This window comes from Bacillus sp. AR13-1, from assembly GCF_008042285.1.
GTDB lineage: Bacteria > Bacillota > Bacilli > Bacillales > Bacillaceae_G > Bacillus_A > Bacillus_A mycoides.
Window position 1 is genome coordinate 1 of sequence record NZ_QNUA01000004.1, and the last position, 57,671, is coordinate 57,671.

Here is a 57,671-nt window from a genome sequence, read left to right on the forward strand (position 1 = left end):
CTTCCTATACGAACAACATTACATATTAATAATTTAGAGGGTTTTAAAAATAAAGAGGTGGTTTTTAAATGTATAATGATTCAATATATTTTCCTTATATAAATTATGATCAATGCTTCGATCGTCAATTCTCTGGTCCTCAGATTCCAGGTATACCTGGAATGCCAGGTTTTCCAGGTGTACCAAGTTTTCCAGGACAGCAAAGTTCACAAGCTCCAACATCTCCTCCCCCATCATTTATTCCTCAACAATCAACTGCTTCACCATTTGCTGTTGATCCAGGAGCAATTTCATTATGTTTATTTCGAAATACTTATATATGGCTTAGTAATGGTGAACATTTTTGGTATTTCCCAATTTTTGTAGGACCAAGGTCTGTTGCTGGTTTTAGATGGAACGGTAGGTTTTGGGTTATTTTTGGAATTGATACGAGAAGGATTATTTCATTTACATGTTTTTAAAAATTATAGAGTAACGATAGGGGTTTAATTATATAAACAAAAGAGGTATTTGAATGAAAAAATTTCAATCATTTGATGGTACAATAACTATGATTAACGATTTTGTAACAGGGTCAAACGAAGATAAAGGATGTAATAAATTAATGTCCGTTGATAATGGTTATGGGAATCTAATAAATTTTGTAGTGAAACCGAATACGTATTTTATCGACTATGCAACGGTAGTAGTAGGAGATAAAGTAACTGGGTTTTACGATGCTAACGCTCCTGTTCCTCTCATTTTCCCACCACAATTTCAAGCGATTGTTATGGCAAAATATACACCGCATCAAAATGTAAAAGTAGACTATTTTAATGAACAGTTGGAGAGTAGTGATGGAAAATTAAAATTAAATATTTCTCCTTCTACTCAAATTTTATTAACAAATGGTCAATTCTTTACAGGTAATCTTGTAAATCGAAATTTAATAGCTATTTATAGTTTTACAACAATGAGTATACCAGCTCAAACTACACCATATAAAATCATTGTTTTGTGTCAAAAGTGATTTCTATTCTAAAGGGTCTCTCGGTTTATCAAACTACAATCCTAAGTTGATCAAACTGTTTCCGTTCTTAAGTTGATGGGCATGTATGGTGATCCCACATCCATCAACTTAAGAAAAGCAAATACCTCAAAACAAAAAACACACTCGTTCTGATTAGGAACGAGTGTGTTTAGGTTATCTGAAAGGTACAAACTTCCATGTACTAGGTTTTTGTGTTTTTTCACCTAGTACAATCCAACTTTTCTCTGCATTTATATTCTCATAATTTAATGGATAACCATCTGTAAAAATATTATATTCTGTCGGGTTATCCGGGTTAATTTGAATTTTAAAGTCTGCTAAACTATCAGATTTCTTAGCAAGGTGAACCCAACTAGAATATTTGGACCAATTTAAATATTGATATTGATCATAATTAGAATGATTCATGCGAAGGTATACGCTTTCACCGTGGTGTAGCTTTGCATCATTATCTTTGTAAAATACAAATTCTATAGGTGTACCAGATAAAGCATTGTTCTTATTATTTGCAAGTAAAACATAATCGTAACGATTTGCTACATACCATTCAAACGTTAGACCTTGAAAAGGAGATTCACTTGGTACGATATAATAGTTTTTCCCTGCTTCTATAATATTTCCTGCTATATCATAGATTTGTGCAGTTTCTAAACTTGGAGCTTGTACATTTTTAGTAAACGTTTTAAACCAAAGATTTAGGAAACCTGCTGTATTACGCTCAGATTCTCCTAAGCTTCGCTGCACAGCTGGGGTAACCATTTCTTGCCACAATTGCGCCTTACCGCTATTGTAATACTCAAATGTTTTATCATTAGCGATATTTTGAATTTCAGGTTTAGCTACTCGGGCTGCATAATCAATCCATTCTTCAGGTGTAGATAGAGAGTCGTTATAATTCCCTCCAGTAGTGACTGCAAATTGATCTTGAATGGTTGTAACATAATTTTCAAAATAGCTATGATATTTTATAGCTCTCGTATCAATTGCGGTAAAATTTGCTGCATGCATAGGTTGGGTAGCATCTGTAAAGTAGTGCGTGGCTACTCCTAAGTAATAGAAAGCTTTTTCATAGTCTTTATTTCGTAAATGTTCTCCAGATTCATAAAAGTATTTCTTGCCTTGTGTAAGAGCGGTTGGATCTGTTTCTCCTCTATAATTTTCTTTAGTATCAGGATCATAAAAATGGGATTTCCATCCACCTTTAAAAACACCGCCTATTCCTGTTCCGCCATCGTTAAACTCTGCATTATAATCTGCATCATATAATCCTTTAGAAAATAGATCTTTATATTGCGGATAATTTAAAAAGTCCACAGCCTGCTTATTTGCTTCAACACTAGATTCTGTTTTCATAATTTCAATAGCTTGTTTTGCAATCCATAAATGTGTACTTTTATCAGAATGATACGGAGCTTCTGCAGACCATCGAGCGGTAATAGGGTCATTGTCAGGTAAATCAATTTGATCGAGATGAGCATAACTACTTTGAGGAGCTACTCCTAAAATAGTTAAAGTCATTCCAGCTATACATAGTGTTGATGTGATTTTTTTCATTTTTTATTCCTTTCTAAATATGAAGATATAAGTATTATAAATACATCAATATCATGAAGATAGAGGAACCTAATATGTAATATTGCATATTAATAAATTAATATGAGTATATATAACATAAAAATCACTATAACGAACATGCAGGTTTCCTTTTTTATTTGTTATTTTTATCAGTAAAGTAGACTACATATCAACTTCAGATACTTGTTTTATGATACAAGTAATCAAACAAAAGGAGGGCCATACAACATAATTACACCATTATTAACAGGGCACTCTTTTAAGTACAGGAGATTATTAGCAGGTGGAGAAAATGTTGAAGATGTACAGACAGATAAACATATTCCATATGAAAAAAAATGAATTGCAGCAAACTCTAGAAAAGTACGATTCGAAGGAGTTTGAGTTATAAAAAGAAAATAGATAAATTGACAAGAGAAAAGTACTTTGTGTATATCACAGGTGTTTTTTATTTTCATTTTGATATAGGGCTTGAATTAAATTCCCATGTTTTTTTGCGGCCATCCAATACTACATATGTACATATTCATTATTGAAATTAGTAATAATAAAATGTATTATTGAAAAGCACTATTTATAATTCAAGTAATCAAGGCTATGTATCCATAATAATTTGAACATTCAGAGATTATAATATTGTCATAAAAATGAGGTGAGGTTAATAGAAACAGTACATATTAAATGGTATGGATTGTATAGTTTAAATGATTTTTATAATAGAGAAGAAGCTTTTAAGAAGGGAATATTTGCAATCTCTAGAGTATATGCTAAGAATGAAACATTGATCTATATAGGAAAAACCAAAAGAAGCTTTATACAAAAGATAAGGGAACTTAATAAAGATTGGATTTTTGATGAAAGCGAATTAAAGATTACATTAGGAATAATAGAATCTCCTAGTGGTGAAAGTTACTCTGAAAAAAAGGTAAAAGAGATAAAATCCCTTTTGATTTTACGACATACCCCAGTAGAAAACAACATATCTTTATTGTACCATAGAGGGCAGTTTAATTTGAAAATTATAAATAAGGGAAGAAGGGGCTTAATTGTTAAAAAGATTTCTACAGGAGATCTAATGTGGACGTAATTGGAATCACCTTTGAATAAAATTGAAGGTTTCTTACGAACAGATGCTTATCAATTTTTAATGTATTAAAATATTTTTGAATAACATATGTCAGATGCTTGAAACAACACAAATTTTATTATGATATGAAATCTTGTATGGGAATTGTAATTCATTCCCATTGTTTAATGAAAATATTAAGAATTATAAGGATAATGCATAAAGATTAGAAGAGAAAATAAACTCGGAGGTTTAAAAAATGGGACAAGGAAGCAGGTTTCAAGAAAAACAACAAAATCGTCGTAAAAAGGTGATTTTTAATATTGCATTTACTTTGGTATTAGTGACAGTTGGTATAGTGACATACCAGTTGTTTTCCCCTTCTGATACATCAAAGAAAGCAATTGCTCAAGAAAAGAAAGCAACAAAGATAGAAGAGAAGAAACGTGAAGTGAAAGAAGCAGCGCAGTTAGAAGAGAAGAAACGTGAAGTGAAAGAAGCAGCGCAGTTAGAAGAGAAGGAACGTGAGGAGAGAGAAGCAGCACTGTTAGAAGAGAAGAAACGTGAAGAGAGAGAAGCAGCACTGTTAGAAGAGAAACAAAGAGCAGAAAAATCGGTAAAAACCAGCGAAAATGAAAATAAAGAGGGAGAAAAAACGGCATCTCAAGAAAAGGGTTCTCAAACTAATCCTTCTTGGAAGCCAATTGGTACAGAGCAAGGAGCAAAACCTGCAATGAAATTTAAAGAAGGAACAGTAGATTGGAATGAGATGAAAAAAGCAATTTCTTATGCTGTTGATGCTCCAGAGGGTCAATTGATTTTTGATTTTATTGGAAATAATGGTGAAAATAAAGCCTACGGTAATGTACGAGATAAGCAAAGTAATAAAAAATATAAGGTTGATATTGATTGGGTAGAGAATCAGGGCTGGAAACCAGTATCTGTTCAAGTAGTAAAATAAACTTGGTTCTATATGATGTTTGAATTATTTGACACTCCCACCCCTAAAGGGGCAAGCTGACTAACATCAGTGGTGTTCTTGCTACCAAAGGAGAAGTCCATTTCTGGTATCGCTGACGTGCAAGGTTGCGGTGTGTCATCACCACTCTCACGACAGACCGTATAGGTTCGGGAGCTACGGTACTATCACCATACCGTACAGGTTCTTGTTCAGATGTTTAGCGTCTTGTTCTTGACGACACGTATCATTTTACCGGTAGCATGAATTCGGCGTCATCTCAAACAAATGAATAACTCATGGAGAGTGGACGAAACATACATAAAAATAAAAGGACAATGGATGTATTTATATCGTGCTGTTGATTCTGAAGGAAACACGATTGACTTTTATTTGAGTAAATCTAGAAATCATAAGGCTGCAAAGCGCTTTTTCAAGAAAGCTTTGCAGTCTTTTCATGTTTCAAAGCCTCGTGTTATAACAGTCGATAAGAATCCTGCTTATCCAATTGCTATCGAACAGTTGAAAAAAGAAAAAAGCATACCTGATGGTATGCAACTTAGACAACAAAAGTACTTGAATAACATAGTAGAACAAGATCATCGTTTTATTAAAAAACGTCTACGCTCTATGTTGGGATTTAAATCATACAAAACATCAGCCGCTATATTGAGTGGTGTTGAAGCCATGCATATGCTCAAAAAAGAACAAATTGATTTGCAGGACCAGTCTGTCCAAAATCGGAATATTTTTATGAACCGGCTGTTTGGATTAACTGCTTAACAGGTGATTCCGTTAGGAATCCTTGATTCTTTTTTACTTATCATTTTTCACACCAGAACCATACATTCTATCAATAAGAGAAATATGTAATTATGCATATCTTTTTTTATTATTTCGGTAGTATCAAAGCTTAATATATAATTAAAAGGTTTTTTAATGAATTGATAAGGAGATGCGAGTATGAAGAAAATCATAGGACTTATAGTATCATTATTTTTATTATTTTCTACTTATGCACCAACGTTTACAGAAGCAGCCGAAGCTTAAAATAAAGTAGGCTGGGTGAGGAAAATAGAGAGCCTGCTCGTAATGAGTAGACCTTTTTTATAACGTTTCTTTATAGGAAATCTTATATATATTCATTATAGATCATATTCACAATGTCAGTCCTTGATACGTCTGTAAAAACGTATCAAAAAGTGTACTTTTTAATTAAGCAAATGTCCCTTTTTCGGGGGGATGAGCAAAAACACCTACTTTAAAAATTTTTACAACAGAAACAGATAACGTGATAAAGTATTGATTACTGTGCATGTAATTATAATAAAAGAGCCTTCCCGAATGGTGTATTTAATAGTTTAGCTTATACGATTTTAGGAAATTAATAGCATTTTATACCACTATTATTAACCTAATTTCCAAGAAATAGAGGTGAATGTAGGATGACTAAACCTTTTAAAAAAAATAGTCGTTATATGGTTGGGCTGGACAGTCTAAGGGGCCTAGCTATACTAGGTGTTATTTTGTATCATATTAATTATAAGTGGATGCCTGGAGGATTTTTAGGGGTTACTGTATTTTTTGTACTTTCAGGTTATTTAATTACAGATATTCTAGCGATGGAGTGGAAGAGAAATAAGAGAATTGATTTGAAAAAATTCTGGCTTAGTAGGGCAAGACGATTGCTTCCAGGAATGTTTGTTATGCTCGTTATAATATTGGCATGGATTACGATTTTTCATAGCTCTTTACTTGAAAAAATGCGGGGAGATTCATTAGCGGCGTTATTGTATGTTAGTAACTGGTGGTATATTTATCATAAATTATCGTACTTTGATAATTTTAACCAGCTTTCTCCATTGAATCATTTTTGGTCGTTAGCAGTTGAGGAACAATTCTATGTTGTCTGGCCGTTTATTATTAGTTTAGGATTTTACTACATAAAAAAACAATCTCGTATGATTTTATTGATTTGTCTGGGAGCTGTTGTTTCAGCTTTAGCAATGGCAATTTTGTATGAACCTGGAGCTGATCCGAGCAGAATATATTATGGTACAGATACGAGGGCTTTTTCCTTACTTATTGGAGCGGCACTTGCCTTAATTTGGCCAAGCAATAGGCTTGCAAATAAAATTATGCCAAAGGCACGTTTCATTCTTGATATAGTGGGAGGAATTGCTCTCATTATTATTTTGGTTATGTTTTGGAAGACCAATCAATATGATCCATTTCTATACAATGGAGGAATGGTTCTCTTATCAATTGCAACAGCATTGTTAGTAGCAAATCTTGCTCATCCGGCTAGTCGCATTGCTCAATTTTTACGATTTAGACCTTTACGTTGGATAGGGATAAGATCGTATGGCATATACCTCTGGCATTATCCAATTCTTACATTGACGACTCCAAAAGTAAATGCTGGGGATTTTTCACTAATAAGAGCAATCCTTCAATTTCTTCTAATTATATTGATTGCTCAAATTTCATGGAAGTTTATCGAAAAACCAATCCGACAAGGTGCGCTTCGGAACATTCAGTTTAGGAACCTAAGGCTTCAAAATGTCACTTTAGGTGTTAAATTAGGTTTAATTTGTACATTATTCGTTTCGTCGATAGCCGTATTTGGGTTATTAAACGTTAGTAAGGCTAAGGAGAAGCCTCAACCAGATAAGGTAAAAGTAGTACAAACACAACCGGCGAAACATCCAGTTGCAGTTTGGGAAAATCCAATTCAAGAGACGCCCAAGAATCAAGAAGAATTAAAAGAAGTAGATTCTGCGCAACCTAAAAATTCTCCCAACATTACAGCGATAGGCGATTCCGTTATGATTGATATTGCACCATATTTAAAAAATACTTTTCCTGATATTAGGATTGATGCACAGATTGGTCGCCAGCTGTCAAAAGCGATTCCTGTAGTTGAACAGTTAAAGAATGAAGGGAATTTAGGAAACTATGTCATTATTGGGTTAGGTACAAATGGAACCTTTACTACGGAGCAACTTGTATCATTAATGGAATTAATTGGACATGAATGTAAAATGATATTTATTAATACGAGGGTACCACGTCCGTGGGAATCAATCGTGAATGAGAGATTGAAAGTGACGGTATCTAAATATCCGAATGTAACTCTAGTCGATTGGTATACAGCAAGTGCTGGAAAGAGAGACTACTTTGCACCTGATGGTGTGCATTTAACCAAAGTAGGTGCAGAAGCATACGCAGCACTTGTAGTCAAAGCTGTGAATCAATAATTCGATATGCTTTATAAACTTCTGTTGCAAAGTTAATTGAAATATAAAAGATTTATGGTTGAAAAAGACAAATTTTTTACAGTCATCAATAATGAATGGTTTCGATGCCTGTTACTATACGTGAGTCATGACGTAGGCTTTGAAATCCTGTGGATTTGGAAAAGTGTCTGTCGCTATACATGTCGATGGTCATGCTCAGTGAAATTATTAATAGGAAGAAAGAATGTAGCTTCCTAACTTTAAAAATAAGCCCAAAGAATGTAGCTTCCTTTCTTTAAAAATAAGCCCAAAGAATTATTTAATTCTTTGGGCTTATTTTTGAACCAGAATTGGGTATCGTTAGAAAGTTAGAGAGAAGGTGAAAGGAGGTTAGTAGATTAATTTCTTTCACCTTTTTATCATTTTAGCCAAGAAGACTCCTTCCTCAAGGAACGCGAAGTGAGTATGTGGGGGATGAATTGGCTTCGAATAAGGGATGGCAGGAAGCCATCTTAATTGTTCGACATATATAAACTGTTACTTCACTACCTATCGAATGTACGTTTGTTGTATAATAGATACATATCGAAATGGGGGTGAAACGAATGATGATCAATAAAGCATATAAATTTCGTATCTATCCAAATAAAGCACAAACGACCCTAATCAATAAAACGATTGGCTGTTCTCGTTTTGTATTCAATCATTTCCTATCTCTATGGGATAATGCATACAAAAAAACAGGAAAAGGTTTGACATATGGTACATGCTCTGCCAAACTTCCTGCCATGAAGAAAGAGTTTGTTTGGCTAAAAGAAGTGGATAGTATTGCGATTCAGTCGTCTGTTCGCAACCTTGCGGATGCTTATACACGCCTTTTCAAAAAACAAAACAATGCCCCGCGTTTCAAATCTAAGAAGAACAACATACAATCTTATACCACAAAACAAACAAATGAAAACATTGCCGTTGTAGGAAACAAAATAAAATTGCCAAAACTAGGTCTTGTTCGATTTGCCAAAAGTCGTGAAGTAAAAGGACGTATTTTAAATGCTACGGTTAGACGGAACTCTTCTGGCAGATACTTTGTGTCATTGTTAGTTGAAACAGAAGTGCAAGAACTTCCGAAAACAAATTCTTACATTGGAATGGATGTGGGACTAAAAGATTTCGCCATTTTGTCAGATGGAACAACCTATAAAAATCCGAAGTTTTTTCGATCGTTAGAAGAGAAGTTGGTAAAAGCACAGCGTGTTCTTTCTAGAAGAATGAAAGGATCTTCTCGCTGGAATAAACAACGAGTAAAGGTAGCTAGAATTCATGAATACATGGCAAATGCCAGAAAAGATTACTTGGACAAAATCTCAACTGAAATCATCAAAAACCACGATGTTATCGGTATAGAAGATTTGCAAGTATCTAATATGTTAAAGAATCATAAGTTAGCAAAAGCAATTAGTGAGGTATCATGGTCACAGTTTCGAACCATGTTGGAATATAAAGCGAAATGGTACGGCAAACAAATCATTGTCGTATCGAAAACATTTGCTTCAAGCCAATTATGTTCTTGTTGTGGATATCAAAACAAAGACGTTAAAAATCTAAACCTACGTAAATGGGACTGCCCTTCTTGCCTTACACACCATGATAGGGATATTAACGCAAGTATCAATCTAAAGAATGAAGCGATAAAGCTTCTAACCGCAAGGACTGCGGAGATAGCCTAATAAATTAGAGTTCAATAGAACTCTTTACTTAGGAATCCCCCACTTCTAAACGAAGTGAAAGTGGGGGTAGTTCAATAAACCGGTGGTCTTATGTTTATATATTATTCATTTGTATAAGTGTCATATTTTTCTATTGTCTTTAAATGATTTTTGTAATAGAAGCTTCTTATTTTTCTTATTCAAAAGTTCCCTTCACTATCGGAACTTTATTGTCTACCATAAACTTTCCTTTTGCAATGACGCTGTGAATGTCCAACGTTCCATTTTCTAACAATACGATGTCAGCATCCTTTCCGATTTGGATACAACCTTTACTTGAAAGCTTCAGCAATTGTGCGGGATTCGTGGTAATGACTTCTAGTGCCGTTTCTAACGGAATACCTTCCACTAAAACAGATTCTCGTACTTCGTGAAATAGCGAAGATACTTTTCCGACTTGAAGGCCTGCATACTCCCCATTGTTGTCAAAGAAAGGGAGGCTGGCCTGTCCATCTGAGGAGAAGGTGATGTGTCCGACTGGGACCCCATCTTCAAGCATTATACGTAATGCCTCACTGCATTTCACTTCCCCGTCCTCCAAAAATTGAGGAGTAGTACTTGTGGTAAAGTCTACGTAACCGCCTCGCTTTGCGTAATCAATACCCGCCCTGAATAATTCTTCGTTTCGGTTTATATGTGTTGGATGGAAGTGCCGAATCGGAATGTTGGTTTTATCCGCAATTTCATGTAACAATGAAAGTTTGCCTTCTCCGTCCCCTACATGAACTTCTATTATGCCAGCTTTTCCTGACAGAATACCGCCATTGCGTGCGGCAGTGGCGACTTTAACTATTTCCTCAAATGTAGGTTCTGATGATCTATGGTCGGAGATAGCAATCTCTCCAACACCGATAATTTTGTCAATTAAAATAATATCATCTTCGATTTTTCCCGTCAGCGTTTTTACTGGCACTTGATAGGAGCCTGTGTGAATGAAACAAGAAACTCCCTCTTCTTCAAGTGCCCGCGCCTTGGCAAGCAGACTTTCCATTTTACGTGTTGTCCCGTCAGTACCGAGTAAACCGACTAGTGTTGTAATACCTGCAGTTGTAATATCAGTAAGCATCAGCTCAGGTGTGCGGGTTTTGAATCCGCCTTCTCCGCCTCCACCAATAATATGAACGTGTGAATCGATAAATCCCGGAACAACCAAAAGATTTGCCGCATCAATGACTAGAATAGGAGCAAAGTTGTTAGGAATTGCGATTCTATCATCTATGAATGCGATTTTATCATCTGCAATTAATATGTCTTTCCGTCCTAGGTAGTTGGGTGCGTATACTTCTCCATTTTTTATTAAGGTAATCAATTCTTTTCTCCTCCTGTCAATACTTTTCGTTTTATATCAGAATGGACCATATCCTATGAAGTGAGCTATGATAACCGCTACTAATCCGATGAGATAGTGAATGAATACAAGTGGTAGAATCCACTTTGCCCACTTTGTCCAAGAAATTCCTGCAATCGCCAAGCCTGCCATTAAGGTCGTAGCGGTCGGAAAAATCATATTTCCGATTCCGTCAGCAAAAGAAAACGATAACACTGCAGTTTGGCGTGTAATACCCAATAAGTCTGCAAGTGGCACCATAATCGGCATTGTCAGCATCGCATGACCCGTGCCAGATGCTAGAACAAAATGAATAAGAGCTTGGAAATTGTACATGCCAACAACGCTTAAATAGTCCGGAATATGCTTGATTGATACAGATAATTGATGCAGCATAGGGTCAACGATATGCCCCTCATTTAATACAACAAGAATGGCGCGCGATACACCGATAATCAAGGCGCCACCGAGCAAGGATGCAGAGCCGTTGATAAAGGAGTTAACAATCTGATCTGCAGATAGTTTTCCGATGATCCCAATCATTATTGTCAATAAAAGGAATAAAGATGAAATTTCTGTAATGTACCATTCGAATTTGATTACACCAAACGCCAAAACGATATAATTAATTACAAAAGCTCCTAAGATGAACTTATGTCTTGCTGTTAACTTCTCACTTGATTGTAGTAATTTTTCCGCTTCTTCTTTTGTATATTTTCCATAGATGCCAATAGAAGGATTTTTCTTTACCTTCATTGCGTAACGATAGATATAAAGAACAGAAACAAGGTAGATGATAACAAATAAAATAAGGCGAAACACTATGCCTGAGAACATCGGTAATTCTGCGATTCCTTGTGCAAGCCCTACTGTGAAAGGATTCATGATGGCAGTTGTAAACCCTGACAATGCTCCTACTATGACGATAGCAGTTCCTGTAATTGCATCAAATCCCAGAGCCAACGCCAGTGGAATGATAAGAGGAAGATAAGCTAGTGTTTCTTCCGCCATCCCCATTAAAGAGCCACCTACAGCGAAAAACAGCGTCACGACAGGAATCAATAGTTTTTCACGCGTCGCCAACTTCCTAGCCATTGTAGCGATAAGCACATCAACCGTACCAGTTGCTCTTAAGGCACCAAAAAATCCTCCGATAATCAATAAGAAAAATATAATATTGCCGGCTTCTACCATTCCTGTATGGACAGCTTTTATCATATCGAAAAATCCGACCGGAGCAGATTCTATTGATTTAAAAGAATTTGGGTCTACAGTAGTCCGGTTATTCACTTCAATCCGTGCATATTCTCCGGTCGGTAAAAAATAAGTTAATAGAGTCGCTATTACGAGAATGCCGAATAGCAATACAAAAACATTAATTTTTTTCTCTTTTTTTCCAAGTGAAACAGCCTGTTCTTGTAGTTGGCTCATATGTGTTCCTCCTTTGTATTTAAAATAAATGGATTGAAATAGAACGCTTACAAAAATACCGCTAATAGACCATGTTCTTTTCTCGTATTCTGCTGTTTCCCTCCTTTTCATAACCTCGGACACTTCATTAATTTATATATGCAATATGTGTGCCAATATTGATAGTGTGATTTTTAAGGAGATTTTTATGGCAAGAGTAGAGATTTTGGTTTTTATTGTCCTTTTTTGGCGATATAATAGAACCAATTTAAATATAGGCAGGTGTCTTAATGTTAAAATCCTCACTTACACTTATAGCTGGAAGCTCAAAAACAACGCAAGCCTTACAGGAGCAACTAGAACAATTGCTTGGAGACTATGTTTATATTAAAAGCCATGCAGCGGATGAGGGAATACCGCAGTCTCTTGAAGATACAATTATTTTGTATTCATCAGCTTCTGTTTATGATCAAACAAAAGGTATGTATAGCGTGAATGCTGAGAAAATAATTGTGGGAAAGAGAACAGTTCATCATGAATACATTGATAAACTTTTAAGAATACCTGAAGATTCATCAGTTCTAGTGGTGAATGATAATGATGATGCAACAATAAATCTTATTGAATCCTTATATCAACTTGGTATAAATCATATTCAATTTATCCCTTTTCGGAAGGGGGTATTGTTTTATGATGATGTTCGAATTGCTGTTTCGCCAGGAGAAACACATCTGTGCCCTTCTTACATAAAAGAAGTAATTGATATAGGTGTACGTCTTTTTGATATGACAACAATTCTGGAAGTTGTAGAATGTTGTGGTTTGAGCAAGGATATATCCTCGAAGATTTCAGAAAGGTATATTAGCAATATCATTGAATTACAACGTAAGTTATTACATGCAGAGCGGGATGCTAAGCAGATGAGTGAGCACATCCAAAATGTGTTAGGAACTGTCGATGATGGAATATTAGTCGTTAACCAGGAAGGGCGGATTACGGTATTCAATGAACGTCTTACGGCATTGTTTCATATTGTGGCGCAAGATGTGGTTAATGAGTATGTAGAACATGTGATGAGTCGTCGGGATATTACCGATTTCATTATGAATGGAAAGGATGAAAGCAAGTTCTTCGACATAGATGGTGTAGATGTCGTAATTTTTCGTTTGCAAATGATGCAAGAAAATACAATTGTCGCAACTTTTAAGAGTGTACATCAAGCCTTTGAAATTGAAAAAACAGCGCAAAGAGAAATGCGTAATAAAGGATTTCATACAAAATACGGATTTGAGGATATTATCGGCGAACATATTGTAATGAAAGAGCGTAAGCGTATCGCCAAGAAACTTGCCTTATCGGAACATCCGATTTTAATTCAGGGTGAAACAGGGACAGGAAAAGAACTGTTTGCCCATGCTATTCATGAGCATTCATTGCGAAAAAACGGACCGTTTCTGGCTGTAAATTGTAGCGCATTAACAGAGAGCCTGCTTGAAAGTGAATTGTTTGGTTACGAAGAAGGGACATTTACAGGAGCACAAAAGGGGGGCAAGAAAGGTCTGTTTGAATTAGCGGATAACGGAACTATCTTTTTGGATGAAATCGGGGACATAAGTCTTACTGTTCAATCACATCTGCTGCGTGTTCTGCAGGAGGGAGAAATCCGCAGAATCGGTGGTGTAAGAATTATACCTGTTAATGTTCGAGTGATTACCGCAACAAATAAAGATCTTCAAGGAAAGATAAGGGCCGGTTCATTCAAAGTCGATTTATTTTACCGGTTGAATGTACTTAATCTCTGCATTCCACCACTCATTGAGAGAAGAGCGGATATACCAATTTTGATTAAACATTTCATCACAAAGAGCGGAAAATGGGTAAAGATAGAACAAGATGTGCTGGAGTATTTCATGCAATATGAATGGCCTGGAAATATACGAGAATTAAAAAGCACAATTGATTATATGCTGACAATTTGTGAGGGAAATGTCGTGACGAAAGGAGATCTTCCGTCCATGCTGGGACAAGAGGGGGGCAGCGTGAAATCCGAATATTCCGTATGTGGAAGTATACTGGAAATGAAGGAGCATGTTTTTATCTTGGAAGTAATCAAGCAATGTAACGAAAAAGGAAAGGCGGCAAGCAGAGATCTGCTTTCAAGTAAAAGCAAAGAATCAGACTTTGCTTTATCGCCACAGCAAATCCGTCGCCGCCTGGATATTTTAGAAAGTGAAGGATTTGTCGTAAAAGGAAGAGGGCGAGCCGGTACAAAGATTACTGATGCTGGAATAGAGTATCTGTATTTTCTTAAATCAAAGTATGCTGTGTATTGTTAAAGAAACCATTCCTATATTTTGATTTTTCGGTATTTTTTCTTCCGCTGGTACTTCTCGAATGATTTTCCAAGCGGCAGCATGTATATTTCGGTTTACTTTTTCTATTTCATCCTTGGATTTAAAGCTTGGTGATACAACGTGTACAGTTGTTTTACCAAATTGGTACGTAGCTGTGTATTTCTCTTCTGTCATCGTTTAATTTCCCTGCATATTAGTTTACTTTATTATTGTGCAAAAATATTGCCAGTTTACTATAACACAAGTCAGATGTTAAGTTGTATATCTTAATATTGGAAAAGAAAACGATGCCAAAAAACATCTGGATAGGGGAATATGAACGCTAGAAGCAGAATACATATAAGTGCTTTATTATCTTATATAAATAATGTTAACTATAAAGTAAACAGGGGTGTTCTATGAAAAAGGTACAGTTATTTATAGTAGCCGTTGTGCTATTTTTAATTACAGGTTGCGCAAAGATGGATGTTTCGAAAATTGAGGAGGAATTACGTGGATATGATAAAAAGATTAGTCTACATTCATACTCTGACCGTGGTTTATCCTATGAGAAAAGGGAAACGCTTGAAAATATGCAATTTCTTGATGTTGTAATTCATGGAAACGATGCTTTTCATAACTTGTCACATAACGAAAAAGTAAAAGTGTTAACAGATTGGAAGAAAGAAATTGATAATCAGACTTTGAATACCAGTTTTGATTGCGGAGATTTAACATGTAGTTTTGATCATGGATCAGTACTGGTCAAAGACAAAACAGACTTCTACTCGTTTTCTTTCAAGTCAGCTGATACAGTCATGAAGAAAAACGATGAACGATTTGAGCATATCAACTCAAAAGAGGAAGAAGCGAGTGAAACGTTTTACTATGAGTTAAATCAAAAGATGGAATGGTTTGTGTTGTCTTTGTATAATTTCAAGTTGCGAGGATATCCTTTTAGCTATGAAGAACTTTATCAAAAAAAGAAGTCTTTTACACGTTCTTTTGACGAAATGGTGAGGTACAGTGATAAAATTCAGGAACTGATGGTCCAAACGAAACAAGAAAATTTGATAGAAACATCTAAACGAATTCAAAATTACACACTTCAATATAAGGAAGTTTATCAGCCATTGCGTAATAAAAATAAAGAAGAAATGAAACAGCTAGATACATTAACATATGAAATAGCAAATGAATTACTTGTCATTGCAAAAGCGTTTCCGAATCCGAATATGATGGATGAAAAGGAGAAAGAGTTCAAAAACATTCTAACAAAAAGAGTTTGATTGGTTCTACCTAATATAGAAATTAAAATAGGCGACTTTTATGTCGTCTTTTTTGCATAGAAATGGATGTTACTTTTTGGATATGATGATTCGGGTTTTCTTGTATATCAAAATAGATTATGAGAGATTCAATTGATATAATTATCTTAATTATAAAGTAAAAGATGCTTTTGAAACCGCTGATATAGGTGCCAAACGTGGTTTCGTTAATTATTTCGATAGATACAAAGGTTATCCGTTAACAGAAGAAGAATATGAAAACAATATTACAAAAGCGTTTTTTTACAAGGGAAATTATTTTAAATCATAAAGAGAGTATCGAATTATAACTTTACATCTTGTAGAAGGTGATTCGTTAGAATTACATCTTGGTAATATAAAAGAATGTGTTGTCAATTTAGAAAGCGTTGATAATTTAAAAAACCTTATGTTGCAAAAGATAGAAAAAGAAGAAGTAGGATCATAAACACATATGCACCATTAGGTGAATACGTGGAATTTATAAAATAGGTTGGGACTGTTTCGCTCCCTACCTATCTATTTCTGAATATTAATATTCAATTTTATATATAAAAAATAAGCTCCGAAAAGCTTATTTTTTCATGATTATTCTCCTCTTCCTGTAACTGTCATTCCAACTGTGTAAATTGTATCTACAGAACCATCAGCACTTACAATTTCAACTTTGTAACGGTATGTTCCATTGTCTCCAATGTCTTCGCCATATCCTGTGAAAGTAGAAATTTCATCATTTGCTCCAGCTGGAACCCATTGATTTTGCCAATGGAAGAAAGTATCATATTCTCCCCAGTTATCGCCGTATTTCTTCTCGATGCTGACATTGTAATGAATATCTTCAGCTCGGTCATTTGTAATTCTTGCAATTACGTTTTGCCCAAATCGGTATTCCGTAGCGTGTACTTGAACTGTAACACCATTCACTGTTTCGCTAGGACCACAGATATAACGACAGAACTCGCTTGCTCCGTCAGCATGTGCTTTAGGTGTATCAATGTTCATAACCGTGAAACCGCCCAAAGCTAAAGCTCCTGTTAATAATACTTTACCAAATGCTTTCACTTGAAATTCCCCCTAAGTATATTCTCAATTCGTTCGATAGATATCACATTAAGTAGTTTTATAACACTAATCTAATCGAACGCTGTTTTTCCTCGAGTGTATTCGCTATTAATCTTTTATCGTGTAGTAATCTAATCTCTACATAAAATTCCATAGTTTTGATTCCATATATGTATCATGATTTACATAGAATAAATCTGTTAATACGTTTTGGTTATTTACTTATCCTACCTTCTTATTTACCTTTTATTGGTAAAACGTTATTTTTATTATATACTACTATTACCTATTTACAAGAAAAAATAACCCTGTATGTAAAAGTGCATAATAAAAAACGAGCCAATACTATAGTTCGTTTTTCACCATGCTAAGCACGATAAAGTCTCATTAACATTTTCTTCAATTTTTTGATGATACGATTTTTGGTTCTGGTGCAAAAACTTTGAAGTATATGAAAATGGCCTATCCAACTTGGACATACTGATACTAGCACCCTAAAAAAGGATGCGATTGGTATGGAAAAGCAAAATCTATTCAAGTGGAAACATTATCAACCGGATATTACTTTATTAACCGTGAGATGGTACCTACGGTACAACCTCAGTTTTCGTGATTTAGTCGAAATGATGGAAGAACGTGGGCTATCTCTTGCTCATACAACTATCATGCGATGGGTTCATCAATATGGTCCCGAATTAGATAAGCGCGTACGAAGTCATCTTAAATCAACCAATGATTCTTGGCGAGTCGATGAGACGTATGTGAAAGTCAAAGGTCGATGGATGTACCTATATCGTGCTGTTGATTCAAAAGAAAATACGATTGATTTTCATTTAAGCAAAACAAGAGATCATAGGGCTGCAAAGCTTTTTTTCAAGAAAGCTTTGCAGTTTTTTCATGTTCCAAAGCCCCGTGTGATTACAGTAGACAAAAATCCGGCCTATCCTATAGCGATTGAAGAGTTAAAGAAAGAGAAAAAGATGCCTGTAGGCAGGCATCCAAATAAGGCATATAAAATACCTTAATAACATTGTAGAGCAAGATCATCGTTTTATTAAAAAGAGAGTTCGTTCAATGTTGGGATTGAAATCTTTTCGTACAGCTAAATCTATTCTTTCAGGAATAGAAGCGATGCATATCATTAAAAAAGGCCAACTTATTTTACGGGACAAGTCTGTCCAAAATGAAATGAAGTTTATTCATCAATTATTCGGAATGGCTACATAAGAATAGATTCCATTAGGAATCTATATGCCTCTTTCAAATAGATGCAATCTTTGCACCAGAACCAGCCAACATTTGAAATATTAACTGTATCTTGATATGTATACGTAACTTCTGCAGAGCTGGGCATAACGATAAATCTAAGGCTAAGTTACTAATCATAAATTAGAGGAATATTTACTTTAACAGCTCCGTACCCGTCACGGTCGGCAGTTATGAAGGTATCCACCTGTGACGGATATTTGATTTATATTATTGAAGGAACAGGACGAAAGAATGCCACTAGAGTATTGTCGCAGGGTCCCAGTCGGATCTGCGCGCTTGCCCCAGCGTTCGCGAGTACAATCACGGCATTCAAGATAGCGGCTCTTCTACCTGATATGACGGCTGCGTTATAGCTCACAACTAGGGGACGGATTGGATCGGTGGGGGAATATTGACTGAGATTCGCAGAATGATAGATCGTCCAGGCTGTTACATTTGCTGACAGTCCGATGCCTTCTTTAGTGACACCAGACAGTGTTGTCCCGTTAAATGAAGTGAGCTTGATCGTAAGCGTGCAAAGGTTTTTTATAATTGTACCTACTTTCTAATTAGATTTAATATATTTTATGCTTGTCCAACAAAGCAGTGTGGACACTTACCATAATAAGTTGAAAGATAAATGAGATTATATTTTGGCAAAGCGTGAGGAGTAAAGGAAGGGAATTGAATGAAAACGCTATTTTAATAAGTAAATAAAAGAGAGCACATTTGAGTATGTGCTCTTGGATAAGGAGTGCTGAATTTTAATTTATTGATTCTCTTTCATCGGAGGTATCAAATTTATCGATTAATTTAAAGATAGCCTCTAGAAGAACCGTAGATAAAATAGCAAAAATCAATACAGCATGAGGTGTTAATTTCACAGTTGTAAAATTAAGATTAGCTAGCCAAAAATATCCGACATACATCGTCAGGAAGGTACTAACAATTGAAATTGTAAACCCTAAGAAACCTAATTCTTTTAGCTTTTCCTCAGATAATTTGAATACTCGTAATACTAAAGAGAAGATGATTCCTACTATGAAAAATCCAATACATAATGTCAATAGTGATATTATACTTGGATATTCAACGTCATCAGGCATCCATTGTTTATTCCTACAATTATAGCTGTAGGGAGCACAATAGGTATTAATAGTGGTGATACTATTAGAAAAATTGCCAATAGTCTACTGATGTTGTTTGTTCCATTGTTGTTTTGATTATTCATAAATCCTCCAAAAAATAATATAAAGATCAATATTCTAGAGGATTTTAACACAAAAGTGTTAGTAAGACTATAGCTAAAAATAAGGATGGTTTTAAACAAAAAATTCATTTTGTATGTATTTGAAACACGAAAAGAGCACTTAATAAAGTGCTCTCGTTACGAGTTCATTCACTTAAAAGAAAGGATACACCAAATCATACGGGATTTTTCAAAATGTGCTTGGATAAATTAATTAGTATTTGTAAAAAAGCAGCTAGCAAAAGCTAACTGCTCGGCTGGTTCTCCAAGGGGGAAAGGAGAAAGGTTAGGGACTTCATTAAATGAGTTCTGGCTATCGCCTATCTATATTATTGACGGAATATTGAGTTTTATTCAGGGGAGGAAGAGGAAAATGAACAATTCTAGACTGTCCCAACTTGGTTTTGGTCTGCAACATCAGAATCGTATGTGTTTGTTGCACTAACACCGCTAAAGGTATTGGCAACAAAAGCAACATTGGATGATCCTGAACCATTATAAGCCTTCGTATTTTCCTTTGGAGAAACGTTGTAAAAATCGCCTAAGTTGAAAGAACCGTTACTATTTTGTACAACCAGATTTCCAACAACAGATGGCATAGTTTTCACCTGCTTTATTAAGAAGTATTTAAATTATTATATGGTGTATGCGTCTAGAGGTTCATCTGGATCTGAAAATTTTGAAATGAAGTTTGTTAGAAAACATAACAAAATAATCCTTTTACGAAAAAAGGTCCTGTTGTCTCCAACAGAACCTTTCCTAAAATGGCAAAGAGTAACTCTTACCTTACTCTTTGTTCATATATTACAGGATTGTTAACGAAAATCCAAGGCTCCTTATATTGAGAAATAAAGAAGAATCATTCTAAAGAATCATATCTTTGTCATAAATAAAAGAGCAGTTAGCAAAAACTAACTGCTCATCTCCAAGGGGGAACAAGGAGAAAAATCTAATGTCATCTACAGTATTGACGGAATATTGAGTTTTATTCAGGGGATTTACTAATTATGTAGGTTACATGAGAAGCCCTATTAACATCCAGGCTGCCCCGATTAGAATTAAAGTTTCGAATGTAATCCAAAACTTTCTTTTTTCTGGTTTTTGAAATTCTTTAATTACAGAAAATATGGCACTTATTCCTACAAGAGTGAAAAGAGCAATTCGGATTGTTTCAGTCATTTGCATCACCACCTAAGATTTTAATAGTTTAATTATATAATAATTACCATTTTGTAGAAACTTAATAAAATAATCCTTTGAATAGAAAGCGAGGAATAACAATGGGACTAGGAAACCGTGGAATGGCATATGAAATGCTTATTAATCTAGCGAATGAAATGTATCAAAGAGGGGGAGTGGCGCTTATAAACAAGCGTCCAACTCCTGTGAAGGTGTTAAAAAGTAAAGGTGGCCGTGTATTAAATGGATTCTATGAAGCTAAAAGTACAGTGGACTATGATGGCGTTTATAAGGGACGAGCTATTGCGTTTGAAGCGAAGTCCACAGAGAATGCTACACGATTTGATTTAAAGAACATTGTGCAGCATCAGTTGGATTACCTGGAGAAAGCAGAGAAGATGGGAGCGGTTTGTTTCTTCCTTATTGAATTTAGCAAGGACAAGTCAGTATTCGTGGTACCACTATCAGCGATTCGATGTTATATAAGAATGTCACAGCAACCAAAAGGTAAGAAGTCTATACCGAGAGCAGACTTTGATATTTATGGATACTTAGTGGATCAGACAGAACGAGCGCCAGTTGATTACTTGCAATACATCGATGAACAAGGAATAATTCCAGCGATGTTAGAGGGCATGATCCAAATTGATTATGACCATACAAGGATAGCGAATAACATTGAAGCAGCAAAAGAAAAGATGAACAACAAGAAACGTAAATTGCTAAAGGCTTAATGGATAGCGGAACAACTTGCAATAGTGTGGTGGGGCTATGTTAATGCGCGATGTTCTCTTATTCAGTAGTTAGATAGTAAAATTTCACGTATCTGATGTGAATGTAAAAACCAAAATTTGAAATAGGGGGATTCCGACTTGGAGAGACAATTGATTTTGTTACCGGATATCGATGATAAGAAAGTACAGAAGGAAGTAGTAAGCGTATTAAAGGAATACAGAGCACTCAAGATGCGATTCAGCAATGACGTGGAGCAAGAAGGAATCAGTTTGTTTCCAGAGATACGAAATTCAAGAAGAATAAGCGAATTAAAGGTAAAACAGATGGAGAAGACTTTGGAGCATATCTTAGATAAGGAAGAAAGAGACATTATTACAATGAAGTTCTTAACGAATGAAAGAGTAAAAGATTCAGATGTTTATCATGACCTACTACTCAAGAAGACTTACTTCTATGAGAAGAAGCAAAGTGCAGTGAAACTGATTGCTACAGCATTAGGGAGTATCTAAAAAACGCGAACAAAAGGCGAACTTTTTTGGGGACTAAATAAAATGCCAGAAATTATAAGCTATTCCTATAAACAGTTCTTTGAAAAGAGAATACGTTTTGGGGATAGCGTTCCCATTATAATAACGTTACTCGGTGACGCGGAGGCTAGAGGGGATAAGAGCTTCCCGAAATTATTTATATTTTACTTCTTATTGAGTGTATAAGCGTTCCACCTTTCGTTTGTAGGCTCATAGGTAGTAAAACCACGCCTGTCATGTGGATTTCTTGATTTCTATGTTAAAACTAGATCGGCACCAATTGGATATGATGGTTTGATTGAATGAACTGCATGTCATAAAAGAAGGAAAGTCTAAATTATATTAGTAATTGCTACCGACAATTACCGATATAAGTCAGGCTGTTCTTCTTAAACGATTAACCGAGCAGAGAGCTTCCGCTCTTTGTTTGAGCCAATACAGCTGAACATTCCCCTCAGTTTTATGTGTTGGTTCAAACAAGGCGTAGGAAGAAACATATGCGTCTGGATATAAATCTTTTATAATTCGACATTGGCGAAAATGACATTAAGTAGCCGACTCTACGGAGTATAAACGAGAAGACTGAGAGTATCTAGAATAGCAGAGGCTTGAAGAGATACTTATTGCCATTTGTTCTCTCTCTTCCCCTTCAGGAGCTGTCACTTCGGTGAGGGCTTTTTGTTTTGTAGGATATTCTTCTTTTCTGTCGAATAGATAGATTGGGAGAGGTGGGGAATAAGTAAATGAAAAAATTTATAATAAGCATAGAAGCAGTCGATGGTAAACAACACGAATTTGAAATTGAGTATAAAAAGACAGTAACAGTTGCTGCTATAGAAAATTCTATACAAGCAAGAGAAGCTAGATTCTTCAGATTTGGAGATCGTATGGTTAATTTGGACAATGTATTCTCTTTAGTGGTAAAAGAGAAGAAGGATTAAATACAAAAAAAGCATCCAAAACGGGTGCTTTTTTCTTTGTTATATAGAAATTACACATTAACCATTAAGCATATTAGGGAATATCGAGCATAGAATGATATTGACCCACGATATCATCAAGTTTATTGCTGCGTTTTAGTGTTACCTCTATGTTCACGAAAGGGCACCTGGATAAGGTGCCTTTTTGATGAACTATTTTGATAAAGAAATCATATAGTATAGTGTAGGACAAGTTAACCGCTTATATCCTATTCAATGCTCATCGAGAAGTTCATTCACATATTTTAGCATCTACTGACGTGGGTGCTCTTTTTTATTGAGCAAAATGTACATTTAAATAGAAGGTTAATGGTGGGTGTAACATTAGAGGAATTAGAAAAGTGTTTTAATGAAGCTGTAAATGAAGAAGCAGAGTATGTAGCTGTTCAGATTGAAATGGATGGATTTCCTAGCGATGAAGTAATTATTAACGACAAACATAACATTGATTCTAAACTAGCTTATTATAAGAAAACGTACAATGAAGATTTAGAACATAGATACAATCCAGGAATTTGTATTGTAGGTTTTGCGTATGGTTATTAGTTCTCAGGAATCCTACGTGAATTAGGATTGTTGGTGAAGTAGTGATTAAACCAATAGCAATTATCGTAGGCGCTGCCGTCTTGTTTGTTGTTAAGGGGATGATAAGGGGTGAGGGGAATGTGGGGTCCAACAAGTTTTAAGGATGTTTTAGAGATTATTTGGTACTACAAGTGGGAGTTTTTCAAAGCACTACTTCCTATAGGGATTCCAGTATTTTCACTTGGATTAGGAACGGGTTGGCTGGTTCTGGTGCAAAAAATCTATAAAACTTGGACATACTGATATTACTACTCTAGAAAAGGTGTGTGATCAGTATGAAAAAGGAAAATTTGTTCAAATGGAAGCATTATCAGCCTGATATAATTTTGTTAACGGTAAGATGGTACCTACGGTATAACCTCAGTTTTCGTGATTTGGTGGAAATGATGAAGGAACGGGGCTTATCTATTTCTCATACCACGATTATGCGTTGGGTTCATCAGTATGGCCCGGAATTAGACAAACGAATTCGTCGTCACCTTAAGCAAACCAATGACTCTTGGAGAGTTGATGAAACATATATATAAGTTAAAGGGCAATGGATGTACCTGTACCGTGCTGTTGATTCGAAAGGAAACACAATCGATTTTTGTCTAAGCAAAACAAGAGACCGAAAGGCTGCAAAGCGCTTTTTCAAGAAAGCTGTGCGGTCTTTTCATGTATCAAAGCCACGTGTGATAACAGTCGATAAGAATCCGGCTTATCCAATAGAAATTGAACTGTTGAAAAAAGAAAAAAGCATACCTGATGGTATGCAACTTAGACAACAAAAGTACTTGAATAATATAGTAGAACAAGATCATCGCTTTATAAAGAAGCGTATCCGTTCTATGCTAGGGCTCAAATCTTTTGACACAGCTATATCCATTCTTTCTGGAGTATAAACCATGCATATGATTAAAAAAGAACAGATTAATTTACGGAACCAGTCTATCCAAAATCAGAAAGAATTCGTCCATCAATTGTTTGGACTTGTAGCATAAGATACGATTACGTTAGGAATATATATGCTTTATTCTCTTTTACTTTATTTTTGCACCAGAACCTAAAAGAATCAATGGGAAAATCAGAACTATTTGAGAAAGAAAAAATAAAAAAAAGAAGTGACTGTTTTGACAGAATTGAGAGAGTCATAATGGTACATCAAAACTTCATGAAGAGAAGAAGTGCACCTATTATCATATAGAATTTGTTGTGAAAGATGAAAGAAACAAGCATGCAATAATGATGAAGTATGGCATTATATATATTTCTTATTATTCGATAGGATGATGTTATCTGCATTACTAATATTGATAGATGGTGACCCCTACTAGCAAGCTAAGGTTTTGAAGTACCCCCTAAATGAAAACTTTCTTTCTCTACAGGTAGATATTTTGAGAAAACAGCTCATTTTTTTGTTTTGGGGTGCTTACTTTTCTTAAGTTGATGGGCATGGGGATAGTCCTTCTTGGCACAATCTCGTTTGTCAGTCTTCTTGGTACTCTTCAGCTAAGTGAGATGGATATGATGAAATAGGAGGACCAATTTTAAAGTAGGATAAGCTAGTTTTTGAAATCGGTATACAGTTCTTTAATAGATACAGTTTTTGTAACATGTCTTTATCTATTGGGTGAAGCATGCGATCTGTCATAATGAAATAATTGTGATGATAGATAAATACTTTCCCTTCAGGTAGAATCGTGTAATTAGATAATTTCGGGTAAATAGGTGGTCCATCTGAAAATTCATCTAAACTACGTTGCGAAACTTTAATAATTTCTTGAGCTGAAAATTTAAACTTGCGAAATGCTGTAGTGTTAATAAATGGACGTTTTTGATTATTTTCTATATAAAATAATTCTCCTTTTTCATTTTTTACAACACGTAAATTTGGAATGGGTTCTGTAAGAGATATAGGTGGTCCTTCTGTGTATTTGTAAATAAATGGTTCAGGTATTGGGACAATTTGATTTTGATTATATTTGAAGTAAGAAAGCATTTCTTTTGATATGGGCCTACGTTTATAATCATCAACTAAAAATACGTCACCTTGTGAATTTCTAAGCAATATACCATTTAAATCTTTAGATGGGAGGTTGGCATATAGATTTTGGAAGGAAAAAGGTGTTTTGAAAGTAATATCGAGCACTTTGTTAATAGGATAGAAAGGTTGGAATGTATTTAGACGTTTCCAAAACATTGCATCTCCGTTAAACCAATATAGAGGATCGGTCTCCCAATAATTACTGTATTTTTGATAAACCATTAATAAAATTCTTCTTGTATGCATAACTGAACAGTGATCCACAACATTTGCAGCTGTATATAAAATTCCCAAGGCTTTTCTTACATATTCATGAGTAGGTTGTAGATTATAATCAACACATTTTACGTGCTGAGAAGAATACACCACATCTATTTCAGGATTTTTTTGTAAGAAAGATAACATTTCAGCTAATCTATTTGGAACGTACATAGTATCATCGGTTAAATAGCAAATATAATCTCCGCATGTTAATGGAAGCGCCTCATTAATGAGCGTTGCATATCTTGTGGTTTTATATCTTTCATTACCTTGTATAAAACTATTCTTATAATAAATTCGAGGGTCATCTAAATACTTTTTTATGATATTTATAGTATCTGGATAAGAGTTATCATCCATAATAAAAAGTTCCCATTCTTTAAAAGTTTGCATCTGAACACTTTCAATAACTTGATTAATTAAAGAAGGTTTATTATAGCTAGTGAGGATAATTGAAATTAGGGGTTTCAAAGTTGTCACCTCTTGTGAGAATTTTGGATAGCTTAATATTTTCAGGTGAATATTAATTGAATCTTTGGAGTTAGTTGTTTCTAACTATTGATATTTTCTTTTTTGTACTTAAATAGTTTATTACTTGTTCATAGATATGGTATAGACTATAGCGGATTATAAAAAAGATGCATGGGCAAATAAAATAGCTACTTTATCATTTTATTACATATATAAATCTTTTTTAAAATTATCGGAACGGTTCGTCCTTTCTCTTTATATAATAACGTAACTATTTTTTATTTAATGATAAGGAGGAGAGTAATATTTGCCTAAAATTACAGTTATTATGACGAGTTATAATAAGCCCACATTTGTAGAAAAATCGATATTAAGTGTATTAAACCAAACTTTCCAAGATTTTGAACTTTTTATTATGGATGATGATTCTAACGAACTGACTCAGAAAGTGATTCAACCATTCATAAACAAGAAAAATGTACACTTTTATAAAAGTAATGTAGCCCATATTTCTGAACGAACAAAAAAAGTCAGATATGCTGCTTTAATTAACGAGGCACTTAAACATGCAAAAGGGGAGTATATTACTTATATTACAGATGATAATCAATACGAAAAAGAGCGACTTAAAATGATGTCTAGTTATCTTGATGAGAATAAAGATGTTCAAATTGTATATTCTGCATCAAAAACGATCCATCTAGATGAATCAGATTTACCTATCAAAACTGTTGAAAGGCCTGCAAAAAAAGTCACTAATAATGCGCCATGCGCAATTGATCATTGTTCTATAATGCATAGAGCATCTGTTTTGCCGATTCTTGAAAAAAGGTGGAGTACTTACTGGGATGAAGATCCTCAGTTTTATCGTATAGGAGATGCACGCTTTTTTTGGAGATTAAATCATTATTGGGATTTTTATCCTTTAGATGAAATTTTAGATATCAATTATATAACTTCACATTCAATACATGCGCAGTTATTTGCGGAAGAAAAAAATGAATTTGTACAATTATTACCATCACAAAGAACATGTAAAGAATTAAGAGAAGACTTAAGAAAAAAAAGAGGGTGAAATATTGAGTGACATCTATTTGAAAAATTACTGGTTATTAAATCTAGAATATATAAATGTTTTTTCTGAATTAAAGCATTATAATGTTCCTTTACCATTACTGAGTAATTTCTATCAATATTTGGACGAAGATGTAAAAAATAAAATGAAAGAAAAAGATTTTTATAAACAACTGTCAATTGAACCTATAGAGGAAACACAGTTGCAGTTAGAGTTTGAAAAAAGAATGTCTTCATTTCAATCAAAGATAAAAAGAATAAATCAAAATGGAGTGATTCTCCTGAATTCAGATTATCTCCGTTTTTCAGTAAGTAATTTTACTCACTTTAATCCAAATCATACAAAGATATTAACTAGATCAAAAAAGACAGAACTTTATGGTCTTCCTACAATTTGTGCACCAGATTATATAAATAAAGCCCCTAATACTGCACATGTTTTCATCGAAAAGGCTAAAAAAATCTATTCAAAGTTTAATAAACATCCACTATTTTCAAACATGTTTTTTCAAAAAAAATTACTCAGCGACCTCCCTATTATGATTGAGAAACTTAATATGGCATATTTCATATTTAAAGAACAAGTTATTTCTGGTGTGATTGTTGGCACAACGGAGGATATAGCAAGCAGAGCTCTTACTTTTCTATCTAAAAGTGAAGGGATACCGAGTTATTGTCTTCAGCATGGTGCGATAATGGGTGAAGAAGCATACTTTCCAGTTTTCGCTACAAAACAGGTTGTATACGGAAGATATGAACGAGATTGGTACCTTCAAAAAGGGGTCAGTGAATCTCAAATTGAGGTTATAGGGCATCCCAGATATGATGATATCTTCGATAGGGTATATATGGATAAAAAGAATCTTTTTAAACAATTAAAAATAGACCCCTCTACAAAAGTAGTTTTTATTGCAACCCAGCCATTTAAAACTTCATTTTATATCGAATTGACAGAAGAATTAGTTAAATGCAAAAATATCACAGTTATTATAAAGCCTCATCCTTGGGAAAAAGGGCGTAACCTAGTGGGAGAATATGTTCGGTTAAGTAACGTATATCCTAATGTTAAATATATAACAAATGAAGTGAACATGTATGATGTTGTTTTACATGCGAATCTTGTGGTTATTTCTAATTCAACAGTTGGGTTAGAGGCAATGTTATTAGATATACCTGTAGTTGTTTATAAATCGTTATTAGAGGATAGAGATTATAAGTATTATGATAAATTAGATTGGCTTGTAAATCACTCTATTGAAGATATGGTGAGCACGATTGAAAAGGTCCTAAACGATTCTTTGCAGTCAAGTCTAGCAAAAGAATTAAGACAACAATTTATTAGTGAAAATTATCCACAAGAAGTAAGCACCAAAAAGTTGCAAGGCTTAATTCAAAGCGCACAAGGATAAACATTATTTTAAAAAGAGGAGGTATTCATATCTATGTTTTTTAAAAATAAAAACGTTTTAATTATTGGTGGAACAGGAACAATTGGAAAAAGCATTCTTTCTAATGTTTTAGAGGGAAAGCCAAAAGTTATAAGAATTTTTAGTAGAAGTGAATATAATCAATTTTTATTACAAGAAGAATTTAGGGGTGAAAATCAAAATATTCGCTATTTAATTGGGGATATTCGAAATTATGATCGCCTATATAGCGCAATGGAAAATATTGATTATGTGTTCCATGTTGCGGCGATGAAGCATGTTTCATTTTGTGAATATAATCCGTTTGAAGCGGTATTGACCAACATTTTTGGAACACAAAATGTAATAAAAGCAGCAATTGCCCAGAAAGTAAAAAAGGTGATTTTCACAAGCTCTGATAAAGCAATTTCACCAACAAATAATTACGGTGCAACAAAACTAACAGCTGAAAGATTGATAACATCAGCGGAATATTCAAAAGGATCTAGTGAAACAATATTTGCAAGTGTACGTTTCGGAAATGTTATGGGATCGAGAGGTTCTGTAATTCCCTTATTTGAAAATCAAATTAAAGAAAATCACAAAATAACTGTAACTGATCTTAGTATGAGCAGATTTATGATGACACTGAAACAAGCAACGATGTTAACCATTGAAGCAATGAAAATAGCAAAGGGCGGTGAAACTTTCATATTGAAAATGCCAGTTATTTCATTAAAAGATTTAAGTGAAGTGATGATAGAGGAAGTTACAAAGTTGTATAGTTTGTCCAAAGACAGTATTAAGATTGAAGAAATTGGATTAAAACCTGGTGAAAAAATGTATGAAGAACTTATGACACATGATGAATCTTTACAGGCTTTTGAATTACCGGATATGTTTATCCTACCAAGTCCACTAAAAAAAGGTGCTCAATATGAAAATGCCAATAGAGCGAAGCCAGGATTTTATCGCTCAGATCATCAAGATGCGATTTCAAAAGAAGAACTTAGAAATTTGATTATAAACCAGCAATTACTAACAGGAGGGGAGAAACTATGAAAATATTAGTAACTGGTGGTGCAGGATTTATTGGTAGGTGGGTTGTAAATCGATTATTGCAAGATAAGCATGAAGTATGGATATTAGACAATTTAGCGAATTCAACTACAGCAAATATTATCGAGTTCGTTCATGATTTAAACTTGAAGCAATGTATACAAGGAGATATTAAAGATAAAAAATTGGTGGACCAATTATTTAAAGATCATTCATTTGACCTTTGTTATCATTTAGCAGCAAGTATTAATGTTCAAGATAGTATAGATGATGCTAGAACGACTTTTGAAAATGATACAATAGGTACTTTTAATTTGTTAGAACAATGTCATAAGCATAATGTCAAAATGGTCTTTATGAGTACTTGTATGGTATATGATAAAGCTACTAATACACAAGGAATATCAGAATTAGACCCCATTAAACCAGCTTCTCCATATGCTGGATCAAAAATAGCTGCTGAAAATATGGTTCTATCTTACTATTATGCTTATAAGCTTCCAGTTGTGGTAATTCGTCCATTTAATACGTACGGACCATTCCAGAAAACTGGAGGTGAAGGTGGGGTCGTTGCCATTTTTATAAATAATAAATTAGATAAAATACCAGTAAATATTTATGGAGATGGGGAACAAACAAGAGACCTTTTATACGTTGAAGATTGTGCAGATTTCGTTGTGAAAGCAGGCTATTCTTCTAAAGCAAATGGTCATATTATCAACGCAGGAACAGGACAAGATATATCAATTAATAAATTAGCAGAATTGATTTCGGGAAATAAAGTAAGTATTCAACATGTAACTCATATCCATCCACAAAGTGAAATTCAAAAATTATTATGTAACTATGAAAAAGCAAAAACATTATTAAATTGGGAACCGAAAGTTTCTTTAGAAGATGGAGTTATTAAAACAGAAGAGTGGATTAAATCTTTAAAAATTAACCCTAAGGAGAAAGAATAATGGCCAGGGAAATTCTCGGTATACATGGGGGAAATCCTGTTAGAGGAACATATTTGCCTTATGGTCAACAACAAATTGATGACCATGATATTCAGGCAGTTATAGATATATTAAAAGGAGACTTTTTAACGACAGGACCAACGATTCAACAGTTTGAGGAGGCTATAGCAAAATACGTTGGGGCAAATTACGCTGTTTCTTTTTCAAGTGGTACAGCTGCTTTGCATGCTGCCTGCTATGCAGCTGGAATCAAAGAGGGAGACGAAGTAATTACAACCTCAATGACATTTGTAGCAAGTGCAAATTGTATTTTATACCAGGGTGGAAAGCCAGTTTTCGCTGATATAGATTATGAAACATACAATATCAGTACTAAGTCTATAGAGGAAAAGATTACAAACAAAACAAAGGCTATTATTCCCGTACACTTTACTGGGCAGCCTGTAGAATTAGATAAAATAAAAAAAATAGCAAATGAGAATAACTTGATTATCATTGAAGATGCAGCACATGCATTAGGAGCCACTTATAAAAACCAAAAGATTGGTTCAATTGGTGATATGACAATGTTTAGCTTTCATCCTGTGAAACATATTACAACAGGAGAGGGTGGAGTAATTACTACAAATAATACTTTGCTTTATGAAAAGCTTGTTCAATTTCGTACACATGGAATTGAAAGGAATCCTCAAAAACTTCTTGATAATCATGGGCCTTGGTATTATGAAATGCAATTTTTGGGTTACAACTACAGGATGACTGATATACAGGCTGCTCTTGGCTTATCACAGTTAAGTAAATTAGATTCTTTTATTAAGATTAGAAAGAAATATGTAGACATTTATAATAAAGAATTTAATAGTTTACCTGAAATCATCATACCAAAGCAATTGCCCCAAACCCACTCAAGTTGGCACCTTTATATCATTCGGTTAAATACTAAATTATTAAAGGGTAATCGAAAAGAAATTTATGAGGCATTACAAAAAGAAAATATTGGTGTGAATGTGCACTATATACCAGTACATTTACAACCGTTTTATCAAAATTTGGGTTATAGAAAAGGCCTTTGTCCACAAGCCGAAAATTTATATGAGGAAATTATTACACTTCCTCTATTTCCTAAAATGACAAAAGGTGATGTAGGGGATGTAATAAAAGCAGTAAGAAAAGTTCTTTCGTTTTATAGAGTTGCTAAACATTAAATGAAAGGGGTGTTATTAGAATTGCGAAACAAAAAGTTGTTAAGAGCAGTAACAAAAGTTGATATAAAAAAAGGAGAAATCATTACAGTTAATAAAGTTGATATGGAACTAGGTATCGTTGAAAATGCAATGAACCAGCTTCAGTTCGAGGAATTATTACCTCAAGTAGCTTTATATAATTTGCAAGCAGGAACTCCATTAACGAAAGAGGTTATTGAACCTCCTAAAGTAGTAATTATTGTACTTTGTAGATTAAAATCTACTAGGTTGCCGTTAAAAGCAATATTGCCAATACATGGAATCCCTTCTATTGAACGCTGTCTTATAAATGCATTAGCTATTCCTGGGGGACACCAAGTCATACTTGCTACTTCAGATGTAGCACAAGATGATCCTTTAGAAAAATTTGATCTAGGTGGGAAGGTTAAAATTTTCAGAGGTGATCCAGAAAATACCGCAGATCGCATACTCCAAGCTGCAAAACAAGAAAAAGCAAACATTGTTATGCGGATTACAGGAGATTGCCCAGTTGTATCACCAGAAATCAATAATTATTTACTAGAGCAACATTTGAAAAGTGGAGCAGATTATACACAAGCACAGCTAAGTACGTTACCTGTCGGAACAGCAGGCGATATTTTCACATTAGAAGCAATTGAACGTTTGCTACAAACCCCAAAAACTTTAACCTATGCAGAATACCTTCCGTTTTATTTTATTAATAATCCACATTTATTCCGGGTCAATATAGTAAAACTCCCTCCGCCATTTTGTTACCCTACTTGGAGGTTAACATTAGATGAACAACCAGATTTAGATATGTTCAATGAACTTTATAAAAGTCTGAATGTAAAATCTAAACCTTTATTTTTTCATCAAATAAAAGATTATATCCTTCGAAATCCTGAACTTATTCAAATCAATAGTCATGTGAAATTGAAATGGGCAAATCAACAATCATTAGTGGATGAGTTAAATAGAGAAACGAAATTATAAATTAATAAATTGTAGTGCTTTTAGTGAGGAGGGAGTAACTTGCTTGAGAAAAAAATTGCCTTTCGCGCCGACGCATCTATTGAAATAGGTACCGGTCATATTATGCGTTGCTTAACACTGGCCCATGAGTTACGGAATAAAGGTGCTCAAGTTTATTTCATTTGTCGTAAGCTGCAAGGTGATTTGCAGCAATATATTTTAAATAAGGGATTTCATGTATTTTTGTTAGATGCAGATGGTGAAAATACGAATTTCTTAAGTACAGTACACGGGAGTTATTTGGATTGGCTAAAATGTCATTGGTTTGTTGATGCACGACAGACCAATGATATTTTGTCGCAACTTCCCAATTTTGATTGGTTAATTGTTGATCATTATGGATTAGATGAAAAGTGGGAAACTGCTTTAAGAAAAACTGTAAAAAAGATTATGGTAATCGATGATCTTGCAGATCGAGTACATGATTGTGAATTGTTATTAGATCAAAATCTATACGAGAGTCTTAATGAACGCTATAAAGAATTAATACCAGAGCACTCTTTAATAAAATTAGGACCTAAATATGCCATATTACGGCCAGAGTTCCATTCTGCTAAGAAATTTTTACAAAAAAGAACGGGTGCGGTTGAACATATTTTTATATTTTTTGGTGGGCACGATGTAACGAATGAGACATTAAAAACGTTAAGAGCTATACAAAATATTAATAGTGATACTTTAAAAATAGATGTAGTGGTAGGAAGCCAAAATCCTCATAAGAAAGATATTCAAAATTATTGCAAGAGCATTTCAAACGCTTCATTTTATTGTCAAATAGAGAATATTGAAGAGTTTATGATACGAGCGGATTTAGGGATAGGAGCTGGGGGCACAACAACATGGGAGCGCTGTTTTCTTGGATTACCTTCTATAACAATTACAACTGCACAAAATCAAATAGAAGTAACCAAAGCTGTTGCGGAGGCCGGAGCTACATGGAATATCGGTACAGCTGAAAGTGTTTCAGATGAAACCATTACGAAATGTCTAAACAAACTTTTAACAGATTCAGATAAAGTGAGAGAAATGTCTAATAAAGCTCTTGCCATAAAGTGTGCCAGTAATTCGGATGAAATAACAAAAATTATTTTAGGAGGATAGTATGTTAAACATTGAAAAATTCCATTTGAAATGTATAGAAAAGAAAGATTTAAATCTTATTTTAAAGTGGAGGAATACAGAAGAAATTCGTTCTGTTATGTACGAAGATCATAAAATAACAATAGACGAACACTATAAATGGTTTGAAAAACTAAAATATGATGAAACAATGATTGCAAGATTACTAATATATAAAGAAAAGCCAATTGGATTTGTTAATTTTACAAAAATAAATAAAATAGATCGAACTTGTAATTGGGGATTTTATATAGGAGACAAACAGAGTGTAAGGCGTGCTGGAACTGTATTAGGTATAGTAGCATTAGACTATATTTTTGAAACAAATGGCATACAAAAAGTATGTGCAGAAATATTAGAATCAAATCGTATTAGTTTAAACTTTCATCAGAAACTCGGCTTCCAGGAAGATGGAAGATATGTGAACCATATTTTCAGGGATAATGAATTTATCGACGTTATTACAATGACCCTTTTTTATGAACAATGGATGGAAAGGAAAGAAGCTATAAAAACAGAAATTGAAGGTGAAAAATATGAGTAATTTATATATCGGGGGTAGAGAGATTGGCAATAGCTCGCCACCATTTATTATTGCAGAAATGTCAGGGAATCATAATCAATCATTAGATAGAGCCTTGCAAATTGTAGAGGCAGCAGCAGAGGCTGGAGCACAAGGATTTAAAATTCAAACATATACACCAGATACAATGACTTTAAATATAGAAAATGGTGATTTTTTAATTCAGGATACGAAAAGCTTATGGAAAGGTAAAACACTTTATCATTTATATAAAGAAGCATATACACCATGGGAGTGGCATAAACCCATTTTTGATCGCTGTATAGAATTAGGAATGATACCATTTAGTACTCCATTTGATGAAACTGCTGTAGATTTTCTAGAATCATTGAATGTTTCTTGTTATAAAATCGCATCTTTTGAAAATACTGATATTCCCCTCATACGTAAAGTAGCAACGACAGGAAAACCAATAATCATTTCGACAGGTATGGCTTCTATTGCTGAATTAGATGAAACAGTAAGAGCTGCGAGAGAAGAGGGATGTAAAGAATTAATTCTATTAAAATGTACAAGTACGTATCCTGCATCTCCGAAATCTACAAATATAGCTACGATACCTCATATGAAGGAGTTATTTAAATGTGAAGTAGGTTTGTCTGATCATACACTTGGTGTAGGAGTATCTGTAGCGAGTGTCGCCTTGGGAGCCACAGTAATAGAGAAGCATTTAACGCTTTCGAGATCGGATGGAGGAGTTGACGCTGATTTTTCAATGGAACCTGCTGAATTTAAATTATTAGTAAGCGAAACTGAAAAAGCATGGGAATCTTTGGGGAAAGTATATTATGGCCCTACTGATTTAGAAAAAGATTCTTTAAAATTTAGAAGGTCATTATATGTTGTAGAAAACATAAAAGCGGGAGAGGCTTTCACGATAGAAAATATTAAAGCTATTAGACCAGGTAATGGCTTATTACCAAAACACCTATCCAAAATTATCGGAAAGAAAGCGAATAAGGACATTGAAAAAGGAACGCCTGTTTCGTGGGATCTTATTTGATAGGGTACAATTAGATACTACTAGGAATTCGTTGAATAAATTAAAATGCCTTTAATGAACAATTAGATAAAACTAGGAATTCGTTGAATAAATTAAAATGCCTTTTCAATTTAATGAAAAGGCATTTTAATTTATTCAGAATGATTATAGAAAAAAGATATTTTTAATTTAATAACCTAATAAAGTTGTGATTGTAAAATAGTCGTAATAAAATGGATTCTCTCATGAAAAGTATGCTGTGTAATAACTTTTGTATGAATTTTTTCGACCATTAATCTTTTCGAAATCGTATCATTCAAATGAAAAGATACTTTATTTAAACAGTCCTCAAAGCTATTATAGGATATAATTTCATCTTTATTGAAGAAAGATGAAAGGTCAGATTTTTCTTCAATAATTTGAAAGCCTTGGCAAGCTGCAATATCAAACGTACGATTATTAATGGTATTATTTTTTACTTTATTTTTATTTTTATTCTGTGAAAATAGATGACTACGATGAGGGTTTAATATAAGACTAGCGTTATTATAATAGAGTGCAACTTCTTGAGGTGGAATCCATTCTTCTATAATTTTAATTCTCCGGTGATTTTTCCATTTTTTAATTAACTTATTTCTCCAGTGTTGACCAATAACGGTATAGTGATAAGGGGTTTTTTCCAAAAGAAACTGCATCAATTTTACTCGGGTTGGATAAGGATATCCAATGAACAATATTTCACTTTTATATTTCGAATTTCTTAGACCAGGCTTAAATACATCTATATTAGTTGCTAATGGTAAGTGGTATACATTGGTATATCCTAAACCTGAATAATATTTAAGTGCTTCACTATCAATAGTAAATATAAAATCAAAGTTCTTTAATAGAAGAAGAGAGGTATCTATATAAAATGGGTCCTCTGTTAACCAGACAGCTAATTTAATGTTCCTTTTTTTAAAATATTGAATTGCTTTTTGTGGTAGATGATTACCTAATAAGGTGAAAACAATATCAGGATGAAACGTTGTTGTAATGAAATCCAATTGCTCTATTAATTCACTCGGCTGTACTGCTAACCATTCGAAATTTTGATCGATAAGTGTTCTCTGTATGCTTTGATCTAGATATTGATAGATTTTTGAGTAACCAGAAGTAATGTATAAGAGTTTCATATTTCAATCCCTGCTTTAGGTTTAAAATATATTATGAGATAAATGTAACACTTTCTATTTCTTTACAACTGATCTTAGTAATACTTGTAGTAGGAGGAGTAACTGAATTTTCCTCTTCTAATGTGACGATACAAGTATTAGGGTTAAAATTTGTAAAAATAGCAGGTCCAATAATATTTCCAGATTTACCAGTCACAGTAACGACTTCGCCTGGTTGTAAATTTTTAAAAATACTACATACTCCACCTGAACAACGAAATAAATTACATAAGAACAAATTTATCCCTCCTTTAAACAATATACTATATCATATGAAAGTATGTAGAGGGATGTGTAGACAAGTAACCTTTAGAAGGGAAAAAATTCAGTTTAAAGCAACTTATTGAAATGATAGATACAATGGAATAATACATTTTGGAGCATTTTGATTAGATTATCCATAGTTAAGACATTCATTAGAATGTCTTAACTATGGATTGAACTTTAACCACCTGAAGCATCTTAAGGGGTGGTTAAAGTAACACTTTCTATATCTTCACAACTTATGAATATGGTATTGGTAGAAGAGGGGGTTATCACATCTTCTTCAACTAATACAACCGCACAAATAGTCGGAAAGAACAATGAAAAAGTAGCAGGTCCAATAATTTGTCCTGATTTAGTGGTAATTGTAACAACCGTTCCTGTTGGCCACGAAGAGAATAAAAAACAAGCTAAACCTTTGCATTCTGCCATATTAAGCCCTCCTAACTTTAAGTGTTGATTAATATAATACAATCCAAACATTTTATATTGTATGTGGTAACAATATGAAATGTTTGGACTAATAAAAAAACTAGAATTATATAAAAATGTAAAAGTAGTATATTAACTTACATCTATCTTTTTTAGTTAGCCTGGATGTTATTTGTTTTTAAAAATATAATATTTTAATATAAAAGAAGTTAGTGAGAAATATCCTTGGGTTAAATGGTTTCAAAAAGATGGAAACTGGTATTATCGTGATAAAGAGGGCCCTCTGGTTAAAGGCCTACAATCTATTAATGGATACAAATACTACTTTAATGAAGATGGTGTTATGCAAACAGGCTTACAAACTATTAAGAGACAAGTATATTATTTTAACGAAAATGGTACTATGGTTACAGATTGGAAAGACGTAGATAATAAATGGTATTATTTTAATGAAAATGGCATTAAAGTTCCTAATGTATTTTTAGATGTTCCAGAAAGTCATTGGGGGTATGACCAAATATCATATATGGCAGGAAATAAAATTATAAATGGATATGGGAATGGTTACTTTGGAGCAAATGATAATCTTACACGTGAACAATTAGCAGCCGTCTTATATAAATCTTTATCACTGCCGGATACAAGTGATAATCCTTTTACAGATATAAATGATAGCCCATTTAAAAAAGAAATTTTGTCCTTAACGAAGAGCGGTATTTTTTCAGTAAATGGGGAAAAGACATTTAATCCAAAAAACACTGCGACAAGGGCTGAAATTGCAGTAGTGTTAACAAAAGCATTTAACTTGAAAATCAAAGCTAATTATGAATTCAATGATATGAAAGATCATTGGGTGAATGAATATGTAAAAGCTTTATATAGCAATGGGATTGCAAGTGGTACAGGAAATAAAAATTTTAATTCAGGAGCGAATGTTTCAAGAGCAGAAATGGCTGTATTTTTATATAGAGCAATCAACTTAAATCTAAATTTTGTACCAAAGCCTATTTAATCTTATAATAAGATGGTTTTAATACGAATCCTATATAGGCTTCGTACCAGTTTGTTTTGAAATTGACTCATCATTTTGAGTGTAAAAAAGTTTATTACAAGTAGGGATTTAGCAAACACTCATGTTGGGATTCTAACGTCAAATGGAACATCTAATGTATTATTTGATGATGTCCAAGTTATAGGTGCAAAAAAAGCTAAACTAATATGGGTTCTGATGTAAAAACTTTGAAACATATAAAAATGGTTTATCAAACTTGGATATACTGATAGGAGCACCATACATGCCCATCAACAATACCCCTAAGTACCAAGAAAACGTTATTCTTTCTAAACTGATATGCTCTCCTTTAGGTAGACAGATAAAAAATAAAAATCTGTTTGCTTGAAGGAGAGTTTTGTTAATGTCTAAAAAAGTTTACTCTGCGGAGGATAAATTTAACATATTGAAAGAATGGGAGGATGGTAATTATTCACTAAATGAACTTGAGTCCGTTTTTAAAGTAAGTCGCATCAATCGAAGCACTCATCAAGTCCTGAGGGACTGAATCAACGGTTTAATAAGGCGGCCGTCCTACTTTTACACCCCCTACTAGCCGAACTACTAAGCAAAAAATTGGCCGCATCTATGCCGATTTCTTCTCCATACACTTCTGTTTTCAAGCAAACTCGTATTTTAGATTCAACTGCATTTCAACTCCCAGATGTATTTTCATCGGTTTATCCAGGTGGACAGTTCCTACATATTCATACAGGTCCAGGTAAACAACATGATCGCACTTACGGCTCTCTGTGTGTCCCAAACTGTAACAGCAAATGATTTATGTATCCGAGATTTAGGTTGTTTTCATTTAAAAGACCTTCAATACATACAATATAAAAAGGCAAGCCAGTATGGAAAATAAAATAAACCCAGAATTATTGGAATCATGAAATGAGGCTTTTAAAAGGAATGCTTATTTCTTCAATCACTATCAATTTTGTTTTTGAAATATCCCTATTTAATCAAAGGGTTATTAAAAATCATATAACGGGAGGATTTATATGAAAAAAAATACAATTTTGATATTATTGATATTTATTCTGTCTATTTCCCTTACAAACCATCCCCTTGCAGCCGAAACTTTAAACAACCTTGAGTTTATAAAAGAACAACAGACTAAAAATGAAAGGCTTATTCATATTGATATAAGAGGAAATAATGTGGAAGAATATCAAGAGGCACAACATATGGTTGATAGAATAAAAAAAATAAAAAGCGGCATACTTGATAAATTAGTGGCAGACGGAACATATGTAAAACTTGTTAATTATCCTATCACTGAGTCTGACGAATACAGGGACCTAAAAGGATTAATTCCACGAGGATGGGAAGGGCAAACCAATGCCGAAGGAAAACAATTGACCTGGGATGATGTACCAGGTGTGGGATCTGATATTGGTGGAAAACCTGTAATGGCTAGAATAGGTTTTAGTGAAAGAGGAAAGGGGCATGGTTCCATTAATTTAGAACTTCATGAAATAGCGCATGCAATTGATCGAGTGGTTTTTTTTAATATAAGTCATACTGATTTGTTTGATGTTCCTTTCAGTCAAGAGAGACAGAAAATTTTCCCGGATAAATATTACGAAAATAAGGAAGAATATTTTGCGGAATGTTTTACATATTATTATTTTAGCGAATCATCTAAGCAAGAGCTAAAAGATAAGGCTCCATTGACTTATAGATGCATAGATTTATTAATTAAAACTGTTCAAGGGTATTCCAATTCAACAGAACCTATTAATGAACTATTAGACGGAAATCAATTTGCTTGGTCTTTAAAAGGATATAGTGATCGAGAATTCGCAAAAGTAGATTATAACAAGAAGGCAGAGTTAACTATGGCTTTAAAATAAAGTCGCGATGTTTATAAAAAAGATACGATGCTCTATCCCTTTAGGTGGTTATCTAAAGGGGTATTTTTATACTAAAAAGGAAAAGAACATCTGAATTGAAGGATAGACTAGGGAACTGTTGTGTGGCAATAAGTTATTCCTGTGAACTACTCGCCACTTAGCAAGGCTTGAAGTGGGAGTTTCTCAGTTCCACGATGAAAGCAACCTTTCGTCTCCCTGAGCGTTACTTCGGGGTGTTCCATCCCTAGATGTCCAACGCTTGGACGCTCTTTTGGTACGGTTGATATTTTACGCAGGAACCGAATGGCTTGTTTTTCGCACTCTATTTTCTTCCTGCAACCTCATATATCAAGTTATCAAAGAACTTCATATAGCTAGTTTATCAAAAGTTTTTGGCTATGCCAAACCGAAATTCATCTCCCACCTACCGTTGGGCTACGCCCTTCACACGCTTGAGGAAGGAGAATTATTTCGGGGAATTCGTTAAAGGATGCTATTATTAGACATTCTCGAAAAAAATGTACTAGAAAAGTATTTCCTATCAGAAGAAAAATTGGACAAAATCGTATTTAAATAATAGGAAATATTAATTCTAGTGGTTAGAGAAGGGGTGGAGAGATGTGAAATCCTATGGGGATATCCCCTACGATTACATGCAAAGATGATCCCAGGGTTTTACTTCCTAATAAAAAGGCAGCTTAATTAGAAATGAATTAAATGGAGAGTGTAAATGATGAAAAGCTATAAAATCCATATTAAAGAAGCTACAAAAAAAAGGATATGTAGTAGCTGAAGTGGGGGATAGTGTTAATTATTCTGTTCCAGGGAGTAAAACTAGAAGGGGAAGAGGAGGGAAAGGTGTTGCTCAGACATTAGATACTGCTTGTAATCAGGCTGATTAACAAGGGATCCTACCACACCGCTATCAAGCTAAGAAAAACAAATGCCCATCGACCTAGGATTTCAAAGTAACTCCATAAAGAAAATTTTATGGAGCAATAAATTAATTAACTTGATGGTGATGGGGTCCCGCCACATGCCCATCAAGATAACAAGAATACACTACCCAAAAACGATAAAAATGAACTTCGTTGCTATAAAAGACAATTTTTTTTGTTCCGAGGGAATTATAGAATTTTACATCTTTACAATTATTTATGGGGATTTAATTCGTTTTTTTTTCAAGAATAAGTAATTTCTTAACTAAAAGGTCACGTACCTCTTCCTTATGATAATTAATTTTTGATGATTGATAAGAAATTTAATGAATGATTATTCGAATATGCTTTCGTAAATGTTAAAAGAAAATAATTTAACCTAGTTGATATTATCTAAATATTTACAAATCTGAATTTCGAAATATAATAAGTATAGAGTGAAAAAACACAGTTCGGTTGGTAGTCCGAACGCAATAATTTAATAATTATTGTCAGTAACCTTCCCCCCTGGGATGTCCATTACTCATGTAGTAAAAAAGGGGGATTTTCAATGAAACTTACAATTTATTTTGATGGACAATAATAAATTGAAGGTATGTAAATATACTTTTAGATCAGAACCAAAAGATAGTGAAGTATTAGATTTTATTTTTCATGATTTGATTCCGTTATTAAATAGTACATCAGGTGTTAAAAACTCTATTGATAACAAAAAAAAGAAGACTATCAATCCTAAAAGGTTGATAAAATTAGCAGCTAAAGAGATGAAAAATCAAGGAGTTTCTAACAAATCGTATGAAGCATTGAGAATAGAACTAGAACAAAAAAAGAAAACAAAGAAATGTATTACACGTCAAAAAAAAGAAGAATTAAAAGAAAAAAAGAGACAACTGAAAATTCGAAAACGAAAAGCAAAACATCGAGGAAGATAAAAGGTCGTCCGCTAAATTTAGCGGATGACCTTTTATCTTGAGGATTTATTCACACCCTGTCATCATCAAACGAAAAAGAAATTGTATTCATATAGCGAAAAAAACGCTATTCTTTTTGTAGAAATATACAGAAAGGATGGCGTTTTTGTATGAATCTATCGATTTCTGATGAACTACAATTATTTTCTAAAGAATTAGAGCGACATATGTCACCACATGCTTTGGATAAGTTAGCTAGAAAAATAGGATTTGTTCAACGAAGTAGTAAATATCGTGCACAAGACTTAGTGGCTTTATGTGTTTGGTTAAGCCCAAATATAGCTCATACTTCATTGACACAATTATGTAGTCGATTAGAAGCTAACACAGGCATTTCGATGAGTCCGGAAGGACTCAATCAACGCTTTAATTCTCGGGCTGTACAGTTTTTACAACAAATATTAGCGTATTTACTTAACCAACAATTTCATTCCTCCAACTCAAACAAGATTCCAACTTTGTATACAAACTATTTTCGTAGTATTCGTGTATTGGATTCTACACATTTTCAGGTTCCAGATAAATTTGCTTCTACATATCAAGGTTCAGGAGGTAGTGGTCATAGTGCTGGTGTGAAAATTCAATTAGAGTACGATTTGCTTAGTGGTCAATTTTTACATGTTCATGTAGGTTCGGGAAAGCAAAATGATAAAATTTATGGTTCTACTTGCTTAACGTCTCTTCAACCGCACGATGTATGTATACGTGATCTAGAATATTTCGATTTAAGAGATCTACATACGATAGACGAGTGTGGTGCTTATTTTATTTCACGATTAAAGCTCAATACTCGTATATATCAGAAGAATAGAGAACCTGAATACTTTCAAAATGGAACAATAAAAAAGCAATCTGAATACATCCAACTAGATATGGAGCAATTCATTGACCAATTACAGTCAGGTGAAACATATGAAATTCCTGAGATTTATATTGGAATGTATCAAAAACTTCCTGCAAGACTAATTCTGTACAAATTAACTGAAACGCAAATGAAACGTAGACAAAAGGATTTAGCATCTAAAGAACATAAGAAGCAAATTACCTATAAAGAACGCAGTAAGCGACTTAGTGCAATTAACTTTTACATTACAAATATTCCTTTGGAATATCTACCAAAGGAACAAGTATACGATTTTTACTCCTTACGATGGCAAGTTGAACTTATCTTTAAAACATGGAAATCATTCTTTCGTATTCATCATTGTAATTCTGTAAAATTAGAACGACTAGAATGTCACTTATACGGACAATTAATTAGCATCTTTCTTTGTTCCTCCACAATGTTTCAAATGCGCCAATTACTCCTCATCAAGAAGAAACGAGAATTAAGCGAATATAAAGCGATTTATATGATAAAAGATTATTTTCCACTTATTTATCAATCTCTACAAAAAGACACCCAAGAATTAACAAAGATATTGTCTCGGCTGTTTAATCTCTTACAGAAAAACGGACGAAAATCACATAGGTATGAGAAGAAAACAGTCTTTGATATCTTAGGCGTCGTATATAACTTTTCTATGTCTCACAATCATGTAGCGTAATCAAAAAAACTGAAACCCGATAGGGTTTATTTGGTATGCAAATCTTTAAAGAACTTACACTAGATCTTTAGAAAACAGAAAAAATCTCACATGAAATTAAACTTATATAAGCTTAGCTTGATGGGCATGGGGTCCCGCCAACATTTCACGAATTTCGTACGCTAAGGAAATTTTTATTTAAAAAACTTGGTTTTACCGTACGTTAAGGAAGTTCTATAAACGATATTTCATGTTTGTTATGGTACTTTGTTTTTGGTAATGAGTTTTGGAACTGATTTTTAATCGTATTTCATTCTAATTTAGTAGAAATAAATAGAGCTCCATAAACGACAATTTTCTGATCACATAGTACAGTAATATATGTTAATTAAAAGTCAGAAAAGTAAATTGGATAAAAAATATTAATGAATATATTAAGTTCTTATCTATTCAAATACCCTTACTAACATCAATTCATTTTATTAATAAAGCTTATCTATATTCTGAAAAATCCCAACCCATTTACTGTTAAAATTTTTATTAATAAAAAACAACAGATATAAGCTTTATTTGATATTAATTGCATTTTAGGGCGTATGTAAGATATTATTTCTTTTAAATAAATTAACTTAAAAACTAAACATAAAAGCCAAACAAACTTTAAAAATCACACTTAAATTAGAGGAGAGTACGATATGAATACAATCATGATTGTAGAAGATGATATAAAAATCGCTGAATTACTGGGAACTCATATTAAAAAATACGGATATCAAAGTGTTATTATAGAGGATTTTGAAAATATCTTAGCTACATTTCAAAAGATTAAACCAGATTTAGTGCTATTAGATGTAAATCTGCCTAATTTTGACGGTTATTATTGGTGCCGCCAAATACGAGCTATTTCTACTTGTCCAATTATATTTCTATCTGCAAGGAGTGGAGAGATGGATCAGGTTATGGCTTTAGAAAATGGTGGTGATGACTACATTACGAAACCTTTTTATTATGAAGTTGTAATGTCTAAAATCCGTAGTCAACTCAGAAGAGCATACGGTGAGTATGCTCCAAAAGTAAAAGAACGAATAGTTGAGGAAACAGGATTACTCCTGTTTCCAGAAAGGATGGAGCTTCAACTAGATGATAAGACAGTTTTGCTTACCAAAAAAGAAACAATTTTATTAGAAATATTGATAACAAAATCTCCACTTCTTGTAAAACGCGAAGTAATTTTAGAACAATTGTGGGATAGTTCGTATATAGATGAGAATACATTGAGTGTAAATATAGGTAGAATTAGAAAGAAGTTACAAGAATTGGGTATCGAAAATGCCCTCGAAACAGTTCGTGGTGCAGGATATCGACTGCATGTTATTTGGGAGAAGGAAGGAAAGGATAAATGAAATTATTCTTACGAGAACATATCCCACTTATTTGTTATACATTCGGCCAATTACTTATTATCCTTTTTATATATTGGTTTGATGGGTATCCACATATTTTGACTGCATTATATTCAGTATTTTTGGGCATTTTTTTATTAATAGGTTATTTAATATATCGTTATTATAGTCATCGTTCATTCTACAAGCGTCTATCAACACCGATGGAAACGCTAAATGAGTCAATCCAGGATAGCGATTTGACTCCATTATCAATGGCCCTAGATAAATTATTACAAACCCAATATCAATATTATCAGAACCAATTAAAAAAATGGGAACGAAAACAACAAGAACAAATGATTTTTATGAATCAATGGGTTCATCAAATGAAAACACCTCTTTCTGTCATCGAATTAATTACACAAGATGCCGAAGATCCTCGATTTGACAGTATTAACGAAGAAACAGAACGAATCAAAAAAGGATTAGAGATGGTGTTATATGCTGCCCGATTGGAAACATTTGAACAGGATTTTCATGTAGATAGAGTACCATTATTAGAAATGATTGATTCTGTTATTCATGAAAATAAGCGTCTGTTTATACGTAGTTATGTGTATCCAGAAGTAAAAGTGGGTTCGCTCCTTACTGTAGAAACAGATAAGAAATGGTTTCGATTTATACTCAATCAAGTGCTGTCAAACGCAATAAAATATTCATCAAGTAAGAAAGAGAAAGTAATAATATCAGCGTATTCAAAGGGACGCGCAGTTATTTTAGAAGTAAGGGATTATGGAGTTGGTATTCCTACTGCTGATTTACCACGTGTTTTCCATCCATTTTATACTGGAGAAAATGGTAGGAAATTTAAAGAGTCTACGGGAATGGGATTATATCTTGTTAAAGAAGTATGTGAAAAATTAAATCATAAGATTGAGCTAGAATCTGAGGTAGGTAAGGGAACGAAAGTTAGAATCGTATTCCCGTATGCCTCTCGTTAACCGATGAAAGAAAGATTATTCATCGGTTTTTTCTTTTGAATCTTACAAACTTGTTAGATAAATGTTAGGGAAATCGATAGGAAAAATCCTATGCAATATGTACATTGTATGTAGAATCAAAACTGAAAGGAGAAAGGAATTATGATACAAAAGCAACGTATTGAAATAGTTGATTATTTACGGGGATTTGCGCTTATAGGCATTACTTTTACAAATATATTTCAAAATACGAGTATGGTGAGCACTGATGCCCATCCTTATTTTAGCTCATTCATTTACACTTTCATGGTATCCAAATTTATTTATATATTTATGTTCCTTCTAGGCTTATCTTCTGCATTATTAATGTCAAATTTAAAGAAGAGGGGTGAAAGGGCAAATTTAATATATATCCGGCGTTTTAGTATCCTGTTATTAATTGGTGTTACATGTACATTTGTAGGGGTCCCTGCCGGTGGATTATTTATTATGTATGCAATTTATGGGCTAATAGGATTTGTATTTCAGTATATACCACCGATGATTAACATTGTCGTTTTTATCGCTATTGCAATATTGATTTGGTTCACACGTGACATGGTTTTAATTGAAGGTGAATCAACTAATAATCAAATTGTATCTTTAGTAAGCATGTTTAGCGGGCTTTCAATGGTTATTTTAGGGATATTTTTAGGACAGTTATCTTTTTTCAATCACCTACAAAGATGTAAGGTATTACTTGTAACAGGTTTAGTCCTCCTATTCTTTTTAACATACTACTCTTTTGGCTGGATGAATAATTTTAGTTCTTTCGTACTGCCCCTATTTTATATTGTTTGCTTTACCATTTTAAGTATGATTCCCATGGTAAGAAGTATGTTCTCATGTTTAATCGCATTTGGCCGAATGTCTATGTCAAACTTTATTGTGCACACATCGATTGTTTTTGACTATTTAGAAAATGAAAAGTTCTCATTCTTAACCTATTTAGGTATCGGTCTATCCATTATTGTTATACAAATTATTTATAGTAACATATGGTTAAAGTACTTCAGAATGGGACCTTTAGAATGGATATGGCGTATAGGGATATATTGGAAGAAAGTTAGAATTGTAGATCAATTCGAGAAAGATTCTAACTTTAAAGAAAACAAAACCTGTTAAAGAAGTATGTGAAAAATTAAATCATAAGATTGAGCTAGAATCTGAGGTAGGTAAGGGAACAAAAGTTAAAATCGTATTCCCATATGCATCTCGTTAACCGATGAAAGGTAAACTTTTCATCGGTTTTTTCTTTTGAATCTTACAAACTTGTTAGATAAATGTTAGGGAAATCGATATGAGACATACTATATATAGGCTACACTTCATGTATAGAAAAGAGAAATGGAGGGTGAAATACTTGTGGAGATACTACATGTTTCAGATTTAGGGAAAGTTTATCCTGGGAAAATTTCTTATACAGCATTATCCCATATTGATTTAAAAATAAACAAAGGTGAATTTGTAGGAATTATGGGACCATCTGGGAGTGGTAAAACAACGCTATTAAATATGGTTTCTACTATAGATGCTCCAACATCAGGAGAAGTATTAATTCATGGAGAAAATCCATATCTGTTATCTCCAGATCAGTTGTCTTTATTTCGAAGACGTGAATTAGGGTTTGTTTTTCAATCATTTAATCTCCTTAATACATTGACAGTGAAAGAAAATATTGTTCTTCCACTTACGCTTGATGGTGTAAGCCCTAGAGAAATGGAAGGGAAAGTGGAAGCTATTGCTGAAAAACTGGGGATAACTGAAATATTAGATAAACGTACGTATGAAATTTCTGGTGGGCAGGCACAAAGAACAGCAATCGCACGAGCTACTATTCATAATCCGAAATTATTACTTGCGGATGAGCCTACAGGAAATCTGGATTCAAAATCTGCTAGTGATGTGATGGAATTATTGACAACGCTTAATAAAGAAAATAGCACAACGATGATGTTAGTGACACATGATGCAATGGCTGCAAGTTATTGTGATCGAATTGTGTTTATCAAAGATGGACAGTTATACAATGAGATTTATTGTGGAGATAATCGCAAAGTATTCTATCAAAAAATTCTAGAGGTTTTAGCATTATTAGGAGGAAATGCACATGACTTTTCGACAATTCGCATTTAATAACGTCATTCGAAGTAAACGGACATATTTGGCTCATTTTTTAAGTAGTACGTTTGCCATTATGATTTTTTTTACGTATGCATTACTTGCATTTCATCCTAATTTACAAGGCGATCTTGCTGCCAGTGTAACAATCAATACATTTGCAAAATCAGGATTACAGATATCGCAGGGGTTAATATTTTTCTTCTCATTCTTCTTTATCCTATATTCTGTAAGTGCATTTTTAAAAACAAGAAAAAAAGATTTTGGAATTCTAATGCTACATGGGATGTCACGTTCACAGTTGAATAAATTAGTATTTATTGAAAATATAATAATTGGAATCGCTTCTATTTTAACAGGAATTACAATTGGAATGGCGTTCTCTAAGTTTATCTTAATTATGAGCAACAATCTGCTAATGATTGATAAAGGACTCCCATTTTACATGCCATTTAAAGCAATTGGGATAACATTTGGAGCATTCTTATTACTGTTTTTATTTATTTCACTTTTCACTTCTCGACTAGTAAATGTAGAGCAATTAGTAGAATTGATAAAAGCAGAAGAAAAGCCAAAGCCTGAACCAAAAGCATCCTTTTGGCTATCTTTATTTGCGCTTATTTGTATTGGATTAGGATATACAGCTGTTTTCCATAGTGTTAACGCAATTCATTACAAGGATATGAAATATGTATTATTCATGATGGCGACAGGGGTGAGCTTTGTTGTTCTTGGAACGTACTTCTTATTTACACAGCTCAGTGTGTATGTGTTACGTGTATTAAAGAAAAGGGAAAATATTTTCTTTAAGAAAACAAACATACTCACCATTTCAGATTTAGTGTATCAATTAAAAGATAATGCAAAAATGTTTTTTATGGTCACTATTATATCTGCCGTTGCCTTCACTGCAGTGGGAACTTGTATGGGATTAGGTAACTCATCCATGGCTGAATCAAATAGTCCCTTCGCATTTTCTTATAAGTCTTATAATAATAATCCTTTAGAAAAAGAGCATCTAAAAAAAATAGAAAGCGAACTCAATAATGGTGGGTTTAAATTCAAACCAGTAGCTTATTCAATAAAACAAATTCCAGATACCCTTTATAACAGTAATGTATTATTAAGCGTTATAAAAATAAGTGATTACAATAGGTTAGCAGAGTCATTTGATTTTGAAAAAGAAAGCTTAAAAGATCAAAATAGTAGTTTTGTCATTCCTTCAAAAAAAGTCGCTAATACAAAATCTAATCAAAATGACTTTCAATTGTTGCATGAAAATATAAAAAAAGATATGCATGTAGATAAAATACTAACTCCGAAAGAACTACAAGATACAACCGTCACGATAATTATTGTACCAGACGTTTTATATAATCAAATGATTGTAAACCCAGAGAATCAATATGGGCAATTTACTATCAATGGTTTTATTGTGAAAAATTGGGATCAAACAAAAAAGGTTGCTGAAAAAATCGTGACTACTTTACAGAAAGATAATCAGGGTATTAGTGAACTTGAAGTATACAACGAACAATATACATTTTCGTCTTTAATTTTTACATGGATAGTGATGAAACAAGGTTTTGGACTTGCATCTATCATGAGTGTATTAATAGGTATTGTTTTCTTTACTTTTGCTGCAAGCTTTTTATATTTCCGATTATATACAGACTTAGAACGAAATCAGCAGCAATATAAAATGATAGCAAAAGTTGGTTTAAGTAAACCTGAATTAAAGAAAATTGTGTCACGTCAACTTGCATTGTTATTCTTTTTACCAATTGCAATAGCGATTACACATAGTACAGTTGCTTTTATGGCCTTACAAAAGTTAGCCAATTTTTCAGTCTTGGTTAGTTCCGTTGTGGTATTGATTTGTTTCTTAGTTATGCAAATTATATACTTTTACTTTGTTCGTGCTCAATATTTGAAAAAAATGTATAAAACAATCTTTTAATTTAAAAAGAAGGAGAATATAGGATAAAAAAAAGAATTGGATTATTAATAGTAGCTAGTATTTCGATTACCATGTTAGGAGCATGTTCATTATTTGGTACAAAAGACTCTCCAGCAAATGGAATTTCAATAGAAGTAGGAACGATAAACGAACAAACAAGAAACTCTATAATTGACTCATACAAAGATATAACAACCTCACAAGACCTATATCAATTAAAAGAAGGGACTATAGATAATAATAAGCTTGACATAAAGCTACCGACTAAATTTCGGGATTCTATGGATACTGCTACTAGTAATTTACTATTTATTAGTAGAACAACTGCTGAAAAAATGAATAAAAAGGGACTTATTCGTGAAAGGGATAATAACGAGGGGCTCCTATCTTCAGTCCCTCTTGATTCGTTACCAAAAATAGAAAAAGATGAAACTATCATATTTGCAAATAAAGAATATAAAGACTTGAAAGAACTAACATTTGATGAGAAAAAAATGAATGTTCAATATAAAGGGGATGTATGGCTATCTCCATATCGTGGTGGATCCAAAGAAATCCTATTAATTGTAGATGATACATTATTTAAAGAAATAAATGGGAAAGAAAAAACTAGACAGATTCTATCTTTTAATAAATCTTTTGGGAATCTTAATTTAGTCAATAAAGGGAAAGCACCAGAATTAACAAAGGAAATAGATAAAGTAAATACGGTTTTGGGAAATAAGGAAATGAGAGCCGTCAATTTTGTAAATATTACAGAAAAGTAAAAAATTACGTCTATATGGGTAAAAACTGGTCACCATCAAGTTAAGAAAAATAAATACACCAAAACGAAAAATCTCACTTTTTATCTGAAAAAAGATGAAAAGTGAGGTTTTTTTGCTTAGCATGATAATGTTCTAAAACGCTGATGGTACTACATGTCTATCAAGCTAAGATTGGATTTTCTATAAAATTCCATTTCTCGTTGTTGTACCCCTATTAACGTTTCGGTTCCGTTACTATACAAACTCAAATTTTTTCCTCATATCAAAGTGGAACAAATTTATTACTTAAATTGTCTATTAAATGTAATCCTAAAAACTTAGTTCCCAAACTTGATACATTGAGTCAGGTTTGACATCTATTTTAAGTACTGCATAACACGAAAGGACTGATTATCTTGAAAAGTACAAGGATGTTAAAAATAGGGATGTGTGTTGGAGTATTAAGTTTAAGTCTTGCAAGTGTAAAACTTTTTAAAGGTGAACCATTTTAGATGGAAGCAAAAGAAAAAGTAGAGAAAAATAAATATGCAAATCATGCACCTCATTGAGCATTCACGCAACTTGAGAAAAGTTTGACGCTTGACTGAGTGTCTATCCAATCGACGCTGGTACAAACTGGGCAGTTACCTATCGATCACCTAACGAACGGTTTGTTTGCGCATCTACCTTTAAGGCTCTGATTGCAGGGGCATTGTTACTACAATATCCAATTGACAAATTAGGCGATATTTTCACTTATACAAAATATGATTTAGTCAAGTGTTCACCAATTACAGAGAATCAAGTGGATACCGGTATGACTCTTGGGGGAAATTGCGGAGACGAATATTCATTATAGTGATAAAACTGCGGGGAACATTTTATTCGAAAAATTAGAAGTCGATTCTTTTTTACATCAAAAGAATCGTTTTTTACATTCTTTTCATTATGATTATGCTAACAAGAACCATTAAATTAGACGAGTAATTCAAGAACTCACTATTACAAACATTAGATATAGTACAAAGAGGTGAGGAACAGCTCACAATTCCCTTACTTTAAGACTTAACGCTTTCTCTACGAGTTGACGAATTGCTTCATTTCAATTACTTATCTTGTTATCGTGCCAAAAATCCTCTATTTATTTTACTTGTTCTTTTGTAAATGCAAATAAATTTTCATGTATGGGAAAAGCTTGTTACAATAGTAAAGAATAACTTGGGTACAATTGATAATGAAATGGGGAAAGATATTAGATGAAAGCAACCGGAGTAACTAGAAAAATAGATGAATTAGGGCGTGTGGTAATTCCAAAGGAACTTAGAAATACGCTAGGTATGAAAGAAAAATCACCATTAGAGATCTTTGTAGAAGGTGAAGACATTGTTTTACAGAGGTATCAGCCTGGTGGTGTTTGTGTGTTAACAGAAGAAGTGTCAAATCGTAACATATCATTAGCAAATGGTAAGATAGCATTAAGTCCAGAAGGTGCAGAATTATTAATAAAAGAAATAGAACAATACCTTGTAAAATAAGAAGCTCCTTTCAAGGGGCTTTTTTAGGTTTAACATTATAATTTCACGTACCGTAATAATTAATAAAAGATAAAACACCACACAAATAGTCTACATTTACTTTTATGTTGAATTAATCCGCTAAATGGATCATGTATTGTTTATTTTGCATAGATTTCTTGCGAAATATGTCCCTAAAGCAGTATTTCAATTTAAATGTGATACGATAGTTATATATTCGTTTTGCTAGTAAAAGGAGATGAGTTTCGATGAAAAACCACAAAAAAGTAAATGGAAAAATCCTTCAAACAAATAAAAAATGGTCACATCTCAAGCGAAAACAAAAAGAACATATTTCTAATTGGTTACGTAGAGAATATACACAGTTTTTAAAAACACATCATAGAAAACCTAGAAAGTATGAACATGATGAGATTCTTCATGAAGTGATGATTCAAATGCAGGAACGTGAAATTTGGATTCTTTATGGTGAAGTAAAAAGATATTATCTAAGCAAAATAGGAAAATGGTTTAGAAAAATAGAAAGTGAATGGGAATCACATATATCCAATAGTGAAAAGCAGCAGGTATGAGAAGAAAAGTAAATACAAACAAACCAGGGGGCGCATTTCATGTTTAATTTACAAGAAGATATGTACGAACAATTGAAAGAGAAAAAAGGGGAAGTTACTGTATTTTTAAAGAATGGCGTTCCAGTACGTGGGCAGATCCTTGCAACAGATAAATTTACTGTCTTAATGATGGTTCATGGTAAACAACAACTGGTATACAAACAAGCCATCTCTACAATCATTAAGTAATACCATAAAGTATTTAGCTCTACCTAGGCAAATTTTACGATCTATGCAATACCAATCTGTTAATATGTACAAATGTAAACAGGATATTAGGGGCACCATATAGTGAAAACGAGTTTTACAAAAGTATGAAAGTAGCAAACTAATATAAACAAGTTGTAATATTGCCATCAACTCAAAAAGAACATGTAGTAATTTCTACATGTTCTTTTTTTAATAAAAATGAAAGTAAACTTTTAGCCGTTTAGTTTACTTTCAAATCATTTATTTAATTAGGTTTATCACAACTTATTCATTTCCCTCAAAAATTCTTATAGAAGTATACCTTTAAAGACATTACTTATATAGTCAAGGATTATCATGTTTAAAGATGTGTTATAAAATATTTTTAAACGTTTATTAAACATCTACAACCTTTATAAATTTCTTAGCGTACAAATTTATCGAAATGATATGGTGACCCCAATTAGGATTACGTTCTTTTAAAAGTACTGGTATATCCGGGTTTAGGTGATTAGTTACAACTGCTTGGAAGTTTTTGTACCAAAACATAATGTATTAATATTTTGACATTTTTAAAGATTTTAATACGTTTTTAATAATAAACGTATTAAAATCCTTCTTTTTCTCATAGATTCATTTGATTATTCTTCTTATCAAGTGAATTGAAATATGTTCATTATCTTATATAAATGAGTATATTTATGTTAAATTGTGTAAATATGTGTCAATAGATAATATGAATATATAAGTATTTGGAAATATAGCGGAGGGATATTATGAAAAGGGGACAGAAACAAAAAACAAAAAATTTAGTGATGATAACTGCCACATTATCTATGTTTGCTACTGGAATAACGCCTTCATTAGAAGTCTTTGCGGAAGAACAAGCACAGCAAAAGAAAGTATCTACAACGTTACAGAATGAAAATTCTGTTAATGTGGAAAATCGAGTATTTGCAGTTCCAGGAAAAGGAGATGTCTCCCAACTTCAAAATATTGAAAGAAGGGAAAGAAATTTTAGTGCATACGAGCCAACAGGGTTATATGCTAAGCCAAATGAACAAATAACAATTCAGGTACAAGGAAATCAAAGTATACAAGCATATATTGGAACTTTCTCGTTCGATGCTTCTTGGAGGGAAGATTCCAAAATTAAATCATTTACTTTAAATCCAGGTACAAACACAATTCAATCTCCAAATGGAGGAATGATTTATTTTTATAATAAACAACAAGGTGGTACCATTCAAACAACAGTAATAACAGGCGGAACGGCTACTCCTCTCTTTGAACTTGGAAAGCATACGAAACAAGATTTAATAAATATGCTCAATCAATATCCAAATGCACATGCGGTGGAATTAAAAGGGGAGCGCGTATTGATTACTGCTAGCCCAGTTCGTGTTAAAAAATATTTGATAGACTCTAACACAGATCCTGTACAACTCTTAAAAAAAATGGATGAGGCTACTAGAATTCAAGATAAAATATCTGGATTATCTGAAGAACAAGTAGATAAACATTATCTGCATTATGTGGAGGATAACCATTCTCTGGATTATTATATGTATGCATATCCTCACAGAACTGCATATGTAGGAGATGCAATCCAACATGTATTAGACATTAATAAATTTACAAATGATGGATGGGGACCTTGGCATGAGGCAGGACATATGAGACAACAAACGCCTTGGAACTTTAAAAATATGACAGAGGTACAAGTCAATCTTTACAGCCTTGCTGTAGAAAAAGCATTTACATCTAATCAACCTTTTAGATTGCAACAAGAGGGCGCTTATACTAAGGCATTTCAATACTTAGAACAACCTAATAAAAATTATGATGACATTAGTGACCTTTTTGTTAAAGTTGTAATGCTTTGGCAATTACAACTAGCGTACGGAGAAGACTTCTATCCTAAGTTGCATCAGCTGTATAGAGACATGCCTTCAAATGAGATTCCACAAACTGATGAAACGAAAAAACAATTATTTATGATTTCAGCATCAAAGGCAGCAAAACAAAATTTAATTCCGTTTTTTGAGAAATGGGGATTACGCCCAAATAATGATACAATCCAAAAAGTAGCGGCACTAGGGTATCCAAATTTAACGGCTGAAATTTGGAAAAGTACAGATTCTAATCCGGTTAAACCGGATACACCGAATTTTTCGAATATTTTAGAAGGAAACCAGTTTGCATGGTCGATGAAAGGGATTGGTGATTTTGAATTTGTGAAAGTAAATTTAAATAAATCAACAGAAGAAATGCAAATTAATCTAAAAGCAGGTGTACCACATAACTACTTTGATAGTACATATGCAAGTATTAAAGTGCAAAACACATCAGGTAAAGTGGTATATAACAAAGAGATTTATGGAAATAAGCAACAAAATGCTGAGCAAGCAAAAGTTCCGGTAAAAGTAGGCAATTTTATTGAATTCACACATTTAGAAGGTGCGAACAGAGCTACTATTACAAATATGGAAAAAAACATTCAGGAAAGTTTTGGGAATAAAGCGGTCTATGAGATTACAAAAGAGGGATTGAAGAAAGTAGATAACATTGTTAATCCGAAACCAGATACAGAAGCTCCCACACAGCCACAAGGATTATATGCAAGTAACGTTACTTCTAACAGTGTAGAGCTAAAATGGAATTCTTCTACAGATAATGTAGGTGTAAAAGAATATCAGGTATTACGTGATGGACAACTAATTCAAACGATACAAGGAACGACGTTTACTGATCAAAACTTAACAGCTAACAAGGAATATAAATATGCAGTGAAGGCTGTAGATGCAGCTGGAAATACATCAATTCAAAGTAACATTCTTCCGATAAAAACAAAAGATCAAAATGTATCTTATGAAAAATGGAATCCGAAGAAGGCATATACAAAGGGAGACAAAGTAGAACATCAAGGGAAGGTGTATGAGGCTGTTCAAAATCATCAAGGAAATGGTGACCCGAATTGGATATTTGCGTTATCTTTATGGAAACCACTTACAATCAATTAATATGTAAGAATTAGATGTGAATATAGAACATCATAGATTGGGTCAGTATTTTAAAGAATTACTGGATGTTGCTTGAATTTTGATAGATTTCTCTACTAAGTTATTATTTAAAAATAAAAATTAGAAAAGGAAGTAGATTAGTGATTAGTCAGAAAACGAAAAAAAGATTTAATAAAGTTATTATAATTACCGCAGCATGTAGCATGTTTTCTATGTTTGGAACGTCTATTTCGCACACTAAAGCAGTAACACGTTCAGCTGCTCCTTCAGTTTATGTGAGTCCACAAAATACAGCTTCCTCAGATATTATTAGTATAGACTGGTCACCAGTTCAGACTGCACCTTATACGTATTGGGCTGTACACAATTGGAATGCAGGTGGTGAAGCTGGAGGATATGCTGGTTTTCAACAACAAAGTGGGTTTGATGAAAATGGAAAACGTACTTTACATTTTGCCTTATGGGATCCAATTGCCTCTAAAGAAGCAATAAAGGCCGAATACTTATCTCCGAATTCACAAGCTGGACTCTTTGGAGGAGAAGGAACAGGACTGAAGGTTCAAACAACTTATGGTTGGAAAGACCACAATTGGTACAGAATGACAATGCGTTCATGGCAAGAAAATGGTCATACTAAATTTGGACAATGGATGAAAGATGTAACAAAGAATAAATGGCATCTAATTGCAATTATGGACTTTCCGGTTGCTAATGTTGCATTTAATCATGGATTAGGAATGTTTCAAGAAGACTGGGCTGGTAATGGACAGGATGTTCGAGAAGCACGCCTAAAAAATGGTTATAGTCGAAAGTTATTAGATAAACAATGGAATTCTTGGAATAATCAAAGTATTTCTGGACAGCATGATACTTCTTATCAATATGATGGAGGAGCGACTTCAGAATATGTATGGGTCAAAGCAGGAGGTAATACTCAATCTACCATTGGAACAGGAAAAATATTCACACTAAATCAACCTACTCAACCTGAAATAGGAAAACTAGATTTTGATATACAATCTATATATTATGAAAATGAAAAATTAAATGTATCCTGGAAACTAAAAG

General features: G+C 33.4%; 49 protein-coding genes and 9 pseudogenes (1 of these 58 running past the window's edge). 44 read left to right on the forward strand and 14 right to left on the reverse strand.

Annotated elements, in window-relative coordinates; all coding sequences use genetic code 11:
- Positions 1 to 68 precede the first annotated feature (68 nt).
- Both DN408_RS01390 and DN408_RS01395 read left to right on the forward strand, forming a co-directional pair.
- Positions 69 to 461, forward strand: coding sequence for a transporter (locus tag DN408_RS01390; RefSeq protein ID WP_078178604.1), 393 nt, complete (start codon positions 69 to 71; stop codon positions 459 to 461).
- A gap of 53 nt (positions 462 to 514) precedes the next feature.
- On the forward strand, positions 515 to 1,009 hold the full coding sequence (locus tag DN408_RS01395; RefSeq protein WP_078178605.1) for a hypothetical protein: 495 nt from the start codon (positions 515 to 517) through the stop codon (positions 1,007 to 1,009).
- Positions 1,010 to 1,183: 174 nt separating this feature from the next.
- Here DN408_RS01395 and DN408_RS01400 read toward each other — a convergent pair whose 3' ends face one another.
- The gene (locus DN408_RS01400; protein ID WP_078178606.1) at positions 1,184 to 2,584 is read right to left on the reverse strand and encodes a zinc dependent phospholipase C family protein; all 1,401 of its coding nucleotides are present in this window, start codon (positions 2,582 to 2,584) and stop codon (positions 1,184 to 1,186) included.
- A gap of 204 nt (positions 2,585 to 2,788) precedes the next feature.
- On the opposite strand from DN408_RS01400, the gene DN408_RS31735 reads away from it, so the two are divergent.
- From DN408_RS31735 to DN408_RS01425, 5 genes and pseudogenes are all read left to right on the forward strand, one after another.
- Positions 2,789 to 2,947 (forward strand): histidine kinase, encoded by a 159-nt coding sequence (locus DN408_RS31735; protein WP_218943191.1) that lies wholly within the window; start codon positions 2,789 to 2,791, stop codon positions 2,945 to 2,947.
- A 310-nt stretch (positions 2,948 to 3,257) separates the two neighbouring features.
- Positions 3,258 to 3,692, forward strand: a complete 435-nt coding sequence (locus DN408_RS01405; protein WP_078178607.1) for a sodium:proton symporter — start codon at positions 3,258 to 3,260, stop codon at positions 3,690 to 3,692.
- A gap of 238 nt (positions 3,693 to 3,930) precedes the next feature.
- A complete protein-coding gene (locus tag DN408_RS01410; RefSeq protein ID WP_078178608.1) occupies positions 3,931 to 4,632 on the forward strand; it encodes a YrrS family protein in 702 nt (233 codons plus the stop codon).
- A 264-nt stretch (positions 4,633 to 4,896) separates the two neighbouring features.
- A pseudogene (locus DN408_RS01420) lies at positions 4,897 to 5,412 on the forward strand (IS6 family transposase); the annotation flags it as partial.
- Between the two features lie 662 nt (positions 5,413 to 6,074).
- The gene (locus DN408_RS01425; protein ID WP_078178780.1) at positions 6,075 to 7,889 is read left to right on the forward strand and encodes an acyltransferase family protein; all 1,815 of its coding nucleotides are present in this window, start codon (positions 6,075 to 6,077) and stop codon (positions 7,887 to 7,889) included.
- Between the two features lie 85 nt (positions 7,890 to 7,974).
- On the opposite strand, the pseudogene DN408_RS31805 reads toward DN408_RS01425, so the two are convergent.
- Positions 7,975 to 8,101: pseudogene (locus DN408_RS31805) on the reverse strand (IS6 family transposase); the annotation flags it as partial.
- Positions 8,102 to 8,473: 372 nt separating this feature from the next.
- Between DN408_RS31805 and tnpB the strand changes: the two are divergent.
- Positions 8,474 to 9,595: an IS200/IS605 family element RNA-guided endonuclease TnpB gene (gene tnpB, locus DN408_RS01430; protein WP_078178781.1), complete on the forward strand. Its 1,122-nt coding sequence runs from the start codon at positions 8,474 to 8,476 to the stop codon at positions 9,593 to 9,595.
- 175 nt (positions 9,596 to 9,770) lie between these two features.
- Here tnpB and iadA read toward each other — a convergent pair whose 3' ends face one another.
- Positions 9,771 to 10,943: a beta-aspartyl-peptidase gene (iadA, locus tag DN408_RS01435; protein ID WP_078178782.1), complete on the reverse strand. Its 1,173-nt coding sequence runs from the start codon at positions 10,941 to 10,943 to the stop codon at positions 9,771 to 9,773.
- Between the two features lie 36 nt (positions 10,944 to 10,979).
- Entirely contained in the window at positions 10,980 to 12,392 is a 1,413-nt protein-coding gene (locus DN408_RS01440) for a YfcC family protein (protein ID WP_078178783.1), read from the reverse strand.
- 269 nt (positions 12,393 to 12,661) lie between these two features.
- Between DN408_RS01440 and DN408_RS01445 the strand changes: the two genes are divergently transcribed.
- Positions 12,662 to 14,707, forward strand: coding sequence for a sigma 54-interacting transcriptional regulator (locus tag DN408_RS01445; RefSeq protein ID WP_147739938.1), 2,046 nt, complete (start codon positions 12,662 to 12,664; stop codon positions 14,705 to 14,707).
- Here the strand turns inward: DN408_RS01445 and DN408_RS01450 are convergent.
- Complete coding sequence (locus DN408_RS01450; protein WP_002166722.1) at positions 14,684 to 14,899, reverse strand: hypothetical protein; 216 nt, start codon at positions 14,897 to 14,899, stop codon at positions 14,684 to 14,686. The two genes, DN408_RS01445 and DN408_RS01450, sit on opposite strands and share 24 nt — an antisense overlap.
- A gap of 224 nt (positions 14,900 to 15,123) precedes the next feature.
- On the opposite strand from DN408_RS01450, the gene DN408_RS01455 reads away from it, so the two are divergent.
- Complete coding sequence (locus DN408_RS01455) at positions 15,124 to 15,993, forward strand: hypothetical protein (protein WP_078178785.1); 870 nt, start codon at positions 15,124 to 15,126, stop codon at positions 15,991 to 15,993.
- Between the two features lie 606 nt (positions 15,994 to 16,599).
- Here DN408_RS01455 and DN408_RS01460 read toward each other — a convergent pair.
- A complete protein-coding gene (locus DN408_RS01460) occupies positions 16,600 to 17,073 on the reverse strand; it encodes a hypothetical protein (RefSeq protein ID WP_002166724.1) in 474 nt (157 codons plus the stop codon).
- Between the two features lie 515 nt (positions 17,074 to 17,588).
- On the opposite strand from DN408_RS01460, the pseudogene DN408_RS01465 reads away from it, so the two are divergent.
- Positions 17,589 to 18,300, forward strand: a pseudogene (locus DN408_RS01465) (IS6 family transposase).
- 33 nt (positions 18,301 to 18,333) lie between these two features.
- On the opposite strand, the gene DN408_RS31810 reads toward DN408_RS01465, so the two are convergent.
- From DN408_RS31810 to DN408_RS31220, 4 genes and pseudogenes are all read right to left on the reverse strand, one after another.
- Positions 18,334 to 18,459 (reverse strand): hypothetical protein, encoded by a 126-nt coding sequence (locus tag DN408_RS31810; protein WP_255449018.1) that lies wholly within the window; start codon positions 18,457 to 18,459, stop codon positions 18,334 to 18,336.
- Between the two features lie 626 nt (positions 18,460 to 19,085).
- A pseudogene (locus DN408_RS01475) lies at positions 19,086 to 19,552 on the reverse strand (epimerase).
- Between the two features lie 401 nt (positions 19,553 to 19,953).
- Positions 19,954 to 20,169 (reverse strand): spore germination protein, encoded by a 216-nt coding sequence (locus tag DN408_RS01480; RefSeq protein ID WP_002161752.1) that lies wholly within the window; start codon positions 20,167 to 20,169, stop codon positions 19,954 to 19,956.
- Between the two features lie 415 nt (positions 20,170 to 20,584).
- Positions 20,585 to 20,749 carry a hypothetical protein gene (locus DN408_RS31220; protein WP_000140898.1) on the reverse strand — a complete coding sequence of 55 codons (165 nt, stop codon included), beginning with the start codon at positions 20,747 to 20,749 and terminating at the stop codon, positions 20,585 to 20,587.
- Between the two features lie 101 nt (positions 20,750 to 20,850).
- Between DN408_RS31220 and DN408_RS01490 the strand changes: the two genes are divergently transcribed.
- The 6 genes and pseudogenes from DN408_RS01490 to DN408_RS01510 all read left to right on the forward strand — a co-directional run bounded on the left by DN408_RS01490 (position 20,851) and on the right by DN408_RS01510 (position 24,559).
- Positions 20,851 to 21,483 (forward strand): Holliday junction resolvase RecU, encoded by a 633-nt coding sequence (locus DN408_RS01490; protein ID WP_078178787.1) that lies wholly within the window; start codon positions 20,851 to 20,853, stop codon positions 21,481 to 21,483.
- A 138-nt stretch (positions 21,484 to 21,621) separates the two neighbouring features.
- Complete coding sequence (locus tag DN408_RS01495) at positions 21,622 to 21,993, forward strand: ArpU family phage packaging/lysis transcriptional regulator (protein ID WP_078178788.1); 372 nt, start codon at positions 21,622 to 21,624, stop codon at positions 21,991 to 21,993.
- A 761-nt stretch (positions 21,994 to 22,754) separates the two neighbouring features.
- Entirely contained in the window at positions 22,755 to 22,952 is a 198-nt protein-coding gene (locus DN408_RS01500) for a hypothetical protein (protein WP_002069589.1), read from the forward strand.
- Positions 22,953 to 23,303: 351 nt separating this feature from the next.
- Positions 23,304 to 23,537, forward strand: coding sequence for a hypothetical protein (locus DN408_RS01505; protein ID WP_003193048.1), 234 nt, complete (start codon positions 23,304 to 23,306; stop codon positions 23,535 to 23,537).
- Between the two features lie 117 nt (positions 23,538 to 23,654).
- Positions 23,655 to 23,819, forward strand: coding sequence for a hypothetical protein (locus tag DN408_RS31225; protein ID WP_003193050.1), 165 nt, complete (start codon positions 23,655 to 23,657; stop codon positions 23,817 to 23,819).
- A gap of 32 nt (positions 23,820 to 23,851) precedes the next feature.
- Positions 23,852 to 24,559 (forward strand): annotated as a pseudogene (locus DN408_RS01510) (IS6 family transposase).
- A 485-nt stretch (positions 24,560 to 25,044) separates the two neighbouring features.
- Here DN408_RS01510 and DN408_RS01515 read toward each other — a convergent pair.
- A complete protein-coding gene (locus tag DN408_RS01515; protein WP_147739939.1) occupies positions 25,045 to 26,334 on the reverse strand; it encodes a glycosyltransferase family 2 protein in 1,290 nt (429 codons plus the stop codon).
- 307 nt (positions 26,335 to 26,641) lie between these two features.
- Here DN408_RS01515 and DN408_RS01520 point away from each other — a divergent pair, with 307 nt between their 5' ends.
- Genes DN408_RS01520 through pseI form a run of 9 tightly spaced genes read left to right on the forward strand, consistent with a single transcriptional unit; the run spans position 26,642 to position 35,780 of the window.
- On the forward strand, positions 26,642 to 27,409 hold the full coding sequence (locus tag DN408_RS01520) for a glycosyltransferase family 2 protein (RefSeq protein WP_016093944.1): 768 nt from the start codon (positions 26,642 to 26,644) through the stop codon (positions 27,407 to 27,409).
- Positions 27,410 to 27,413: 4 nt separating this feature from the next.
- The gene (locus tag DN408_RS01525; protein WP_078179179.1) at positions 27,414 to 28,817 is read left to right on the forward strand and encodes a CDP-glycerol glycerophosphotransferase family protein; all 1,404 of its coding nucleotides are present in this window, start codon (positions 27,414 to 27,416) and stop codon (positions 28,815 to 28,817) included.
- Between the two features lie 33 nt (positions 28,818 to 28,850).
- Positions 28,851 to 29,876, forward strand: a complete 1,026-nt coding sequence (locus DN408_RS01530) for an SDR family NAD(P)-dependent oxidoreductase (RefSeq protein WP_078179178.1) — start codon at positions 28,851 to 28,853, stop codon at positions 29,874 to 29,876.
- A complete protein-coding gene (locus DN408_RS01535) occupies positions 29,873 to 30,835 on the forward strand; it encodes a dTDP-glucose 4,6-dehydratase (protein WP_147739940.1) in 963 nt (320 codons plus the stop codon). Before DN408_RS01530 ends, DN408_RS01535 begins: the two co-directional genes overlap by 4 nt.
- Positions 30,835 to 32,040, forward strand: coding sequence for a UDP-4-amino-4,6-dideoxy-N-acetyl-beta-L-altrosamine transaminase (gene pseC / locus DN408_RS01540; protein WP_078214119.1), 1,206 nt, complete (start codon positions 30,835 to 30,837; stop codon positions 32,038 to 32,040). The genes DN408_RS01535 and pseC overlap by 1 nt, the downstream gene beginning before the upstream one ends.
- Complete coding sequence (locus DN408_RS01545; RefSeq protein ID WP_033729003.1) at positions 32,041 to 33,036, forward strand: cytidylyltransferase domain-containing protein; 996 nt, start codon at positions 32,041 to 32,043, stop codon at positions 33,034 to 33,036.
- Positions 33,037 to 33,075: 39 nt separating this feature from the next.
- Complete coding sequence (gene pseG / locus DN408_RS01550; protein WP_061675967.1) at positions 33,076 to 34,176, forward strand: UDP-2,4-diacetamido-2,4,6-trideoxy-beta-L-altropyranose hydrolase; 1,101 nt, start codon at positions 33,076 to 33,078, stop codon at positions 34,174 to 34,176.
- Position 34,177: 1 nt separating this feature from the next.
- Positions 34,178 to 34,738 (forward strand): UDP-4-amino-4,6-dideoxy-N-acetyl-beta-L-altrosamine N-acetyltransferase, encoded by a 561-nt coding sequence (gene pseH / locus DN408_RS01555; protein ID WP_002069616.1) that lies wholly within the window; start codon positions 34,178 to 34,180, stop codon positions 34,736 to 34,738.
- Positions 34,731 to 35,780, forward strand: a complete 1,050-nt coding sequence (gene pseI, locus DN408_RS01560; protein ID WP_002169371.1) for a pseudaminic acid synthase — start codon at positions 34,731 to 34,733, stop codon at positions 35,778 to 35,780. Before pseH ends, pseI begins: the two co-directional genes overlap by 8 nt.
- A 176-nt stretch (positions 35,781 to 35,956) precedes the next feature.
- Here pseI and DN408_RS01565 read toward each other — a convergent pair whose 3' ends face one another.
- The 3 genes from DN408_RS01565 to DN408_RS01575 all read right to left on the reverse strand — a co-directional run bounded on the left by DN408_RS01565 (position 35,957) and on the right by DN408_RS01575 (position 37,669).
- A complete protein-coding gene (locus tag DN408_RS01565; protein WP_003193071.1) occupies positions 35,957 to 36,934 on the reverse strand; it encodes a CgeB family protein in 978 nt (325 codons plus the stop codon).
- Positions 36,935 to 36,965: 31 nt separating this feature from the next.
- Positions 36,966 to 37,211, reverse strand: a complete 246-nt coding sequence (locus tag DN408_RS01570; protein ID WP_002169373.1) for a hypothetical protein — start codon at positions 37,209 to 37,211, stop codon at positions 36,966 to 36,968.
- A gap of 224 nt (positions 37,212 to 37,435) precedes the next feature.
- Entirely contained in the window at positions 37,436 to 37,669 is a 234-nt protein-coding gene (locus DN408_RS01575) for a hypothetical protein (protein ID WP_016127790.1), read from the reverse strand.
- 199 nt (positions 37,670 to 37,868) lie between these two features.
- Between DN408_RS01575 and DN408_RS01585 the strand changes: the two genes are divergently transcribed.
- From DN408_RS01585 to DN408_RS01680, 18 genes and pseudogenes are all read left to right on the forward strand, one after another.
- Positions 37,869 to 38,681, forward strand: coding sequence for an S-layer homology domain-containing protein (locus DN408_RS01585; RefSeq protein ID WP_340853779.1), 813 nt, complete (start codon positions 37,869 to 37,871; stop codon positions 38,679 to 38,681).
- A 531-nt stretch (positions 38,682 to 39,212) separates the two neighbouring features.
- A pseudogene (locus DN408_RS01590) lies at positions 39,213 to 39,567 on the forward strand (IS4 family transposase); the annotation flags it as partial.
- Between the two features lie 157 nt (positions 39,568 to 39,724).
- Positions 39,725 to 40,558: pseudogene (locus DN408_RS01595) on the forward strand (anthrax toxin lethal factor-related metalloendopeptidase); the annotation flags it as partial.
- A gap of 754 nt (positions 40,559 to 41,312) precedes the next feature.
- Positions 41,313 to 41,475 (forward strand): annotated as a pseudogene (locus tag DN408_RS31815) (DNA cytosine methyltransferase); the annotation flags it as partial.
- Positions 41,476 to 42,089: 614 nt separating this feature from the next.
- A complete protein-coding gene (locus tag DN408_RS01615; protein ID WP_087996752.1) occupies positions 42,090 to 42,449 on the forward strand; it encodes a YjdF family protein in 360 nt (119 codons plus the stop codon).
- Positions 42,450 to 42,598: 149 nt separating this feature from the next.
- Entirely contained in the window at positions 42,599 to 44,035 is a 1,437-nt protein-coding gene (locus DN408_RS01620) for an IS4 family transposase (RefSeq protein ID WP_078179055.1), read from the forward strand.
- A 674-nt stretch (positions 44,036 to 44,709) separates the two neighbouring features.
- Positions 44,710 to 45,417 carry a response regulator transcription factor gene (locus tag DN408_RS01625; RefSeq protein WP_033729090.1) on the forward strand — a complete coding sequence of 236 codons (708 nt, stop codon included), beginning with the start codon at positions 44,710 to 44,712 and terminating at the stop codon, positions 45,415 to 45,417.
- Positions 45,414 to 46,400 (forward strand): sensor histidine kinase, encoded by a 987-nt coding sequence (locus DN408_RS01630; protein WP_078179054.1) that lies wholly within the window; start codon positions 45,414 to 45,416, stop codon positions 46,398 to 46,400. The genes DN408_RS01625 and DN408_RS01630 overlap by 4 nt, the downstream gene beginning before the upstream one ends.
- A 141-nt stretch (positions 46,401 to 46,541) precedes the next feature.
- Positions 46,542 to 47,543 carry a DUF418 domain-containing protein gene (locus DN408_RS01635; RefSeq protein ID WP_078179053.1) on the forward strand — a complete coding sequence of 334 codons (1,002 nt, stop codon included), beginning with the start codon at positions 46,542 to 46,544 and terminating at the stop codon, positions 47,541 to 47,543.
- Positions 47,539 to 47,640, forward strand: a pseudogene (locus tag DN408_RS31820) (sensor histidine kinase); the annotation flags it as partial. The gene DN408_RS01635 and the pseudogene DN408_RS31820, both read left to right, overlap by 5 nt.
- 143 nt (positions 47,641 to 47,783) lie before the next feature.
- Positions 47,784 to 48,554, forward strand: a complete 771-nt coding sequence (locus DN408_RS01645; protein WP_033729084.1) for an ABC transporter ATP-binding protein — start codon at positions 47,784 to 47,786, stop codon at positions 48,552 to 48,554.
- On the forward strand, positions 48,529 to 50,499 hold the full coding sequence (locus tag DN408_RS01650) for an FtsX-like permease family protein (RefSeq protein WP_078179052.1): 1,971 nt from the start codon (positions 48,529 to 48,531) through the stop codon (positions 50,497 to 50,499). The genes DN408_RS01645 and DN408_RS01650 overlap by 26 nt, the downstream gene beginning before the upstream one ends.
- Before the next feature lie 23 nt (positions 50,500 to 50,522).
- Positions 50,523 to 51,266, forward strand: coding sequence for a lipoprotein BA_5634 family protein (locus DN408_RS01655; RefSeq protein ID WP_147739941.1), 744 nt, complete (start codon positions 50,523 to 50,525; stop codon positions 51,264 to 51,266).
- Positions 51,267 to 52,501: 1,235 nt separating this feature from the next.
- Positions 52,502 to 52,780 carry an AbrB/MazE/SpoVT family DNA-binding domain-containing protein gene (locus DN408_RS01660; protein ID WP_078179253.1) on the forward strand — a complete coding sequence of 93 codons (279 nt, stop codon included), beginning with the start codon at positions 52,502 to 52,504 and terminating at the stop codon, positions 52,778 to 52,780.
- A 248-nt stretch (positions 52,781 to 53,028) separates the two neighbouring features.
- Positions 53,029 to 53,352: a hypothetical protein gene (locus DN408_RS01665; RefSeq protein ID WP_002069661.1), complete on the forward strand. Its 324-nt coding sequence runs from the start codon at positions 53,029 to 53,031 to the stop codon at positions 53,350 to 53,352.
- 39 nt (positions 53,353 to 53,391) lie between these two features.
- Entirely contained in the window at positions 53,392 to 53,580 is a 189-nt protein-coding gene (hfq, locus tag DN408_RS01670) for an RNA chaperone Hfq (protein ID WP_002203963.1), read from the forward strand.
- A gap of 776 nt (positions 53,581 to 54,356) precedes the next feature.
- Positions 54,357 to 56,603 (forward strand): M60 family metallopeptidase, encoded by a 2,247-nt coding sequence (locus tag DN408_RS01675; RefSeq protein ID WP_078179092.1) that lies wholly within the window; start codon positions 54,357 to 54,359, stop codon positions 56,601 to 56,603.
- Positions 56,604 to 56,743: 140 nt separating this feature from the next.
- Positions 56,744 to 57,671, forward strand: partial view of a DUF3472 domain-containing protein gene (locus DN408_RS01680; protein WP_003192781.1) — the start only. 1,064 nt of this gene lie beyond the right edge of the window; the window shows 928 of its 1,992 coding nt (coding positions 1–928); its start codon is at positions 56,744 to 56,746; its stop codon lies beyond the right edge, outside the window.

What these genes read in the sequence shown, in the direction of transcription:
- DN408_RS01390 (WP_078178604.1), top strand. Translation starts at nt 69, where the DNA reads ATGTATAATGATTCAATATATTTTCCTTATATAAATTATGATCAATGC.
- DN408_RS01395 (WP_078178605.1), top strand. Translation starts at nt 515, where the DNA reads ATGAAAAAATTTCAATCATTTGATGGTACAATAACTATGATTAACGAT.
- DN408_RS01400 (WP_078178606.1), bottom strand. Translation starts at nt 2,584, where the DNA reads ATGAAAAAAATCACATCAACACTATGTATAGCTGGAATGACTTTAACT.
- DN408_RS01410 (WP_078178608.1), top strand. Translation starts at nt 3,931, where the DNA reads ATGGGACAAGGAAGCAGGTTTCAAGAAAAACAACAAAATCGTCGTAAA.
- DN408_RS01425 (WP_078178780.1), top strand. Translation starts at nt 6,075, where the DNA reads ATGACTAAACCTTTTAAAAAAAATAGTCGTTATATGGTTGGGCTGGAC.
- tnpB (WP_078178781.1), top strand. Translation starts at nt 8,474, where the DNA reads ATGATGATCAATAAAGCATATAAATTTCGTATCTATCCAAATAAAGCA.
- DN408_RS01440 (WP_078178783.1), bottom strand. Translation starts at nt 12,392, where the DNA reads ATGAGCCAACTACAAGAACAGGCTGTTTCACTTGGAAAAAAAGAGAAA.
- DN408_RS01445 (WP_147739938.1), top strand. Translation starts at nt 12,662, where the DNA reads ATGTTAAAATCCTCACTTACACTTATAGCTGGAAGCTCAAAAACAACG.
- DN408_RS01450 (WP_002166722.1), bottom strand. Translation starts at nt 14,899, where the DNA reads ATGACAGAAGAGAAATACACAGCTACGTACCAATTTGGTAAAACAACT.
- DN408_RS01455 (WP_078178785.1), top strand. Translation starts at nt 15,124, where the DNA reads ATGAAAAAGGTACAGTTATTTATAGTAGCCGTTGTGCTATTTTTAATT.
- DN408_RS31810 (WP_255449018.1), bottom strand. Translation starts at nt 18,459, where the DNA reads ATGATTAGTAACTTAGCCTTAGATTTATCGTTATGCCCAGCTCTGCAG.
- DN408_RS01480 (WP_002161752.1), bottom strand. Translation starts at nt 20,169, where the DNA reads ATGCCATCTGTTGTTGGAAATCTGGTTGTACAAAATAGTAACGGTTCT.
- DN408_RS31220 (WP_000140898.1), bottom strand. Translation starts at nt 20,749, where the DNA reads ATGACTGAAACAATCCGAATTGCTCTTTTCACTCTTGTAGGAATAAGT.
- DN408_RS01490 (WP_078178787.1), top strand. Translation starts at nt 20,851, where the DNA reads ATGGGACTAGGAAACCGTGGAATGGCATATGAAATGCTTATTAATCTA.
- DN408_RS01500 (WP_002069589.1), top strand. Translation starts at nt 22,755, where the DNA reads ATGAAAAAATTTATAATAAGCATAGAAGCAGTCGATGGTAAACAACAC.
- DN408_RS31225 (WP_003193050.1), top strand. Translation starts at nt 23,655, where the DNA reads ATGTGGGGTCCAACAAGTTTTAAGGATGTTTTAGAGATTATTTGGTAC.
- DN408_RS01530 (WP_078179178.1), top strand. Translation starts at nt 28,851, where the DNA reads ATGTTTTTTAAAAATAAAAACGTTTTAATTATTGGTGGAACAGGAACA.
- DN408_RS01535 (WP_147739940.1), top strand. Translation starts at nt 29,873, where the DNA reads ATGAAAATATTAGTAACTGGTGGTGCAGGATTTATTGGTAGGTGGGTT.
- pseC (WP_078214119.1), top strand. Translation starts at nt 30,835, where the DNA reads ATGGCCAGGGAAATTCTCGGTATACATGGGGGAAATCCTGTTAGAGGA.
- DN408_RS01545 (WP_033729003.1), top strand. Translation starts at nt 32,041, where the DNA reads ATGAAAGGGGTGTTATTAGAATTGCGAAACAAAAAGTTGTTAAGAGCA.
- pseH (WP_002069616.1), top strand. Translation starts at nt 34,178, where the DNA reads ATGTTAAACATTGAAAAATTCCATTTGAAATGTATAGAAAAGAAAGAT.
- pseI (WP_002169371.1), top strand. Translation starts at nt 34,731, where the DNA reads ATGAGTAATTTATATATCGGGGGTAGAGAGATTGGCAATAGCTCGCCA.
- DN408_RS01565 (WP_003193071.1), bottom strand. Translation starts at nt 36,934, where the DNA reads ATGAAACTCTTATACATTACTTCTGGTTACTCAAAAATCTATCAATAT.
- DN408_RS01575 (WP_016127790.1), bottom strand. Translation starts at nt 37,669, where the DNA reads ATGGCAGAATGCAAAGGTTTAGCTTGTTTTTTATTCTCTTCGTGGCCA.
- DN408_RS01615 (WP_087996752.1), top strand. Translation starts at nt 42,090, where the DNA reads ATGGACAATAATAAATTGAAGGTATGTAAATATACTTTTAGATCAGAA.
- DN408_RS01620 (WP_078179055.1), top strand. Translation starts at nt 42,599, where the DNA reads ATGAATCTATCGATTTCTGATGAACTACAATTATTTTCTAAAGAATTA.
- DN408_RS01625 (WP_033729090.1), top strand. Translation starts at nt 44,710, where the DNA reads ATGAATACAATCATGATTGTAGAAGATGATATAAAAATCGCTGAATTA.
- DN408_RS01630 (WP_078179054.1), top strand. Translation starts at nt 45,414, where the DNA reads ATGAAATTATTCTTACGAGAACATATCCCACTTATTTGTTATACATTC.
- DN408_RS01635 (WP_078179053.1), top strand. Translation starts at nt 46,542, where the DNA reads ATGATACAAAAGCAACGTATTGAAATAGTTGATTATTTACGGGGATTT.
- DN408_RS01650 (WP_078179052.1), top strand. Translation starts at nt 48,529, where the DNA reads ATGACTTTTCGACAATTCGCATTTAATAACGTCATTCGAAGTAAACGG.
- DN408_RS01660 (WP_078179253.1), top strand. Translation starts at nt 52,502, where the DNA reads ATGAAAGCAACCGGAGTAACTAGAAAAATAGATGAATTAGGGCGTGTG.
- DN408_RS01665 (WP_002069661.1), top strand. Translation starts at nt 53,029, where the DNA reads ATGAAAAACCACAAAAAAGTAAATGGAAAAATCCTTCAAACAAATAAA.
- hfq (WP_002203963.1), top strand. Translation starts at nt 53,392, where the DNA reads ATGTTTAATTTACAAGAAGATATGTACGAACAATTGAAAGAGAAAAAA.
- DN408_RS01675 (WP_078179092.1), top strand. Translation starts at nt 54,357, where the DNA reads ATGAAAAGGGGACAGAAACAAAAAACAAAAAATTTAGTGATGATAACT.